55 protein-coding genes and 1 tRNA gene (1 of these 56 only partly in view) are annotated in these 55,983 nt (G+C 69.6%); 17 read left to right on the top strand and 39 right to left on the bottom strand.

Annotated features, from left to right (window positions below):
- Nucleotides 1-134 carry the 3' portion of a hypothetical protein gene (locus EJC77_RS07260; RefSeq protein WP_125611107.1) on the top strand. Its footprint begins 61 nt before the window's first position, so 134 of the gene's 195 nt are visible here — the last part of the coding sequence; its start codon lies beyond the left edge, outside the window; its stop codon occupies nt 132-134.
- A gap of 148 nt (nt 135-282) precedes the next feature.
- Here the strand turns inward: EJC77_RS07260 and rbfA are convergent, their stop codons facing one another.
- From rbfA to rimP, 5 genes are all read right to left on the bottom strand, one after another.
- Nucleotides 283-720: a 30S ribosome-binding factor RbfA gene (gene rbfA, locus EJC77_RS07255; protein WP_125611105.1), complete on the bottom strand. Its 438-nt coding sequence runs from the start codon at nt 718-720 to the stop codon at nt 283-285.
- Between the two features lie 118 nt (nt 721-838).
- Nucleotides 839-3,706, bottom strand: a complete 2,868-nt coding sequence (gene infB, locus EJC77_RS07250) for a translation initiation factor IF-2 (protein WP_125611103.1) — start codon at nt 3,704-3,706, stop codon at nt 839-841.
- Between the two features lie 189 nt (nt 3,707-3,895).
- Complete coding sequence (locus tag EJC77_RS20985; protein WP_276309050.1) at nt 3,896-4,156, bottom strand: YlxR family protein; 261 nt, start codon at nt 4,154-4,156, stop codon at nt 3,896-3,898.
- Between the two features lie 136 nt (nt 4,157-4,292).
- Nucleotides 4,293-5,264: a transcription termination factor NusA gene (nusA, locus tag EJC77_RS07240; RefSeq protein WP_125611100.1), complete on the bottom strand. Its 972-nt coding sequence runs from the start codon at nt 5,262-5,264 to the stop codon at nt 4,293-4,295.
- Between the two features lies 1 nt (nt 5,265).
- Nucleotides 5,266-5,898: a ribosome maturation factor RimP gene (gene rimP / locus EJC77_RS07235; protein ID WP_125611098.1), complete on the bottom strand. Its 633-nt coding sequence runs from the start codon at nt 5,896-5,898 to the stop codon at nt 5,266-5,268.
- A 178-nt stretch (nt 5,899-6,076) separates the two neighbouring features.
- Between rimP and EJC77_RS07225 the strand changes: the two genes are divergently transcribed.
- The 3 genes from EJC77_RS07225 (at nt 6,077) to EJC77_RS07215 (ending at nt 9,742) form a co-directional block, all read left to right on the top strand.
- Nucleotides 6,077-7,897 carry a DUF4439 domain-containing protein gene (locus EJC77_RS07225; RefSeq protein WP_205786962.1) on the top strand — a complete coding sequence of 607 codons (1,821 nt, stop codon included), beginning with the start codon at nt 6,077-6,079 and terminating at the stop codon, nt 7,895-7,897.
- 71 nt (nt 7,898-7,968) lie between these two features.
- The gene (locus tag EJC77_RS07220) at nt 7,969-8,694 is read left to right on the top strand and encodes a VIT1/CCC1 transporter family protein (protein ID WP_125611094.1); all 726 of its coding nucleotides are present in this window, start codon (nt 7,969-7,971) and stop codon (nt 8,692-8,694) included.
- A gap of 58 nt (nt 8,695-8,752) precedes the next feature.
- Nucleotides 8,753-9,742, top strand: a complete 990-nt coding sequence (locus EJC77_RS07215) for an aminoglycoside phosphotransferase family protein (protein ID WP_125611092.1) — start codon at nt 8,753-8,755, stop codon at nt 9,740-9,742.
- A gap of 23 nt (nt 9,743-9,765) precedes the next feature.
- Here the strand turns inward: EJC77_RS07215 and EJC77_RS07210 are convergent, their stop codons facing one another.
- The 3 genes from EJC77_RS07210 to EJC77_RS07200 all read right to left on the bottom strand — a co-directional run bounded on the left by EJC77_RS07210 (nt 9,766) and on the right by EJC77_RS07200 (nt 13,045).
- Nucleotides 9,766-10,563 (bottom strand): sulfite exporter TauE/SafE family protein, encoded by a 798-nt coding sequence (locus EJC77_RS07210; protein WP_125611090.1) that lies wholly within the window; start codon nt 10,561-10,563, stop codon nt 9,766-9,768.
- 292 nt (nt 10,564-10,855) lie between these two features.
- Nucleotides 10,856-12,649, bottom strand: a complete 1,794-nt coding sequence (locus EJC77_RS07205; protein ID WP_125611088.1) for a proline--tRNA ligase — start codon at nt 12,647-12,649, stop codon at nt 10,856-10,858.
- Between the two features lie 171 nt (nt 12,650-12,820).
- Nucleotides 12,821-13,045 carry a hypothetical protein gene (locus EJC77_RS07200; protein WP_125611086.1) on the bottom strand — a complete coding sequence of 75 codons (225 nt, stop codon included), beginning with the start codon at nt 13,043-13,045 and terminating at the stop codon, nt 12,821-12,823.
- Nucleotides 13,046-13,229: 184 nt separating this feature from the next.
- Here EJC77_RS07200 and EJC77_RS07195 point away from each other — a divergent pair, with 184 nt between their 5' ends.
- The 3 genes from EJC77_RS07195 to EJC77_RS07185 are packed head-to-tail and all read left to right on the top strand — an operon-like array spanning nt 13,230 to nt 15,414.
- Nucleotides 13,230-14,060, top strand: coding sequence for an ABC transporter ATP-binding protein (locus tag EJC77_RS07195; protein WP_125611084.1), 831 nt, complete (start codon nt 13,230-13,232; stop codon nt 14,058-14,060).
- Nucleotides 14,057-14,812, top strand: a complete 756-nt coding sequence (locus EJC77_RS07190) for an ABC transporter permease (protein WP_240629887.1) — start codon at nt 14,057-14,059, stop codon at nt 14,810-14,812. The genes EJC77_RS07195 and EJC77_RS07190 overlap by 4 nt, the downstream gene beginning before the upstream one ends.
- Entirely contained in the window at nt 14,809-15,414 is a 606-nt protein-coding gene (locus EJC77_RS07185; protein WP_125611082.1) for a TetR/AcrR family transcriptional regulator, read from the top strand. Before EJC77_RS07190 ends, EJC77_RS07185 begins: the two co-directional genes overlap by 4 nt.
- A gap of 72 nt (nt 15,415-15,486) precedes the next feature.
- Here EJC77_RS07185 and EJC77_RS07180 read toward each other — a convergent pair whose 3' ends face one another.
- The 6 genes from EJC77_RS07180 to EJC77_RS07155 all read right to left on the bottom strand — a co-directional run bounded on the left by EJC77_RS07180 (nt 15,487) and on the right by EJC77_RS07155 (nt 21,177).
- Complete coding sequence (locus EJC77_RS07180; RefSeq protein ID WP_125611080.1) at nt 15,487-16,017, bottom strand: PadR family transcriptional regulator; 531 nt, start codon at nt 16,015-16,017, stop codon at nt 15,487-15,489.
- Between the two features lie 13 nt (nt 16,018-16,030).
- Nucleotides 16,031-18,058 (bottom strand): oxidoreductase, encoded by a 2,028-nt coding sequence (locus EJC77_RS07175; protein ID WP_125611078.1) that lies wholly within the window; start codon nt 18,056-18,058, stop codon nt 16,031-16,033.
- A gap of 276 nt (nt 18,059-18,334) precedes the next feature.
- A complete protein-coding gene (locus EJC77_RS07170) occupies nt 18,335-19,156 on the bottom strand; it encodes a GNAT family N-acetyltransferase (RefSeq protein ID WP_338069466.1) in 822 nt (273 codons plus the stop codon).
- Between the two features lie 25 nt (nt 19,157-19,181).
- Nucleotides 19,182-20,348 (bottom strand): flavodoxin-dependent (E)-4-hydroxy-3-methylbut-2-enyl-diphosphate synthase, encoded by a 1,167-nt coding sequence (gene ispG / locus EJC77_RS07165; RefSeq protein WP_125611076.1) that lies wholly within the window; start codon nt 20,346-20,348, stop codon nt 19,182-19,184.
- 169 nt (nt 20,349-20,517) lie between these two features.
- Nucleotides 20,518-20,811 carry a YciI family protein gene (locus EJC77_RS07160; RefSeq protein ID WP_125611074.1) on the bottom strand — a complete coding sequence of 98 codons (294 nt, stop codon included), beginning with the start codon at nt 20,809-20,811 and terminating at the stop codon, nt 20,518-20,520.
- A gap of 9 nt (nt 20,812-20,820) precedes the next feature.
- The gene (locus EJC77_RS07155) at nt 20,821-21,177 is read right to left on the bottom strand and encodes a hypothetical protein (RefSeq protein ID WP_125611072.1); all 357 of its coding nucleotides are present in this window, start codon (nt 21,175-21,177) and stop codon (nt 20,821-20,823) included.
- Nucleotides 21,178-21,453: 276 nt separating this feature from the next.
- Between EJC77_RS07155 and EJC77_RS21520 the strand changes: the two genes are divergently transcribed.
- On the top strand, nt 21,454-21,945 hold the full coding sequence (locus EJC77_RS21520) for a type II toxin-antitoxin system VapC family toxin (protein ID WP_164520339.1): 492 nt from the start codon (nt 21,454-21,456) through the stop codon (nt 21,943-21,945).
- Here EJC77_RS21520 and EJC77_RS07145 read toward each other — a convergent pair.
- The 11 genes from EJC77_RS07145 to EJC77_RS07090 all read right to left on the bottom strand — a co-directional run bounded on the left by EJC77_RS07145 (nt 21,857) and on the right by EJC77_RS07090 (nt 33,767).
- Nucleotides 21,857-22,462 carry a MarR family transcriptional regulator gene (locus EJC77_RS07145; RefSeq protein ID WP_125611070.1) on the bottom strand — a complete coding sequence of 202 codons (606 nt, stop codon included), beginning with the start codon at nt 22,460-22,462 and terminating at the stop codon, nt 21,857-21,859. The two genes, EJC77_RS21520 and EJC77_RS07145, sit on opposite strands and share 89 nt — an antisense overlap.
- A 52-nt stretch (nt 22,463-22,514) precedes the next feature.
- Complete coding sequence (locus EJC77_RS07140; protein ID WP_125611068.1) at nt 22,515-23,843, bottom strand: M50 family metallopeptidase; 1,329 nt, start codon at nt 23,841-23,843, stop codon at nt 22,515-22,517.
- Between the two features lie 21 nt (nt 23,844-23,864).
- Nucleotides 23,865-25,082 carry a 1-deoxy-D-xylulose-5-phosphate reductoisomerase gene (gene dxr / locus EJC77_RS07135; RefSeq protein ID WP_125611066.1) on the bottom strand — a complete coding sequence of 406 codons (1,218 nt, stop codon included), beginning with the start codon at nt 25,080-25,082 and terminating at the stop codon, nt 23,865-23,867.
- Nucleotides 25,083-25,311: 229 nt separating this feature from the next.
- Nucleotides 25,312-25,626, bottom strand: a complete 315-nt coding sequence (locus EJC77_RS07125; protein ID WP_125611062.1) for a GIY-YIG nuclease family protein — start codon at nt 25,624-25,626, stop codon at nt 25,312-25,314.
- Nucleotides 25,627-25,853: 227 nt separating this feature from the next.
- Nucleotides 25,854-26,663 (bottom strand): HpcH/HpaI aldolase/citrate lyase family protein, encoded by an 810-nt coding sequence (locus EJC77_RS07120; RefSeq protein WP_125611060.1) that lies wholly within the window; start codon nt 26,661-26,663, stop codon nt 25,854-25,856.
- 34 nt (nt 26,664-26,697) lie between these two features.
- Nucleotides 26,698-27,210 (bottom strand): MaoC family dehydratase, encoded by a 513-nt coding sequence (locus EJC77_RS07115; RefSeq protein WP_125611058.1) that lies wholly within the window; start codon nt 27,208-27,210, stop codon nt 26,698-26,700.
- Nucleotides 27,207-27,860 carry a CoA transferase subunit B gene (locus EJC77_RS07110; protein ID WP_125611056.1) on the bottom strand — a complete coding sequence of 218 codons (654 nt, stop codon included), beginning with the start codon at nt 27,858-27,860 and terminating at the stop codon, nt 27,207-27,209. The genes EJC77_RS07115 and EJC77_RS07110 overlap by 4 nt, the downstream gene beginning before the upstream one ends.
- 2 nt (nt 27,861-27,862) lie before the next feature.
- A complete protein-coding gene (locus EJC77_RS07105; protein ID WP_205786960.1) occupies nt 27,863-28,759 on the bottom strand; it encodes a CoA transferase subunit A in 897 nt (298 codons plus the stop codon).
- 138 nt (nt 28,760-28,897) lie between these two features.
- Complete coding sequence (locus EJC77_RS07100; protein WP_125611054.1) at nt 28,898-30,061, bottom strand: acyl-CoA dehydrogenase family protein; 1,164 nt, start codon at nt 30,059-30,061, stop codon at nt 28,898-28,900.
- Between the two features lie 10 nt (nt 30,062-30,071).
- Complete coding sequence (locus tag EJC77_RS07095) at nt 30,072-32,153, bottom strand: ATP-binding protein (RefSeq protein WP_125611052.1); 2,082 nt, start codon at nt 32,151-32,153, stop codon at nt 30,072-30,074.
- A 6-nt stretch (nt 32,154-32,159) separates the two neighbouring features.
- The gene (locus tag EJC77_RS07090) at nt 32,160-33,767 is read right to left on the bottom strand and encodes a carboxyl transferase domain-containing protein (RefSeq protein WP_125611050.1); all 1,608 of its coding nucleotides are present in this window, start codon (nt 33,765-33,767) and stop codon (nt 32,160-32,162) included.
- A 106-nt stretch (nt 33,768-33,873) separates the two neighbouring features.
- Here EJC77_RS07090 and EJC77_RS07085 point away from each other — a divergent pair, with 106 nt between their 5' ends.
- On the top strand, nt 33,874-34,503 hold the full coding sequence (locus tag EJC77_RS07085) for an SACE_7040 family transcriptional regulator (RefSeq protein WP_125611048.1): 630 nt from the start codon (nt 33,874-33,876) through the stop codon (nt 34,501-34,503).
- Between the two features lie 75 nt (nt 34,504-34,578).
- Here EJC77_RS07085 and EJC77_RS07080 read toward each other — a convergent pair whose 3' ends face one another.
- From EJC77_RS07080 to pdhA, 4 genes are all read right to left on the bottom strand, one after another.
- A complete protein-coding gene (locus EJC77_RS07080) occupies nt 34,579-34,947 on the bottom strand; it encodes an SPW repeat protein (RefSeq protein ID WP_125611046.1) in 369 nt (122 codons plus the stop codon).
- 126 nt (nt 34,948-35,073) lie between these two features.
- Nucleotides 35,074-36,402 carry a dihydrolipoamide acetyltransferase family protein gene (locus EJC77_RS07075; RefSeq protein ID WP_125611044.1) on the bottom strand — a complete coding sequence of 443 codons (1,329 nt, stop codon included), beginning with the start codon at nt 36,400-36,402 and terminating at the stop codon, nt 35,074-35,076.
- 2 nt (nt 36,403-36,404) lie between these two features.
- The gene (locus tag EJC77_RS07070) at nt 36,405-37,415 is read right to left on the bottom strand and encodes an alpha-ketoacid dehydrogenase subunit beta (RefSeq protein WP_125611042.1); all 1,011 of its coding nucleotides are present in this window, start codon (nt 37,413-37,415) and stop codon (nt 36,405-36,407) included.
- A complete protein-coding gene (pdhA, locus tag EJC77_RS07065) occupies nt 37,412-38,545 on the bottom strand; it encodes a pyruvate dehydrogenase (acetyl-transferring) E1 component subunit alpha (RefSeq protein WP_125611040.1) in 1,134 nt (377 codons plus the stop codon). The genes EJC77_RS07070 and pdhA overlap by 4 nt, the downstream gene beginning before the upstream one ends.
- 220 nt (nt 38,546-38,765) lie before the next feature.
- On the opposite strand from pdhA, the gene EJC77_RS07060 reads away from it, so the two are divergent.
- Both EJC77_RS07060 and EJC77_RS07055 read left to right on the top strand, forming a co-directional pair.
- On the top strand, nt 38,766-39,299 hold the full coding sequence (locus EJC77_RS07060) for an Lrp/AsnC family transcriptional regulator (protein WP_125611039.1): 534 nt from the start codon (nt 38,766-38,768) through the stop codon (nt 39,297-39,299).
- Nucleotides 39,300-39,386: 87 nt separating this feature from the next.
- Nucleotides 39,387-39,968: a hypothetical protein gene (locus tag EJC77_RS07055; RefSeq protein WP_125611036.1), complete on the top strand. Its 582-nt coding sequence runs from the start codon at nt 39,387-39,389 to the stop codon at nt 39,966-39,968.
- 50 nt (nt 39,969-40,018) lie between these two features.
- Here the strand turns inward: EJC77_RS07055 and EJC77_RS07050 are convergent, their stop codons facing one another.
- On the bottom strand, nt 40,019-41,587 hold the full coding sequence (locus EJC77_RS07050; protein WP_240629897.1) for a solute symporter family protein: 1,569 nt from the start codon (nt 41,585-41,587) through the stop codon (nt 40,019-40,021).
- Nucleotides 41,588-41,671: 84 nt separating this feature from the next.
- Nucleotides 41,672-42,031, bottom strand: a complete 360-nt coding sequence (locus EJC77_RS07045) for a DUF485 domain-containing protein (protein WP_125611034.1) — start codon at nt 42,029-42,031, stop codon at nt 41,672-41,674.
- Nucleotides 42,032-42,187: 156 nt separating this feature from the next.
- On the opposite strand from EJC77_RS07045, the gene EJC77_RS07040 reads away from it, so the two are divergent.
- The 4 genes from EJC77_RS07040 to EJC77_RS07025 all read left to right on the top strand — a co-directional run bounded on the left by EJC77_RS07040 (nt 42,188) and on the right by EJC77_RS07025 (nt 46,089).
- The gene (locus EJC77_RS07040) at nt 42,188-43,399 is read left to right on the top strand and encodes a sensor histidine kinase (protein WP_125611032.1); all 1,212 of its coding nucleotides are present in this window, start codon (nt 42,188-42,190) and stop codon (nt 43,397-43,399) included.
- An 82-nt stretch (nt 43,400-43,481) separates the two neighbouring features.
- Nucleotides 43,482-44,207: a LytR/AlgR family response regulator transcription factor gene (locus EJC77_RS07035; protein ID WP_125611030.1), complete on the top strand. Its 726-nt coding sequence runs from the start codon at nt 43,482-43,484 to the stop codon at nt 44,205-44,207.
- Nucleotides 44,204-44,614, top strand: coding sequence for a DUF485 domain-containing protein (locus EJC77_RS07030; protein ID WP_125611028.1), 411 nt, complete (start codon nt 44,204-44,206; stop codon nt 44,612-44,614). Before EJC77_RS07035 ends, EJC77_RS07030 begins: the two co-directional genes overlap by 4 nt.
- Nucleotides 44,611-46,089, top strand: a complete 1,479-nt coding sequence (locus EJC77_RS07025; RefSeq protein ID WP_125611026.1) for a sodium/solute symporter — start codon at nt 44,611-44,613, stop codon at nt 46,087-46,089. The genes EJC77_RS07030 and EJC77_RS07025 overlap by 4 nt, the downstream gene beginning before the upstream one ends.
- Before the next feature lie 74 nt (nt 46,090-46,163).
- On the opposite strand, the gene EJC77_RS07020 is transcribed toward EJC77_RS07025, so the two are convergent.
- From EJC77_RS07020 to rpsB, 6 genes are all read right to left on the bottom strand, one after another.
- The gene (locus EJC77_RS07020) at nt 46,164-46,754 is read right to left on the bottom strand and encodes a DivIVA domain-containing protein (RefSeq protein ID WP_125611024.1); all 591 of its coding nucleotides are present in this window, start codon (nt 46,752-46,754) and stop codon (nt 46,164-46,166) included.
- A 10-nt stretch (nt 46,755-46,764) separates the two neighbouring features.
- Entirely contained in the window at nt 46,765-47,862 is a 1,098-nt protein-coding gene (locus EJC77_RS07015; protein WP_125611022.1) for a phosphatidate cytidylyltransferase, read from the bottom strand.
- Entirely contained in the window at nt 47,862-48,419 is a 558-nt protein-coding gene (gene frr, locus EJC77_RS07010; RefSeq protein WP_125611020.1) for a ribosome recycling factor, read from the bottom strand. The genes EJC77_RS07015 and frr overlap by 1 nt, the downstream gene beginning before the upstream one ends.
- A 92-nt stretch (nt 48,420-48,511) precedes the next feature.
- Complete coding sequence (pyrH, locus tag EJC77_RS07005; RefSeq protein ID WP_125611018.1) at nt 48,512-49,273, bottom strand: UMP kinase; 762 nt, start codon at nt 49,271-49,273, stop codon at nt 48,512-48,514.
- 339 nt (nt 49,274-49,612) lie between these two features.
- A complete protein-coding gene (tsf, locus tag EJC77_RS07000; protein ID WP_125611016.1) occupies nt 49,613-50,449 on the bottom strand; it encodes a translation elongation factor Ts in 837 nt (278 codons plus the stop codon).
- Between the two features lie 139 nt (nt 50,450-50,588).
- Nucleotides 50,589-51,419 carry a 30S ribosomal protein S2 gene (gene rpsB / locus EJC77_RS06995; protein WP_125611014.1) on the bottom strand — a complete coding sequence of 277 codons (831 nt, stop codon included), beginning with the start codon at nt 51,417-51,419 and terminating at the stop codon, nt 50,589-50,591.
- Nucleotides 51,420-51,834: 415 nt separating this feature from the next.
- On the opposite strand from rpsB, the gene EJC77_RS06990 reads away from it, so the two are divergent.
- Together EJC77_RS06990 and EJC77_RS06985 are read left to right on the top strand one after the other, a co-directional pair.
- On the top strand, nt 51,835-52,650 hold the full coding sequence (locus EJC77_RS06990; protein WP_240629884.1) for a M23 family metallopeptidase: 816 nt from the start codon (nt 51,835-51,837) through the stop codon (nt 52,648-52,650).
- Between the two features lie 40 nt (nt 52,651-52,690).
- Complete coding sequence (locus tag EJC77_RS06985) at nt 52,691-54,271, top strand: HNH endonuclease signature motif containing protein (RefSeq protein ID WP_125611010.1); 1,581 nt, start codon at nt 52,691-52,693, stop codon at nt 54,269-54,271.
- A 110-nt stretch (nt 54,272-54,381) separates the two neighbouring features.
- Here EJC77_RS06985 and EJC77_RS06980 read toward each other — a convergent pair whose 3' ends face one another.
- Together EJC77_RS06980 and EJC77_RS06975 are read right to left on the bottom strand one after the other, a co-directional pair.
- Nucleotides 54,382-55,572 carry an acyl-CoA dehydrogenase family protein gene (locus tag EJC77_RS06980; RefSeq protein ID WP_125611007.1) on the bottom strand — a complete coding sequence of 397 codons (1,191 nt, stop codon included), beginning with the start codon at nt 55,570-55,572 and terminating at the stop codon, nt 54,382-54,384.
- Between the two features lie 190 nt (nt 55,573-55,762).
- Nucleotides 55,763-55,836: transfer RNA gene (locus tag EJC77_RS06975), tRNA-Ile, on the bottom strand.
- Between the last annotated feature and the right edge of the window lie 147 nt (nt 55,837-55,983).

The raw sequence follows: 55,983 nt of genomic DNA, 5'->3' as shown, positions 1-55,983 counted from the left end.
GATCGCCGCGGGCCCAGCCGGCCCGGCTGATGAGCCTGGACTGGCGCGGCAAGACCCGCCAGTTGGCATTCCTGAACCTGTTCGAGGCCGCCACCCTGTACGGGGTCTCGACAAGCTCGACCACCGGTGATTGAGCTCGTCGAAATCACCGTCCCCCGGTCTCGCTCCCCAGCCGCTCCCCGCCCTCGCAAGCTCGGTCGGGGCCCCTCGCGGCCGTGGGCCCAGGCTCGACCACCGGTGATTGAGCTCGTCGAAATCCGCCTGGCCCCTCGGGCGTGGGGACTATTCCCCGTCGTCGGCCGCTTCGGGCTTCTTGTACGGGTCGGAGTCGCCGGCAAACTCGGCGCCCTCGGCCAGTGCGGCCAGTTTCGCGTCCCGCTCCTTGGCGGTGCGCAGCAGCGCCTCGAGGTTGCTGGCATTCACGGGGATCTCGTCCGCGACGAAGTCGAGCGTCGGCGTCAGCCGGACCGTGATGTTCCGGCCGACCTCCTGGCGCAGCACGCCCTTGGCCTTCTCCAGACCGACCTTCGCGTCGGCCTGCGCCGTGTCGTCACCGAACACGGTGTAGTAGACGGTGGCATGCTGCAAATCGTTGGTCACGCGCGCGTCGGTGACGGTGATGCCCTCGACGCGGGGATCCTTGACGCTGCGGCGCAGCCCTTCGGCCACGATCACCTTGATGCGTTGTGCCAGTTTCGCGGCACGGGCTGAGTCAGCCATGGGTACTCCTCGGGGTACAAGCGAAGGGGTTGTCCGCCGGCCCGGCCGACGGTTTGACGGTAAAGCCGATTGGGTGCCCGCGGCTCGTCCGCGGGCACCCAATCGGTGGTGTTGCAGGTCAGGCGCGCGGCTTCTCGCGCATCTCGAACGTCTCGATGACGTCGTCGATCTGCAGGTCGTTGAACGAGCCGAGGCCGATGCCACATTCGAAGCCGTCACGGACCTCGGTGGCGTCATCCTTGAACCGCTTGAGCGAGTCCACGGTGAGGTTGTCGCCGACGACCTTGCCGCCGCGCAGCACGCGGGCCTTGGCGTTGCGCCGGATGATGCCGGAGCGAACCAGGGAACCGGCAATGTTGCCGACCTTGGACGAGCGGAAGATCTCGCGGACCTCCGCCGTGCCCAGCTGGACTTCCTCATACTCGGGCTTGAGCATGCCCTTGAGCGCCAGTTCGATGTCGTCGATGGCGGCGTAGATGACCGAGTAGAAGCGCATGTCGACGCCCTCACGGTCGGCCAGCTCCGCGACACGCTCCGCCGGCTTCACGTTGAAGCCGATGATGATGGCGTTGTCGACGGTCGCCAGGTTGACGTCGTTCTGCGTGATGGCGCCAACGCCGCGGTGGATGACGCGCAGCTGCACGTCGTCGCCGACACTGATCTTCAGCAGCGAGTCCTCCAGTGCCTCGACGGCACCGGACACGTCGCCCTTGAGGATCAGGTTCAAGGTGTCGACCTTGCCCTCGGCCACGGCCTGGTCGAAGTCCTCCAGGCTGATGCGCTTGCGGCGCTTGGCCAGGGCGGCGTTGCGGTCGGCGGCCTCGCGCTTCTCGGCGATCTGGCGCGCGGTGCGCTCGTCGCCGGTGACGAAGAACGTGTCGCCGGCGCGCGGGACGCTGGAGAGGCCCAGCACCTGGACCGGACGCGACGGCCCGGCCTCGGCGATGGCGTCGCCGTTCTCGTCGAACATGGCGCGGACGCGGCCGTGGGCGGTGCCGGCGACGATCGTGTCGCCGACCTCCAGCGTGCCGGACTGCACCAGGACGGTGGCCACGGAACCGCGGCCCTTGTCCAGGTTCGCCTCGATGGCGATGCCGCGGGCATCCTTGTTCGGGTTGGCGCGCATGTCCAGCGCCGCGTCGGCCGTCAACAGCACGGCCTCGAGCAGCTCGTCGATGTTCAGGTTCTCGCGGGCGGACACGTCCACGAACATGGTGTCGCCACCATACTCCTCGGGAACCAGGCCGTACTCGGTCAGCTGGCCACGGATCTTCTCCGGGTTCGAGCCTTCCTTGTCGATCTTGTTCACGGCCACGACGATCGGCACATTGGCCGCCTGGGCGTGGTTGAGCGCCTCAACGGTCTGCGGCATGACGCCGTCGTCCGCGGCGACCACCAGCACGGCGATGTCGGTGACCTTGGCGCCACGGGCACGCATGGCGGTGAACGCCTCGTGGCCCGGGGTGTCGATGAACGTGATGCGGCGCTCGGTACCCTCGTGGTCGTGCACGATCTGGTAGGCGCCGATGTGCTGGGTGATGCCACCGGCCTCGCCGGCGACCACGTTCGACTTGCGGATGGCGTCCAGCAGGCGGGTCTTGCCGTGGTCGACGTGGCCCATGACCGTGACAACGGGCGGGCGGGCCTCGAGGTCCTCGTCGCCTTCGGCCTCCAGCTCGGCCTCGAAGTCGATGTCGAAGCTGCTCAGCAGCTCGCGTTCCTCGTCCTCCGGGGAGACAACCTGGATCTTGTAGCCGAGCTCCTCGCCAAGGACGGCAAACGTGTCCTCGTCGAGGGACTGGGTGGCCGTGGCCATCTCACCGAGGTGGAACAGGACGGTCACCAGCGCGGCCGGGTTCGCCTCGATCTTGTCGGCGAAGTCCGTGATGGACGAGCCGCGGCGCAGCCGGACAACGGTGTTGCCGTCGCCGCGGGGCACGCTCACGCCACCCAGCGACGGAGCACTCATCTGCTCCAGTTCCTGCCGCTTCGCCCGCTTCGACTTGCGCTGCTTGCCGCGACCGGCGCCTCCCTTGCCGAAGGCGCCCTGGGTGCCACCGCGACCGCGGCCGCCCTTGCCGAAACCGCCGCCGGCGGGAGCGCCGCCACCGGTGCCTGCACCGGGTGCTCCACCCGGAGCGCCCGGACGGCCACGGCCCGGACCACCGGCCGGACGGCCGGGAGCGGCGGGACGCTCGGCACGCTTGGGCATCATGCCCGGTGTCGGCCGGGGACCGCCGGGACGCGCCGCCGCGGCACCCGGACGTGGAGCGCCCGGGCGTGGTGCGCCGGGACGTGGCGCGCCGGGGCGGGGTCCGCCCGCACCGGCCGCCGGGCGGGGCCCACCCGCGCCGGCCTCGCCGGAGCGCGGGGCGCCCGGACGGGGCATGCCCTGGGACGTTGCGAAGGGGTTGTTGCCCGGGCGGGGGCCGGCGGCACCCGGACGCGGGGCCCGGTTTCCGTCGCCGCGGCCACCCGCACGGGGCATGCCCTGCGAGGTCGCGAACGGATTGTTGCCGGGGCGCGGGCCGGCCGGCGACGGGGCCGTGGCCGGCTTGGCCACGGGCGTCTCCGCCGTCGTCGAACTCACGGCCGGCGCGCTGGGGGCCGGAGCCGCCGGGGCGCCGGGTGCCGGAGCCGCCGATGCACTCGGGGCCGGAGCAGCCGGCACGCTGGAGGCGGGAGCCGCCGGTGCGCTGGCAGCCGGTGTGCTGGGGGCCTCCGCGGTGGCAGACGCGGCCGGAGCCTCCGCCTGGGCGGCCGGGGCACGCTTGGGACCGGGGGTCGGCGCGGACTTTGCGCCGAGGGCGGAGTCGGCGCCCTTCGGGGCAACCGGGAACGCGTCGCGAAGCTTCTTCACGACGGGGGCCTCAATGGTGGATGACGCGGAGCGAACGAATTCGCCCAATTCCTGCAGCTTGCTGACTGCTTCCTTCGAGGTGATGCCGAGCTCTTTTGCAAGCTCGTGGACGCGGGCCTTGGCCACATTTCTCCTGTCTCGGCCCGCACCGGACAGGTACGAACCGTCTATTTGCTACTGCGACATTCCATGTCGGAATGGGCGGTCTCAGAGCACTGCAACATGCTCATTAGTGGGCACTCATCGCTGGGCACTCATTGGGTTTCCATCGGTTTTCAGACCCGCTTTCACAAAGGGACTATTCGGTTCTTCGACTTAAGGTTCGGTTCCGGCACTGCCAAGGCGGGCCATGACGTCGCCGGCATCGGGGGTGCCCGGAAAGGCGCGCCCAATGGCCTTGCGTTTCACGGCGTTGGCCAGGCAGGCCGGGGCGGGGTGCAGCCAAGCACCCCTTCCAGGCAGGCGACGGCGCTCATCGACGACGACGGCGGGTTGCCCCGCCGCATTCGTGCTGCGCACCAGTCGCACCAGCTGTGACTGGGCGTCGGTTTTCCGACATCCTATGCAGGTTCGCACGGGACCATCCACAGTTGCAAGGGCGACGTCACCGGTTGCCTTGCTGCTTCCAGTCACGTCGCGCACGCCTCATGAAGATGTTGACAGCCTCCACGGCCCGGTCCATGCAAGTCTACCGCGCCGGGGCACGGCTTACCTATTCCGCCGAGGCGTCGGAGACGATGTCGATGCGCCACCCGGTGAGCTTCGCGGCCAGCCGGGCATTCTGCCCTTCCTTGCCGATGGCCAGGGACAGCTGGTAGTCGGGGACGATGACGCGGGCGGAGCGGGCTTCGGCGTCGGTGATCTCCGCCCTGACGACCTTCGACGGCGACAGGGAGTTCGCGATGAACGTCGCCGGGTCGTCGCTGTAGTCGACGATGTCGATCTTCTCGTCGTTCAGCTCCGACATGACGGCCCGCACCCGCGACCCCATTTCGCCGATGCAGGCACCCTTGGCGTTGATGCCGGGCTGGTTGGCACGCACGGCGATCTTGGTCCGGTGGCCGGCCTCACGCGCCAGCGCCACGATCTCGACGGCCTGGTCGGCGATCTCCGGGACCTCCAGCTCGAACAGCTTGCGCACCAGGCCCGGGTGGGACCGGGACAGCGTGATGGACGGGCCCTTCAGGCCGCGGTGCACGTCCACGACATACGCGCGCAGCCGGTTCCCGTGCCGGTAGCTTTCGCCGGGCACCTGCTCGGTCGGCGGCAGGACGCCCTCGACGGAGCCCAGGTTGACCTGGATCATGTGCGGGTTGGTGCCCTGCTGGATCTGGCCGGCGACCAGCTCACCCTCCTTGCCGCGGAATTCGCCGAGCACGTTGTCGTCCTCGACATCGCGCAGCCGCTGCAGGATGATCTGGCGGGCCGTGCTGGCGGCGATCCGGCCGAAACCCTGCGGCGTGTCATCGAATTCGCCGACGGGCGAACCGTCCTCGTCGATCTCGACGGCCCAGATGGTGACGTGCCCGCTCTTGCGGTCCAGTTCGGCCCGGGCGTTGTCGATGGCGCCCGGCGATTTCTGGTAGGCCACCAGCAGGGCCTGCTCGATCGTCGGGATCAGGAGATCGAGCGGGATCTCACGCTCACGCTCCAGCAGCCGAAGCGCGCTCATATCGATATCCATGTCAGCTTTCCTCTCCATCGGCCACGGCGTCGCCGGGACCGCCAAATTCCAGGTTTAGTTCCGCCTCATCCAGGCGGTTGAATTCCACTTCGACCTTGCCGCGGCGGATGGCGGCGAACAAGATCCTTTCGTCCGGGCCCTGCTTGGGCTTCATGCCCTTCTTCACGGGCAGTTCGGGACGGAGCAGCACGCCGTCGTCATCGACCTGCAGGATGCGGCCCGTGACGCCCTCGCCCTGGACGACATTGATGGTCACCATGCGCCCCACGGCGCGACGCCAGTGGCGCGGCTCGGTGAGCGGGCGGGTGGCCCCGGGAGAGGACACCTCAAGGTCGTAGGGCCGCCCGTCGTCGTGCGGGTCCGCGTCGAGGGTGTCGGAGAGTGCGTGCGACACCTGGGCGATCGCATCCAGGCCCACGCCACCCAATTCGTTTTCCGGCAGGTCCACGACGACGTGGACCGTACGGTGCATGCCGGCCAGATGGACGACGACATCCTCCAGGTACAGCCCGGCAGCCTCCACCGTGGGGGCCAAAAGTTCGCAAAGGCGTTGCGCCTCGGCCCGCGTTGCCGCGTGCATTTCGGCTGCTTGCCTGCTGTCGTGGGACGCATGGGACCGATCCGGCCTGGTCATAAGAGCTGCCGCCTCCCGACGATGATGTTGTACGTCCAAGAGTACCGAGTTTCGCCGGTGCCCGGGGAACGAATCTCGGCCCCGGCTCTGCTCTGTGAGCAAGAACGCACGGCGTTCCCGCCGCACCGGGGGTTCGCGGTATGCGTTCGCCGCGAACACCGTGACATCATCGTCTGTTGTGACTGATTCTCCTTCCCCTGTCCCGGACGCGCACGGCTCGCCGCTCGCAACCCCGACCCCGGATGCGGGAGGGACCCCGCCGCGCAAGCGCCGCGGCCACCGCCGGGTGAGCGCCCCCGCCGGCCCGCCGCGGAATGCCGCGGCCGGTGCGGATCCTGTTTCGCCGGCGCCTGGGCGCTCCCCGGTGCTTGCGCCGGTCGGTGACGACGCACCGGAACCGGTTGACGGTACGACGGCGGACGGTCCCGTCCCAGCGCCGGCGTCGGTTGCGCCGGAATCGGTTGTGCCGGCGGAGGCCGGGCCCGACTCTGGCAGGCCCGCCGCCAACGACCCCGCCGCCAACGACCCCGCCCCCAACGACACGGCCCAGCCGGTCGCCGAGCCCGCGGAAGCCGACACCGTGACCCCGGAATCCGTCGAATCCGGGCCGGAGCCGGACGCGCCCGCGGCACCCGCCGGACCCGCCGCCGTCGTCCCCGATGACACCGCCGTATCCGACACCGCCGTTGCCGACGCCGCCGTTCCGCTGACCCGGCGCGAGCGTCGTGCCACCGAGGTGGCGGCCGGGCCCCCGGACACCCCACACCCTGCACGCCGGGCCGGGGCGCGGCCGGCGGCACCGTCCGATGCAGTGTCCGGTGCACTGTCCGATGCGCTGCCCGATGAAAATGGGCGGCCGGTCCCTCGCCGCCCATGGGCGGTGGCGCGCAATGCCGCGTTGTTCGCCGTGATCGCCGCGTTGGTGATCGTCATGGGCACCGTCGTGGCCGACAATCGAAGCGCGGACGGCCCGTCCGCCACGGAGCTGGCCCGCCAACACATGCTGGCCGCCACCTCCGGCCTGCTCGCCTCGGCCACGGCCCTGCAGGCGACCGCCGACGCGGCCGCCCAGGGGCCGCTGAACGGGACGATCACGAATCTGGCCGGCCAGGTCACGGCCCTGTCGGTGGGCACCGCCCCGCCGTCAAACACCGCCCCGCCGTCAAAGACTGTCGCGCCGTCGACCACCGCCGAGGCCCTCGTCACCCGGCTCGCCGCGAACGGCACCGCCGCATTGACCGCCGCACGGGTGGCGGACGGAGCCATGGGCCGGCTGTTCGCCTCGGTGGGAACGAACCAGGTGGTCAATGCCCGGTCGTTGGCCGCTGCATTCAGGCTGCCGGCACCGACCTCGCACTCCCTGGCGCCGGCGGCCGCGACCCCTGACCCCGCCCCCACCTGCACGGGCACCCGCCAACCGGCACCGGGCATGGGCGAGGACCGCGCGTTGGCGGCCGCCGCGGCCGCGGAGCAGAAGGCCGTCTACGCCTACCAGGTCGCCACGACCCGATTCGCCGAACCAAACTTCACCCAGGCCTCGACCATGTTGGCCGTCCACGAGGCGTCGCTCGCCGAGCTGGCGACGCAGCTGGCCCAGCGCTGCCTGCCGGCACCGGCCACCGTGCCCGGATTCGCCCTCGCCCCGGGGTTCACGCAGAATCCCGCGTCCGCGTTGGCCATGCTCGAGGAACAGGTGGCCGGCGTGTACGCCGACCTCGCCGCAGTCTCCACGCCGGTGGCCGACCAGGCAACCGGCTCCCCCATGAGTCTGCCGGGCGGCCCGTCTCCGTCCCCGTCCCCGGCCACGACGCCGTCGGCCGGCCGGTCGACGGCAGCGGCCACGCCGGCTCCCGCTGTTGACGGGCTCCGCCTGGTCGCCGTCGAGGGCCTGATGCAGTCGACGCTGAACCAGGTCGCGTGGGGCGGGACGGTTTCCGCGCTGCCCGGCATCCCCGCGGCCACGGTGCCGACCACGGTGCCAGCCACGGCGGCACCGTAGCCAAGGCATGCCTTCTTGAGGGCATGCTTTCCTTGCTGGCGCCCCATTTCCCCGGGTGTTTTGCTGGGTTCATGAAGAACACGGAGCAGCTCTCACGCACGTACGACCTGCCGCGCACGGCCGAAATTGCCTCCCGTCTGAATTGGCTGCGCGCGGGTGTGCTGGGCGCCAACGACGGCATTGTCTCGGTCGCCGCCGTCGTTGTCGGTGTGGCCGGCGTGACCACGGGCACCGGACCGATCCTGACCGCCGGCCTGGCCGCCGTCGTCGGTGGTGCGATCTCCATGGCGCTGGGCGAATATGTCTCCGTCAGCAGCCAGCGGGACAGCCAGCACGCCATGATTTCGGGCATGCGCGACCGCCTGGCGTCCGCCGGCGACCACGTCGCCGGCCTGGCCGCCGCGTACCGGCAGAAGGGGCTGTCGCCGCAGACCGCGTTGCTCGTGGCCCGGGAACTGAGCGACCACGACGAGTTGCAGGCCCATCTGGACGCGCAGCTCAACCTCGATGAGGATGAGGTCGCCAGCCCGTGGCACGCCGCCCTCGCCTCCGCCGTCTCCTTCCTGCTCGGTGCCCTGCTGCCCATGCTGGCCATCCTGCTTCCACCGGCCGGGATGCGCGTGCCGGTGACGTTCGTCGCCGTCCTCGTCGCCCTGGCCGCGACGGGCGCCGTCGGCGCCATGATCGGCGGCGGATCCCGGACGCGTGCGTCGGTGCGCGTGGTCCTCGGTGGAGCGCTCGCGCTGGCCGCCACCTTCAGCATTGGCACGATGCTGGGTGCCGCGGGCGTGGTCTAGCCGCGTGGGCGGTGGTTGCACGGCTCCGCGGGGAGGAGCTGGGGCTAGACTTGACAGTGTGAGTACCACCCCCATTCCACCGGAACTGCGGGAACGCCACGAACGCACCCCCGCCGGCCGGAAATGGCTGTCTGTCTTGCCGGACCTGATCATTTCGGCGCTGGCGCGGTGGAACCTTTCCGTCGACCTGCCGGCCGGGGCCACACCGTGGCACGGGCATTGGGCCATCGTGGTCCCGGTCCGCAGCGGCGACGGTACCGCACTCGCGCTGAAGATCAGCCACCCCCTGGAGGACGCGGCCCTGGAGCCGATCGCCCTTGACCTGTGGGGAGGCCTCGGCGCCGTGGAACTCGTCGCCGACGACCGGGACACGAGCGCGCTGCTGCTGGCCAGGCTCGACGCCGGCCGGTCGCTGCAAACCGTCGCCATGGACGAGGCGGTCGAGACGTGGGGCGCCATCATGAAGTCGCTGTGCATCACCCCCGACGGGCGGCCCGGGTGGGCGGCCCTGCCCCACGTTGCCGACGTTGCCGAGCAATACTCGGACGACCTGCCCGCGCAATGGGAGACACTCGGCAGGCCGTTCGAACGGTGGCTGTTGGAGGCCGCGCTGGAGGTGTGCCAGACCCGCGGCATCGTCGGCCGGCGCAGCGGGCGGGACGTCCTCGTCCACACGGACCTGCACTACATGAACATCCTGGGCAGGCTGGACGCCCCCGGCTACGTGGCCATCGATCCGCAGGCGTCGATCGGGGAGGCGGAGTTCGCCGTGGCCCCGTGCCTGTGGAACCGGATCCTGGAGCTGCCCCGGCACAACCCGGAGGCCGCCCTGCGGGCCCGCTGCGACGCCTTGTGCGCGGCGGCCGGGCTGGACGCAGGCGTCGCCACCGAATGGGCGATCGTGCGGGAGGTCGAGAACGCCCTGTGGTACCTGGCCAAGCCGGACCATGAGGCCGACGCGCAGCGCTCGCTGTGGGTGGCGGCGACGATGGCCGGTTCGGCCGTCCGCGGCCTGCCGGCCGCCCACCAGCTCAAGCCCCTCGTGTAGCCCGCCGCCGCGTGGATGGGCGGCTACCGGCCGAAGTTCTCGCGCCAGACGTCCAGCCCGAGTTTGACGATCAGCACGGTCACCACCACCAGGAACACGATCCGGATGAACCCGTTGCCCTTCTTGACGGCCGTGCGCGCCCCCAGGTAGCCGCCGGCCATGTTCGCTCCACCCAGCACCAGGCCCACGCCCCACAGCAGCGACCCGTGCGGCAGGAAGAACATGAGCGCCCCGGCGTTCGTGGCCAGGTTGACGATCTTCGCCTTCGCGCTGGCCTCCAGGAACGCGTAGCCCATGAGCCCGGCCAGCGCGATGACAAGGAACGAACCGGTGCCCGGCCCGATCAGGCCGTCGTAGAACCCGATTACGCCGCCGATGAGGCATGCCAGCACATAGTGCCGGTGCCCGGCAAAGCGCAGCATCGTGTGCTCGCCGATGGCCGGCTTGAGCGCGGTGAAGAGCGCGACGGCGATGAGGGCGGCCACGATGATCGGTTTGAAGACCGACGCCGGCAGGCTGGCCGCCAGCACCGCGCCGCCGACACTGCCGGTGAGGGCGACCCCGGCCATGGGCAGGGCCGTGCGCAGGTCGGGGCCGACCCGCCGGTAGTACGTGAGAGAACTCGTGGCCGTGCCGAAGATCGAGCCCATCTTGTTCGTCGCCAGCGCCTGCACCGGCGTGATGCCGGGCAGCATGAGCATGACCGGCAACTGCAGCAGCCCGCCGCCGCCCACGACCGCGTCGATCCAGCCGGCGGCGAATCCGGCCACGATGACCAGCAGGAGCGTCGCGGCACTCAGGTCCTCAAACCCGGAAATCATTCAGTCCTTCGGTGGTCGAGCCTGCCGAGCCTGTCGGTGGTCGAGCCTGTCGAGCCTGTCGGTGATCGAGCCTGTCGAGATCCAGGTTTCGACAGGCTCAACCAGCGGGGGTTTCGACAGGCTCAACCACCGGTTCGGTGATCGAGCCTGTCGAGATCCAGGTTTCGGCAGGCTCAACCACCGGGGGCTTCGGCGGGCTCAACCACCGGTTCGGTGATCGAGCCTGTCGAGATCCAGGTTTCGACAGGCTCAACCACCGGGGGCTTCGGCGGGCTCAACCACCGGGCGGGAATTATTGGCGGTCGAGGATGAACTGGACGGCCTCGTCGACCGGCACGCTGGCGGCCTCGCCGGTGGCGCGGTCCTTGATCTCGACGAGCCCGTCGACCAGTCCCCGGCCCACGGCCAGGATGGTCGGCACGCCGAGCAGTTCCGCGTCGCCGAACTTGACGCCCGGGGAGACCTTGGGGCGGTCGTCGTAGATGACCTCGAGCCCGGCGGCCTCGAGTTCGTCGGTGAGCTTGGCCGCGGCGGCGAAGATTTCCTCGCCGCGGCCGACGGCGACGACGTGCACGTGGGCGGGTGCGACGTTGGCCGGCCAGACCAGGCCCTTCTCGTCGTGGTTGGACTCGGCCAGGGCGGCCACGGCACGCGTGACGCCGATGCCGTAGGAGCCCATGGTGACGACGGTCAGCTTGCCGTTCGCGTCGAGCACTTTCAGGTCCAGCGCCTCGGCGTACTTGCGGCCCAGGGCGAAGATGTGGCCCATCTCGATGCCGCGGGCCGCCTCGAGCGGGCCGGAGCCGTCCGGGGCTTCGTCGCCGGCGCGGACCTCGACCGCCTCGATGGTGCCGTCCCAGCCGAAGTCGCGCCCGGCAACGAGCCCGAACACGTGCTTGCCGGCCTCGTTCGCGCCGGTGATCCATGCGGTGCCGGACACGATGCGCGGGTCCACCAGGTACAGCACCTTGGTGCTGCCCCCGGCACCGAGGACGGGCGCGTCAAGGGACAGCCCGGGACCGATGTAGCCCTTGACGAGTCCGGGGTGCTTCTTCAGGTCGTCGTCATGGGCCGGTTCCACGCCGATCTCGCCGCCGTGCGGCAAATGGGCGCCGATGTTGGCCTCGATGCGCTTCAGGTCCACGGCCCGATCGCCGGGGACGCCGATTGCGACGAGCTGGCGTTCACCCGTGGGCAGGTCCAGGGCCAGCACGACGTTCTTAAGCGTGTCCGCTGCAGTCCACTCTCCCTCGGTCCGGGGCGCCAGCTGGTTGGCGGCGTCCACGAGGGTCGCGATGGTCGGCGTGTCGGGCGTGTCGAGGACGACGGCGGCCGGCGCGTTCGCGTAGTCGATGTCCGCGGGCACCACGGTGGTGACGGCTTCCACGTTGGCCGCGTAGCCGCCGGCGGAGCGCACGAACGTGTCCTCGCCGATGGCCGTCGGGTGCAGGAATTCCTCACTCATGGACCCGCCCATGGCACCGGAGGTGGCGGCGACGGGGACGACCTCCAGGCCGAGGCGTTCGAAGATGCGCAGGTAAGCGCCGCGGTGGGCCTGGTAGCTGGCGACGAGTCCGGCGTCGTCGAGGTCGAAGGAGTAGGAGTCCTTCATGATGAACTCGCGCCCACGCAGCAGCCCGGCGCGCGGACGGGCCTCGTCGCGGTACTTGTTCTGGATCTGGTAGATGGACAGCGGAAGGTCCTTGTACGACGAGTACAGGTCCTTGACCAGGAGCGTGAACATCTCCTCGTGCGTGGGGGCCAGCAGGTAGTCGGCGCCCTTGCGGTCCTGCAGGCGGAAGATCCCGTCGCCGTACTCGGTCCAGCGGTTCGTGGCCTCGTAGGGTTCCTTGGGCAGCAGCGCCGGGAAGTGGACCTCCTGGGCGCCGATCGCGTCCATCTCCTCGCGCACGATCGCCTCGACCTTGCGCAGCACCTTCAGGCCCAGCGGCAGCCACGTGTATATGCCCGGGGCGGCGCGGCGGATGTAGCCGGCCCGAAGCAGCAGCTTGTGGCTGTCCACCTCCGCGTCGACAGGATCCTCACGCAGGGTACGAAGGAACAGGGTGGAAAGGCGAAGAGCCACGCGGATTTTCCATTTCTTGAGCAGGGAGACGCCCATCGCCGGTGGACGGGCACCTACCAATCTACCGGGTCGATCGTGCGGACGCTCAGTCGGGGCCGTGCGGCGGCCGTGACACGACCGTGCCCGCCGGCCGTGTCAAACGGTCGGCGGGCCTGGTCGGGCGACCCGGCCCTAGCCCGCCTTGCCCTCCAGCGCCACGAGGACCCCGGCCACGGCGAAGTACTTGTTGCTGCCCAGTTCGCGGATGGTCTTGACGCCGAGGGCTTGCTGCAGCGCCGCGGCGGTCGCATCGGTGATGCCGGCCAGCGCGGCGGGTGAGGCGTCCAGGATTTCCTTCAGCGACTTGTCCTCGAAGTCCTTGTCGAGTGCCTTTGCCAGATCAACGGAAACAGCCATGCTTCTTTCCTTTCATAGACCTTCGCTCCACGGTGTGGAGGCCGCAACCAGCCGTAGCGGCTACGGTTCAACCTATGCGCGCGGCCGGGCTGTTTCAAGAGTCCACGCAACGTATGGACATCGTGTCGGCCGGGACCTAACCTTGAATTCATCAAGTGATGAATTACGGCATATGGAGCACACCATGTCCCACCGTGCAGCACCTCCACCGACGAACCCGGCGGGCGGAACCCCGGCGCGACAACCCGGCGGCGACGTCCAGGAAGCCGCGGTCGTCGTCGAGAACCTTGCCGTCAAGCGCGGCAAGAACCTGGTCCTGGAGGACGTGTCATGCAGCATCCCGGCCGGCCGCATCACCGGGTTGCTGGGACCGTCGGGCAGCGGCAAGACGACACTGATCCGGGCCGTGGTGGGCGTGCAGCGCATCACCGCCGGGCAGGTGCGGGTGCTGGGACGGCCGGCCGGCGACGCAACGCTGCGGCACGACGTCGGCTACTTCACCCAGGCGCCCAGCGTCTACCGCGACCTGAGTGTCGTGGACAACGTCAGGTACTTCGGCGCCATGCACGGCAAGGGCCGATCCGATGCGGCGGCGGCGCTGGAGGCGGTCGGCCTGGCCGGGTTCGAGCGGCGCAAGGCGGGCGATCTGTCCGGCGGGCAGTTCAACCGGGTGTCACTGGCCTGCGCCCTCGTGTCCAAGCCGCAACTGCTGGTCCTCGACGAACCGACCGTGGGCCTGGATCCGGTGTTGCGGGCCGACCTGTGGCACCGGTTCGCGACCATGGCCGCGGCCGGAACGTCACTGGTCATCTCCAGCCACGTCATGGAGGAGGCATCGCACTGCGACACGTTGTTGTTGCTGCGTGACGGCCATTTGCTGGCGCAGCTGACGCCGGGCGAGCTGCGTTCGCAAGGTAGGACGGACGACCTGGAGCTGGCCTTCCTGCGCCTGATCCAGGCGGCGGAGGCGCCGACGGACACCAGCGGCGCGGAGACGGAAGGGGCGCGGCCATGAACGGGCGGATGATGTGGGCGACGACGACGCGGGTGCTCCAGCAACTCAAGGGCGATCCACGCAGCATCGCACTGATCCTGGTGGTGCCGGCGATCCTGCTGGCGTTCGTCTACTGGCTGTTCCAGAACGAGACGCTGCCGCCGGGGGTGCCGCGCACCTTCGACCGGGTGGGCCTGATGATGCTGGGCATCTTCCCGTTCGTCGTCATGTTCCTTGTCACCTCGATCACGATGCTGCGCGAACGCACCTCCGGCACGCTGGAGCGGCTGCTGACCACGCCCATCCACAAGGGCGACCTGCTGTTCGGCTACGCGTTGGCGTTCTCGATCATGGGCGCCCTGCAGTCGCTCGTCGCCACGGGGGTCGCCTACTGGGTTTTCGGCATGACCATCGAGGGCGCCACGGGCTGGGTCGTGCTGATCTCCGTGCTGACCTCCGTGCTGGGCGTGGCACTTGGGCTGTTGTGTTCGGCGTTCGCCACCACCGAGTTCCAGGCGGTGCAGTTCATGCCCGTCGTCGTGATCCCGCAGATCCTGTTGTGCGGCCTGTTCGTGGCACGCGACGCCATGAACTCGGTGCTCGAGGGTCTCTCCAACCTCCTGCCGCTCAGCTACGCCGTGGACGGTTTGCAGCAGGTTGCCAAGAACACTGTCGTCACCTCGGCCCTGGTGGCGGATCTGATCGTCGTGGCGTGCTTCGTGGTCGCCGGGCTGCTGCTGGCCTCGCTGACCCTGCGCCGGAAGACGGCATGAACACCGGCGCCGGCCGCCGCGGCCGGCGCACGGGCGCCCCGGACACGCGCCAGGGCATCCTGGCCGCGGCCCGCACGCTGTTCGCCCGGCAGGGGTTCGAGGCGACGAGCCTGCGCGAGATCGCCCGCACGGCCGGCGTGGACCCGGCCATGGTGCACCACTATTTTGACGGCAAGGAGGACCTGTTCAACTCGTGCGTCGAGCTGCCGGCGAACCCGGACGAGGTGTTTGCCGGCATGGCCGAGGTTCCGGCCGAGGAACGCGGCGAGGCGATCCTGCGCACCATTCTGGGGCTGTGGGACTCCCCCGCCCAGCCGGCGCTGCTGGCCCTGTTGCGGGGGGCGGCAACGTCACAGACGACGGCGGCGTTGTTCCGCGAGACCGTGTTCCGGCGCATCCTGTCCAAGGCGATGGCCGGGCTGCCCGGAGATGCGGCGGAACTGCGGCTGCGCGGCACGCTCGTGGCCAGCCAGATCATGGGCCTGGTGATGACCCGGTACCTGTTCCGCGTTGAACCGCTGGCGCACGCCTCCACGGACCAGCTGGCGGCCCTGGCCGGACCCACCATCCAGCGCTACCTGACGGGGCCGCTGCCCGGTTGATTCTTCGGCAAGGGTGGGTGTGGGAGCACGACACCCACCCTTGCCGAGGAATCAACGCGTGGGAAGGCGCGCTCAGGCCGAACCGTCGCCCAGCAGTTCGTCGCACCATTCGAGCCACGCCCGCTCGAACGCGATGCCGGCGCGCAACACGGCGTGCTGCAACCGCAACTGTCCCTCCCGCCCGGCACCGGCCGGGAAGTCCCGGGCCTCGATGTCCAGGTAGTTCTCCAGCCGACGCCTGTGCACGTCGCGGTGGCGCACCGCCTCCGGGCGCAGGTCCACGTCGCCCAGCACGGCCGCCGCGCGCAGCCGCACCATGAAGTCATCGCGCGGCGGGCGCGGCTCGGCCGCCGCTCCGGCCCAGTCGACGAGCTCCCGCCGCCCGGCCGCCAGCACGGTGTAATGCCGTGCCCGGCCGCGCCCGCCGTCGCGCTCGGCACCGGCGATGAGCCCGCGGCGCTCCATCTTGGCCAGTTCCCGGTAGATCTGCTGGTGGGTGGCCGCCCAGAAGTAGCCGATCGACTTGTCGAACCGGCGGGCCAGTTCCGCCCCGGAGCCGGGCTGCTCCAGCAGCGACGTCAGCAGCGCATGCGGCAATGACATCGTGCGGACCCGCTCAGATCCGCGCGGCGAGCCGCGTGCCCTGGTCGATGGCGCGCTTCGCGTCCAGTTCCACGGCGACATCGGCCCCGCCGATCAGATGGACGACGGCGTTCCCGGCTTCCAGCGGAGCCTGCAGTTCGCGCCGGGGCTCCTGCCCGGTGCACAGCACCACGTTGTCGACGGCGAGCACGGTGTCGGTGCCGTCCACGCGCACGTGGAGGCCGTCGTCGTCGATCTTCAGGTATTCGGCGCCCGGCACCATGGCGACGCCCCTGGCGCGCAGTTCGGCGCGGTGGATCCAGCCGGTGCTCCTGCCCAGCCCGGCGCCGACCTTGCTCGCCTTGCGCTGGAACAGCGTCACGCGCCGCGGCGGGCGCTCGCGCACCGGGACGGCGAGGCCGCCAACGCCCGTGTAGGCGGCGTCGATGCCCCATTCGGCGTAGAACTTCGCCGGTTCCAGGGTGGCGCTCACGCCGTCGGCGGTCAGGTATTCGGCCACGTCGAAGCCGATACCGCCGGCGCCGAGGATGGCCACGGTGGCCCCGACCGGCGCCTTGTCACGCACCACGTCGAGGTAGCCGAGCACGCTGGGGTGGTCCAGGCCGGAGATGTCCGGGATGCGCGGCAGCACGCCGGCGGCCAGCACGATCTCGTCGAAACCCTCATCGAGGAGTGCCTGCGCCGTGGCCGGCGTGTCCAGGCGCACGTCCACACCGCGCAGGCGCAACTGGACGTCGAAGTAGCGGATGGTCTCGGCGAACTCCTCCTTGCCGGGGATTTGCTTGGCGATGTTGAACTGGCCGCCGATCTCCCCGGCCGCCTCGAACAGCGTGACGGCGTGCCCGCGCTCGGCCGCCGTGACGGCGAAGGCGAGCCCTGCCGGCCCGGCGCCGACCACGGCCAGCCGCTTGGGCGTGTCCGTCGGCGCGATGATGAGCTCGGTCTCGTGGCCGGCGCGCGGGTTGACCAGGCAGGATGCGACCTTGCCGGCGAACGTGTGGTCCAGGCACGCCTGGTTGCAGGCGATGCACGTGTTGATCTCCTCGCCGCGGCCGTCGGCGGCCTTGCGCAGCAGGAACGGGTCGGCCAGGAACGGCCTGGCCATCGAGACCATGTCGGCGCAGCCGTCGGCCAGCACGGACTCGGCGACGTCCGGGGTGTTGATCCTGTTCGTCGTGATGAGCGGGATGGCGACCGAGCCCATGACCCTCTTCGTGACCCACGCGAACCCGGCCCGCGGCACCGACGTGGCGATGGTCGGGATGCGCGCCTCGTGCCAGCCGATGCCCGTGTTGATCAGGGTGGCCCCAGCCTCTTCCACGGCGCGGGCCAACGCGATCACCTCCTCGAGGGTGGAACCGCCCTCGACCAGATCCAGCATTGACAGCCGGTAGATGATGATGAAGTCCTCGCCGACCCGTTCGCGCGTGCGGCGCACGATCTCCACCGGGAACCGCATCCGGTTGGCGTACGGGCCGCCCCACGCATCGGTGCGGTGGTTGGTGCGGGCGGCCACGAACTCGTTGATGAGGTAGCCCTCGGAGCCCATGATCTCCACCCCGTCGTACCCGGCCGAGCGGGCCAGCGCCGACGCGTTCGCGAAGTCCTCGATGGTCGCCTCAACCTCATCGCCGGTGAGTTCGTGCGGCGTGAACGGCGTGATGGGCGCCTGGACGGGGCTGGGACCCACCAGGCCCGGATGGGCCGAATACCGGCCGCAGTGCAGCAGTTGCAGGGCGATCCGCCCACCCTCGGCATGCACGGCATCCGTGATCAGCCGGTGGGGGGCGGCCTCCTCCGGGGTGCTCAGCTTCGCGCCGCCGGGCATGGGCCGGCCGGCCTCGTTCGGCGCGATGCCGCCGGTGACGATCAGGCCCACGCCGCCACGGGCCCGTTCGGCATAGAACGCGGCCATGCGCTCGAAACCCTCCGGGCGTTCCTCCAGGCCGACGTGCATCGAGCCCATGACCACACGGTTGGGCAGCGTGGCGAAACCCAGATCGAGCGGGGCGAACAGGTGGGGGTAGTTCTGCGGCGACATTCAGGCACTCCTTTGCGCAACAAGTTGCATCAACCCTAACGCACCCGGTGGTTGAGCTTGTCGAAATCATTGAGCTTGTCGAAATCCCGGGTCTCGCCAGGCTCGACCACCGGTGATTGAGCTTGTCGAAATCCCGGGTCTCGCCAGGCTCGACCGCCGGTGATTGAGCTTGTCGAAATCCGGTCTCGACAGGCTCGACCGCCGGTGATTGAGCTTGTCGAAATCCGGTCTCGACAGGCTCGACCGCCGAGGGTCTCGCCAGGCTCGACCAGCGACTTACAGCAGCACGGTGGCGAACGTGCCGACCTGCTCGAAGCCGACGCGCTCATACAGGGCACGGGCCCGGACGTTGTAGTCGTTGACGTACAGGCTGGCGATGGGTGCGCGCAACCGGGAGAACCCGACGACGGCGGCCATGTACCCGGCACTCAGGCCCAGCCCGCGGAACGCGGGGTCGAGCCACACGCCCTGGATCTGGGTGGCACGGCGGGACACGGCACCGAGATCGGCCTTGAAAATGACCTTCCCGTCCACGTCGCAATGGCTGAGCGAATGACCCTGCTGGATCAGGCCGGCCACCCTGCGCCGGTAGCTCTCCTCGCCGCCGAGGTACGGCGAGTAGCCGACCTCCTCCTCGAACATGGCGGCGGCGGCCGTGAGGATCTGCGTGAACTGGCGGCTCCGGCTGACACCGAGCAACGGGTTCGCGGCGACGGTCGGCGTGCGGTCCATGGCCAGCAGCGGCTGGTTGGCCCGCACCTCGTGCGCGGCGATATTCGCATCCCCGAGCGCGTCGAAGATGGCGAGGACCGCCTCGCGGGGGCCGAAGATGGAGGCGTGGGAGCGCCAATTGGCAGCGATCCACCGGCCGAAAAGCACGGCATGGTCCGGGCACGCCTCGATGGGGACCACGTTGGAGCCGACCCAACAAGCCGAGGCGAGGACGTCGTCGTCGTCGAAAAAGCCGAGCACGTACGCGCCGGCGACACGAGGCACCGCACTTGGCGACTGCGCCAGCAGCGCCTCCATGAACACGTTGGCGACCGGGTCGCGCGCGACAAGGGCCCGGAGCGCGTCCGAGTCCTCGTGGGCCAGCACGCGCACCGGTCCCCCGGCGGCCGCCCTACGAGACGGTAACCACGGGGCCACCCGAGACAGCATCTTCGCCATCCGACTCACCCATCTCTTCGGCAATCCTCATGGCTTCCTCAATGAGTGTCTCAACAATCTGGTCCTCGGGAACAGTCTTGATGACCTGGCCCTTCACGAAGATCTGGCCCTTGCCGTTGCCGGACGCGACACCGAGGTCGGCCTCGCGGGCCTCGCCCGGGCCGTTGACGACGCAGCCCATGACGGCCACCCGCAACGGGATCTCCATGCCCTCGAGCCCGGCCGTGACCTGCTCGGCCAGCGTATACACGTCCACCTGGGCGCGACCGCAGGACGGGCAGGACACAATCTCCAGCTTGCGCGGGCGCAGGTTCAGCGATTGCAGGATCTGGTTGCCGACCTTGATCTCCTCCACCGGAGGGGCGGACAGGGACACCCGGATGGTGTCGCCGATGCCCTGGGACAGGAGCGCCCCGAACGCCACGGCGGACTTGATGGTGCCCTGGAATGCCGGGCCGGCCTCGGTGACGCCCAGGTGCAGCGGCCAGTCGCCCTTCTCCGCCAGCAGCTCGTAGGCGCGGACCATGATGACCGGGTCGTTGTGCTTGACGGAGATCTTGAAGTCGTGGAAGCCGTGCTCCTCGAACAGCGACGCCTCCCACACGGCCGACTCGACGAGCGCCTCCGGCGTGGCCTTGCCGTACTTCTTCAGGATGGACGGCTCGAGCGAACCGGCATTGACACCGATGCGGATCGACGTGCCATGGTCCTTGGCGGCCTGGGCAATCTCCTTCACCTGGTCGTCGAACTTGCGGATGTTGCCCGGGTTCACGCGCACGGCCGCACAACCGGCCTCGATGGCGGCAAACACGTACTTCGGCTGGAAGTGGATGTCCGCGATGACCGGGATCTGCGACTTCTTCGCGATGATCGGCAGCGCCTCGGCATCATCCGCGGACGGGCACGCGACACGCACGATGTCACATCCGGACGCGGTCAGCTCCGCGATCTGCTGCAATGTGGCATTGATGTCGGTGGTGGGCGTGGTCGTCATGGACTGGACGCTGATGGGCGAGTCCGAGCCGACGCCGACCGAGCCAACCTTGATCTGTCGAGTCTTGCGCCGCGGCGCGAGTACTGGCGGGGGCGCTTCCGGCATTCCGAGGCTGACCGAGGTCAAAATGTGCTCCTTGCATCGTGGCGGCGCCGTCCCGTGACCGGTGACCGCGGGTATTGCTCGCGGCGCCCTCTAGAATTGTAGGCCGGTTTGCCCGGGCTGGGCGGCGGGGTCCGGCGCCGGCGGCCCGGCCTGTTGCGTGGCGGGTTACCTGACCGGTTACCTGACCGTATTACCTGACCAGTGCCGCGAGGTGCCCGGTCACCGGGTTCCACTCGGTGATCTTCAGGCCGCTGATGCCGCCGTCGTTGTTCATGGGATCGGCCTTGAGCAGTTCGGCCAGGGCGCCCTGGTCCGCCTCCTGGAAGATGAGCAGCGCGCCGGCACCATCGGCAAACGGTCCGGAGGCGAGCAGCTGGCCGGACTCCAGCAGGGAGGACAGCCAGGCCCGGTGGGCGGGGCGGTGGGCGTCGCGGGCGGCGGCACCATCGGCACCGTAAACGTATTCAACAGCGAAAACACTCATGGTCTCACCCTATAGCAGGAGCATTTTGGCCAGCACGGCGATCGCGGCCGCCCACAGCATGGAGGCGAGGGTTCCGATGATGAACGCCTCGCTGGCCGCCGGAGCCTGCTTCAGCTCCGGATACCGGCCCAGGCCCTTGATGGCGACGACGTAGGCGATGGCCACCGGCTCGTTGGCCAGGATGCACAGCACGACGGCGGCGCGCTCGAGCATTCCGATCACCAGCCCGCCGCGCAGCACGCCCTCGGGGATCTTCCGGGCCTTGGGCTTGGCGGCAGAGCGGGCCCAGCGCAGGATGCCGGCGGCCACCGGCCAGCCGCCCAGCACGCCGACCAGTACCGTCACGATGATCCAGAGTGCGTTCACGATTCCACAGCCTAGCGCGGCGGTGCGACGGGACCTGGGAGGCCCATGGTTCGCACTTGCACCGCCGAAAACCTACCCAATTCCCGATAGCCCACCCAATTGGCTGGGACCACAAGAACTGGCTGGTGCTTCACGACGCTGCGGCGGCAACCCGCCTCGCTACGCGTCGGCGGCCCGGGCGGCTCGCTGGCTCGCTGAGAACCCGCCACCCGCGGTCGGCCGTCGCAGCCCTGCGGATCTCGAGGTGCAGATCGTCGGCGAGCGTACGGGCTGGGAGTGATCTATCTCGACTCCTGCATCGTCATCTACGCGGCGGAGGATGGCGGGCCGAGCGGGGACGCCGTGCGGCGTCGGCTGGTCGAAGCGGGGGAGGCGATAGTGGCGATCAGTCCGCTCGTGATCCTCGAGTGCCTTGTGGGGCCGCTCCGCGATGACAATCTCGTGCTCCGCGACCACTACGAGCAACTCTTCGAACAGTTCCGCGTGCTCGACCTCGACCCGAAGGCATACCGCCGTGCGGCCGAGTTGCGCGCGGCATGGCATCCGAGCCCCCGACGCGCCGCACCTCGCCACCGCCCAGCTGAACGGATGCGACGCGCTGTGGACCAACGACGCCCGCCTCGCGAAGGCATCGCACGGCCTCGCACGCGACGTACTGCATGGCTGAGCCTGCGCCGAGTCAGGCGTCGGCGAGCTCGAGCAGCATGGCGGCGGCGACACGCCCGGCATGTTCCTCCTGCCAGCCCGAGCGCAAGACGGCCCGGCTGACGGCCTGCGGGGAGATGCCCAGCGTGGCAGCGGCCTCGACTTGGCCGCCGCGGACACCGGGAACCAGCAGGTCCACGACCCGCCATTCGGCATCGCTGCGATGGGCCACGAGCGCACCAATGAGCACCAGAACGGCCTCCGCGGCCGATGCACGCGCCCTGGCGGCACCCCCTCGACCGGACCTGACGGCCAGCGGGACGCGTTCCCCCATCTTCTTGGCCCGGTCGACGGCGGCCCGTGCGGCGATGAACGCCGGCCCGCCGGACGCGCTGCTGGATGCCGCCAACGGCTCGTCCACGGGCCCCACGCCCACGCCGACGTACCAGCGGCCGGCGCGCAACGCCGTCATGGCCGCGGCCACGACGGCGGCCGCGTCCGTGAGAACACCTTGGATCTCATCGCCCACGGTCCGTTCGAATGGCAACGCCACGGGCACCGCCGAGAACTGCGCCAGCAGTTCCGGCACACGGTCGGCGCCCGTGCGGCTGTCCCGCTGGTCAATCGTCACGACAAACATGAATCAACCATAAACCGTTGACTATCTTCAATCAATCTTTATCGATTGATTGTTAGCCGAAGATGTTGACCGGCTTCACGATGTCCGCGTAGATCAACAGCACGCTCATGACGATCAAAACGCTGGCCACGACGTACGTGACCGGTAGCATCTTGGCGATGTCAAAGGGACCCGGGTCGCGGCGCTTGAACAGTTTCGCGATGCGCCGCCGCGCCCCCTCATACAGCGCGCCCAGCACGTGCCCGCCGTCGAGCGGCAGCAGCGGGATCAGGTTGAAGACGAACAAGGCCAGGTTCACCCCGCCCAGCAGGCTCACGAGCGTGGCCGCCCGGGCACTGAACGGCACATCCTCCATGGCGGCGACCTCCCCGGCCACGCGCCCGACGCCCACCACGGAGATCGGCCCGTTCGGGTCGCGCGGCTCCGAGCTGAACGCGGCCTTCGCCACGCCCACCAGTTTCGCCGGCAGGTTGAACACGATGCCGCCGACCTGCGCGATGTTCTGCCCGACCATGGGGAGGACGGCCGACGCCGGCTGCCGCACTGTCGCCGTCGTCGCACCGATGCCGAGGAAACCGGCCTCGATGGTCTTCGCGGCGCCGGAGGAATCGGTGACCGCTTGCCCGGCCGAGGTGAGCACCGGACGTGCCGTCAGCACGGGCGTCACGTTCGTCGCGTGCAGGACGCCGTCGCGCAGGTAGGACAGTTCCACGGTCTTGCCGGCGGCGGCCCGGATCCAGTCGGTCAGCGTGTTCCAGTCCGTGACCTGGCGTCCGTCGAAGGTCTGGATGGTGTCGCCCGGCTTCAGGCCGGCGGCCGCCGCGGGCGTCTTCGTGCAGGTGGTCAGGTCCGTCGGCGCGGGCTTGCCGTAGGCCACCTGGCAGGCGTTGACCTCGGCCAGCGTGGTCGTGGGCACGGGGACGCCGAACCCCATGAGCAGCACGGCCGTGAGGACGATGCCGATCAGCAGGTTCATGGTCGGCCCGCCGAGCATGATGATGATCTTCTTCCACACCGGCAGCGCGTAGAACACGCGGCCCACGTCGGCCGGGCCGACGTCCTCGTGGGCCTGGCTGCGTGCCTCGGTGGCCAGCGTCTGGAACATGCCGGTGCTGGACGGGCGGACGCTGCCGTCGTCGGGGTTGGGCGGGTACATGCCGATCATGGCCACGTAGCCGCCGGCCGGGATGGCCTTGACCCCGTATTCGGTCTCGCCCCTCTTCCGCGACCACAGGGTGGGCCCGAACCCGATCATGTAGCGGGTGACGCGGACGTTGAACAGCTTCGCGGGCAGCAGGTGGCCCACCTCGTGCAGCGCGATGGACACGGCGATGCCCAGCGCGACGAACACGACGCCGGCGATGAATAGCAATACGGTCACTGTGGTTTGTCTTTCGCTTCCCTAGCGGCTCTTCAACGCTAAACGTTCGTGGGTGCGGGTACGTGCCCACTGTTCAGCGTCCAACACGGAGCCTAGCGTGAGCTCCAGCTCCGGTGAGTGTTTGCTGAGGACTACCTCGATAATGTCGACGATGTCGAGGAAGCCGATCCGGCCGGCGTGGAACGCGTGCACGGCCTCCTCGTTGGCGGCGTTGTACACGGCCGGGCAGGTGCCCCCGCGCGCTGCCGCGTGCTTGGCCAGTTCCACGGCCGGGAACGCGTCGTTGTCGAGCGGCTCGAACGTCCAGGTCGCGGCCTGTGTCCAGTCGCAGGCGACGCCGGCACCGGGCACGCGTTCGGGCCAGCCCAGTCCCAGGGCGATGGGCAGGCGCATATCGGGCGGGGAGCACTGGGCCAGCGTGGATCCGTCGGTGAATTGGACCATGGAGTGCACGATCGACTGCGGGTGCACGACGGCCTCGATCCGGTCCAGCGGCACGTCGAAGAGCAGGTGCGCCTCGATGACCTCCAGGCCCTTGTTGACGAGGGTGGCGGAGTTGGTGGTGACCATGGGGCCCATGTCCCAGGTGGGGTGCTTCATGGCCTGGGCGGGTGTCACGTCCCCCAGCTCGGCGCGGGTCTTGCCCCGGAACGGGCCGCCGGAGGCCGTGATGATGAGCCTGTCCACCTCCGCGGGGCTGCCGGAGCGCAGCGCCTGCGCCAAAGCGGAGTGCTCCGAGTCGACGGGCACCAGCTGGCCGGGCGCGGCGGCGTCCTTGACGAGCCGCCCGCCGACGATGAGCGATTCCTTGTTGGCCAGCGCCAGCAGTGCCGGGGTTCGCAGCGCGGCCAACGTGGGGGCCAGGCCGATCGAGCCGGTGATGCCGTTGAGCACGACGTCGGCGGCGTCCTCCGTGCCGGCGCCCCAGTCCGCGATGATCGTCGACGCATCCGGGCCGGCCACGATCTCGGGCATGTAGCCGGGCAGTCCCGCGGCACCGGCCGCCGCGTCGATCAGCGAACGCAACGCCCCGGCGTCGTCCGTGGCGACGCCGACGGCCGCCGCGCGCGCGTGCACGGCCTGGCGGGCCAGCAGCGCCAGGTTCCCGCCACCGGCGGACAGTGCCGTGACGCGGAAGCGCGGGCTGCCGTCGGGCAGTTGCGCGCGGTCGACGACGTCCATCGCCTGGGTGCCGATGGAACCGGTGGAGCCGAGGATGATGACGTTGCGTTGCTGCATGCCTCCAAGTATTCCGCACCCGGTGGTCGAGCCCCGCCGAGACCCCCCGGTGGTCGAGCCCCGTCGAGACCCCCCGGTGGTCGAACCCGTCGAGACCCCGGTGGTCGAGCCCCGCCGAGACCCCCCGGTGGTCGAACCCGTCGAGACCCGCCCGGTGGTCGAGCCCCGTCGAGACCCCCGGCGGTCGAGCCCCGTCTAGACCGGGTGACCTCACCGGCGACAAGCTCAATCACCGCTGGCGGTGTTCGGTCTCCCGTGACCGCCCTTTGTCCTTGGATCGGGAGAGCGCCGGCAAGTCTTGGAGTCTTCCTTCGATCAAGGCCTCCCGTTTCGCCCGACTCCAGCCCTGTATTTGCTTTTCCAGGGTGAACGCGGTTTCAACTCGATCGTGCTCTTGCGCCCACACCAAAACTACCGGGCGCCGCCGACGAGTGTATGCGGCGCCGTCTCCAGAATTGTGTTGGGACAAGCGACGTTCCAAATCCCAAGTACTTCCGACATAGTAGGACCCATCGCTGCACTTCAAGATGTATACGTGTGGCATAGGCAGACATTTGTCCAGCTTCGCGTTGGTGGCAACGCCACAAGGACGAGTTGTGAATAAATCGGTTGTGATTCGGTTTGTGGAGGACTGGCGCCGGGGTCTCGACAGGCTCGACCACCGGGGTCGGTCGCCGGGGTCTCGACAGGCTCGACCACCGGGGGTCTCGACAGGCTCGACCACCGGGGGCTCGACAGGCTCGACCACCGGGGGCTCGACCACCGACGGGCTCAGCTACCGGCGCGGCGCAACGTTGCCTCGGCATGCTTGAGGATGGGCCCGTCCACCATCTTGCCGTTGTAGACGAATACGCCCGTGCCGGCGGCTTCGGCCGCGGCGAGCAGGGCCGTGGCATCTGCGACCTGGCCCGGCGTGGGGCGGTACGCGTCGCGGATGACGGCGACCTGTGACGGGTGGATGCAGGCCGTGGCACCGAACCCACTGGCGACGGCGTCCCCCGCCTCCGCCGCCAGCCCGGCCAGGTCCGGGATGTTCGCGTAGATCGCGTCGATGGCCGCCTTGCCGTGCGCACCGGCGGCCAGCAACACCGTGGCCCGGGCATGCTTGGCGATGTCCCGGTAGGCGCCGTTCACGTGTCGGCTCGCCGTGCCGCCCAATGAGGCAACCAGGTCCTCGGCGCCCCACATCAGCGCCACCACGTTGGGCAGCCCGGCCAGCGCCGGTGCAGCCAGCACGCCGGACGCCGTCTCGCACAAGGCGACCACGTGGAAGCCCGCGAGCGCCGCCACCGCGGCCGGGTTCTCCGACTTGGCCACCATGATGGTCCGGTAGCAGGTGTTGGCCAGTGCCTCGAGGTCACGGGCGGCATCGTCCGTGCCGAGCGCGTTGATGCGCACCATGGTCGTGGCCGGGTCGAGCGGCGTATTGACCAGGTGTTCGCGTGCCGCGGCCTTTGCCTCGGGGGCGACGGCGTCCTCCAGGTCGAGGATGACGGCGTCCGCCCGGCCGGCGGCCTTCGCGAACCGGTCCGGCCGGTCGGCCGGGGCGAACAGCAAGCTCGGGCCCATGGTGAACGGCATGCGGGATGCTCCTTGGAGTCGTGTCGGAGGGGGATCAATCGGTTGTCGGCCGTGCCCCGGGACGCAGCCACATGAGCACGCTCCGGCTGGCCGTGGCCACGACGACGTCGTCTTGGTTGCGGCCCGTGTGCACCATGGTGGCGATACCCTGGCCGGGGCGGGAGGCGGAGAGCCGCTTCCCCGTCACGATCGTCTCCGTGTACAGCGTATCGCCGTGGAACACCGGGTGCGGGAACGCGATATCACCCATGCCCAGCTGTGCCACGATGGTCCCCTGCGTCAGCTGCGTGACGGACTGGCCCACCATGGTGGACAGCGTGAGCATCGAGTTCACCAGCCGCTGGCCGAACGGCTGCCCGGCACTCCACGCCGCATCGAGGTGCAGCGCCTGGGTGTTCATGGTCAGCGTCGTGAACAGCACGTTGTCCGCCTCCGTCATGGTGCGCCCCGGCCGGTGCGCGTAGATGACGTCGAGCTCCAGCTCCTCGAAGTACAGGCCGCGCTGCGTGATCACCTTGGTCTCGCTCCCCGGCTCCTGCCCGCTCATACGTTGTCCAGATCGTGCATCTCTACGTTCAGCGGCGCACCGGTGGCCGCCACGATGTCCGCCACGCTGACGCCGGGCGCCAGCTCCTTCAGGACCAAGCCGTCCGCGGTGACCTCGATGACGGCCAGGTCGGTGACGATCAGGTCCACGCACGCCTTGCCCGTCAACGGCAGGGTGCACTCGCGCAGGATCTTCGGGTTCCCGGTCCGGTCCGTGTGTTCCATCATGACGATGAGCTTTTTCGCCCCGAACACCAGGTCCATGGCCCCGCCCATGCCCTTGACCATCTTGCCGGGGATCATCCAGTTCGCCAGGTCGCCGTTCTCGGCCACCTGCATGGCCCCCAGCACGGCCACGTCCACGTGCCCGCCGCGGACCATGCCGAACGACGTGGCCGAGTCGAAGAACGCCGCGCCCTTGTTGACGGTCACGGTCTCCTTCCCGGCGTTGATCAGGTCCGGGTCCACGTCGGCGTCCGCCGGGTACGGGCCGGTGCCCAGGATCCCGTTCTCCGAGTGGAGCACGACCTCGACGCCGTCGGGGATGAAGTTCGGGATGAGCGTCGGCATGCCGATCCCCAGATTCACGTATTGCCCGTTGTGCAGCTCCCGTGCCACCCGGGCCGCCAGCTCGTTGCGGGAAAGTGCCACGATCACGCCTCCTTCGTTTGGGTCTCGACAGGCTCGACCACCGGGGTCTCGACAGGCTCGACCACCGACTGGGTCTCGACAGGCTCGACCACCGACTGGGTCTCGACAGGCTCGACCACCGGGGACTCGACAGGCTCGACCACCGACACGGTGCGTTTCTCGATGCGCTTCTCGCTGCCGGGCGATCCCGGGGGGATGTGGACGACGCGCTGGACGAAGATGCCGGGGACGTGGACGTGTTCGGGGTCGAGCTCGCCGGGTTCCACGAGTTCCTCGACCTCGGCGATTGTGGTCTTCCCGGCCATGGCGCACAGCGGGTTGAAGTTCATGGCCGTGGCGTGGAAGACCAGGTTGCCGTGCCGGTCGCCCTTCTGGGCATGGACCAGGGCGAAGTCGGGCGTGAGCGATTCCTCCAGGACATAGTCGGCGCCGTTGAAGGTGCGCACCTCCTTGGCGGGAGAGGCGATCGCAACCCGCCCATCGCCGTCGTACTTGCGCGGCAGCCCGCCGTCGCTGACCTGCGTGCCGACGCCGGCGGCCGTATAGAACGCGGGGATTCCGGCGCCGCCGGCGCGCAACTTCTCCGCGAGCGTGCCCTGCGGGGTGAGTTCGACCTCGAGCTCGCCGGCCAGGAACTGCCGGGCGAACTCTTTGTTCTCGCCCACGTAGGAAGAGACGGTGCGCCGAATGCGCCCGTCGGCGAGCAGGATGCCCAGGCCCCAGTCGTCCACGCCGCAGTTGTTGGAGATGGTTTCCAGCTCCCGGGTGCCGGCGTCATGCAGGGCCTGGATGAGGGCCACAGGGATGCCGCACAGGCCGAACCCGCCCACGGCCAGGGAGGAGCCGTTGTGGATGTCGTGCACGGCCTCGGCCGCGGATTTCACTACCTTGTTGATCATCATTGATCCTCTCTGTGCGGGTCTCGACAAGCTCGACCACCGAACTCGACCACCGGGTCTCGACAAGCTCGACCACCGGGTCTCGACAAGCTCGACCACCGGGTCTCGACCACCGGGTCTCGACAAGCTCGACCACCGTTACAGCCCCAGGTTCCGGGCGATCAGCATGAGCTGGACCTCCGTGGTTCCCTCCCCCACCTCCAGGATCTTCGAGTCGCGGTAATGCCGGGCCACCGGGAACTCGTTGATGAACCCGTAGCCGCCGAAGATCTGGGTGGCGTCCCGGGCGTTGTCCATGGCGGCCTCGCCTGCGACCATCTTAGCCATGGCGGCCTGCGCCTTGAACGGCTTGCCGGCCAGCATCCGGGCGGCCGCGTCGTAATAGGCAAGCCGGGCCGTGTGGGCGCGGGTCTGCATGCGTGCGATCTTGAACGACACGCCCTGGTAGTGGCCGATCGCGTGGCCGAAGGCGTGCCGGTCCTTCGCGTACTTCAGTGCCTCGTCCACGCAGCCCTGGGCGGCGCCGGTGGCCAGCGCGGCGATCGCGATGCGGCCCTCATCGAGGATGGACAGGAAGTTCGCGTAGCCGCGCCCGCGCGCGCCGAGCAGGTTCTCCTCCGGCACGTGCACGTCGACGAGGCTGAGCGGGTGCGTGTCGGAGGCGTTCCAGCCCACCTTGTTGTACGGCTTCTCGACGGTGAACCCGGGTGTACCGTTCGGGACGATGATGGCGGAGATCTCCTTCTTCACACTCCCGTCGGCCCGTTCCCGCGTGCCGGTGACGGCCGTGACCGTGACGAACCGGGTGATGTCCGTACCAGAGTTCGTGATGAACTGCTTCTGCCCGTTGATGACCCACTGCCCGTCGGCCACCTGCGCCTTCGTGAGGGTGCCGCCGGCGTCGGAGCCGGCCTCCGGCTCGGTCAGCCCGAACCCGGCGAGCGCCTCGCCGGCGGCCAGCGGCGGCAGCCACCGCCGCTTCTGCGCCTCGGTGCCGAACCGGTACACGGGCATGGCGCCGAGCGACACGCCGGCCTCGAGCGTGATGGCCACGGACTGGTCCACCCGGCCCAGTTGTTCCAGCGCCAACGCCAGCGCGAAGTAGTCCCCGCCCATGCCGCCGTATTCCTCCGGGAACGGCAGCCCGAACAGGCCCATCTCGGCCATCTGCTTCACGATCTCATACGGGAAGCTGTGCTCCTCGTCATGCCGCGCCGACACGGGGGCGACGACCTCGTCGGCGAAGTCCCGCACGGTGTCGGAGAGGTCCTGGTATTCCTCGGTCAAGCCAAAATCGGTCATTCCTGTGCTCCTACGCCTGTTCTTCTACGGTGGGGTGGATGACGGCGACGACCTGGTCGGCCTTGACCAGCGCGCCAACGCCGACGGAAAGCTGGACGGTGCCGTCGAGCGCGGCAACGAGTTGGTGCTCCATCTTCATGGCCTCGACGGCCAGCAGCACCGTCCCGGCCGCGACGGCCTCCCCGCTGGTGACGGAGACGGAGACGACGGTGCCCGGCATGGGCGAGCGGACCTGCGGGTCGGCCGCGGCGTCGTCGCGCTCCAGGGCGGCGAGCATGCGGGCCGTCACCTCGTCCCGGTCCAGCCAGGCCAGCCGGGTCGACCAGCCGCCGGCGCCCAGCAGCACGGTCTGGCCGTCGACGGCGACCCGGTAGCCGTGGTGCACGCCGGCCAGGTCGAGGTCGGCGGCGTCGCCGCGGCGGGTCAGCGTGGCCGGCCGGTCCGGTCCGTCGCCCACGCGCACGACGCCGGTCCGTCCGGTCCCGTCGTCGTCATCGGTGCCGCCGACCGTCACCACCTTGCCGCGGCCGGCCCCGTCCAGGTGGACGTGCCACCGTGCACGATCCCCCAGCCGCCAGCCGTCCCGGCGCCGCCACGGTCCGGCCGGCCCGGCGGCGTCCCCGGGCCGTCCATGATCCCGCACCCCATGACCGTGCAGCCCATGATCGCGCAGCAGCAGCGCCGCGAGCACGTGGTCGGCGTCCCCGGTGTGCCGGAATGCGAAACCGGGCAGCTTGCGTTCGATCAGGGTCGTGTCCAGCCGGCCGGCGCGCACGTCGGGGTCGGCCAGCAGCAGGCGCAGGTATTCGATATTGGTGTCCACGCCGAGCACCACGTAGTCGGCCAGGGCGGCGTCGAGGGTGTCGAGGGCGGTGGCGCGACCGGGTGCCCACGCGACCACCTTGGCCAGCATCGGGTCGTAGTGCGGCGACACCTCCAGCCCGGGCAGCAGGGAGCTGTCCACGCGCACGCCCGGGCGGTGCGCCACGGACTCGTCCAGCACGGCGATGGTGCCCGTGGTCGGCAGGAACCCGTGCTCGGGGTTTTCGGCGTAGACCCGGGCCTCGACGGCGTGGCCGTTCAGCACCACGTCGTCCTGGCGCAGGGTCAGTTCCTCGCCGGCGGCGATGCGCACCTGCCACTCGACCAGGTCGATGCCCGTCACCAGTTCCGTCACCGGGTGTTCCACCTGCAGCCGGGTGTTCATCTCCATGAAGAAGAACTCCTCCGGGGCGTCGTCCGAGACCAGGAACTCGACGGTCCCGGCGCCCGTGTAGCCCACGCTGGCGGCCACGGCGCACGCCGCGGCCCCGATGCGGCGGCGCGTGGCGCCGTCGTCGGCCAACCCATCGAGCAGCGGCGACGGCGCCTCCTCGATGACCTTCTGGTGGCGGCGCTGCAGCGAGCATTCGCGCTCGCCCAAGTGGATGACGTTGCCCTGGCCGTCCGCGAGCACCTGCACCTCGATGTGCCGGGGCGCGGTGATGAGCCGCTCCAGGAACAGCGTGTCGTCGCCGAACGCGGCGGCGGCGACGCGGCGGGCCGTGGCCAGTGCGGCGGGCAGGTCGGCCGCGGCGTGCACGGCGTGCATGCCCTTGCCGCCGCCGCCGGCCGACGGCTTGATCAGCAGCGGGTAGCCGATGCCGTCCGCCGCGGCCAGCAGGTCCGCGTCGGTCAGGCCGGGCCGGCTGATGCCGGGGGTGACCGGCACGCCGGCCGCGGCCACGTGGTTCTTGGAGCGGATCTTGTCTCCCATGACATCCAGCGCCCCCACGGGCGGGCCGATGAACGCGATGCCGGCGTCGGCGAGGGCCCGGGCGAAGTCGGCGTTCTCGCTCAGGAAGCCGTAGCCGGGGTGGACGGCCTGCGCCCCGGTGCGGCGGCAGGCGTCGAGCACGGCGGCGATGTTGAGGTAGCTGTCGACCGCGGGCGCCGGGCCGATGCACACGGCCGTGTCCGCCTCGGCCACGTGCCGGGCGCCGGCGTCGGCCTCCGAGTAGACGGCCACGGAGCGGACGCCGAGGGCGCGCAGCGTGCGGATGACGCGGCAGGCGATCTCGCCGCGGTTGGCGACGAGGACGGTGTTGAACATGGGTCCTCACATCCTGAACAGGCCGAAGGCGGTTTCGGGCAGCGGCGCCTGGGCGCACACGTCGAGGGCCAGGCCCAGGATGGTGCGCGTGTCGCCCGGGTCTATGACGCCGTCGTCCCACAGCCGGGCAGTCGAATAGTACGGGCTGCCCTGGTCCTCGTACTGGGCCTTGATGGGCGCCGTGAACGCGTCCTCCTCTTCCACGGTCCACGTGCCGCCGCGCTTTTCGATCTGCTCTCGCTTGACCGTGGCGAGCACCGAGGACGCCTGGTTGCCGCCCATGACGGAGATCCGCGCGGCCGGCCACATCCACAGGAACCGGGGCCCGTACGCGCGCCCGCACATGGAGTAGTTGCCGGCGCCGAACGACCCGCCCACCACGACCGTCAGCTTCGGCACCCGGGCAGTGGCCACGGCCGTGACCATCTTGGCCCCATGCTTGGCGATGCCGCCCTGTTCGTAGTCCTTGCCGACCATGAAACCGGACAGGTTCTGCAGGAAGATGAGCGGGACCCCGCGCTGGTCGCACAATTCGATGAAGTGCGCGCCCTTGAGGGCCGACTCGCTGAACAGCACGCCGTTGTTGGCGACGATCCCGACCGGGTGCCCGTGCAGCCGGGCAAACCCGGTCACCAGGGTTGTCCCGTAGTCCTTCTTGAACTCGTGGAACCGGCTGGCGTCCACGAGCCGGGCGATGACCTCGCGGCAGTCGTACTGGGCGTTCACGTCGGTCGGCACGGCGCCGTACAGCTCATCCGGGTCCACCGACGGGTCTACCGTGGCTTCCACGGCCCACGCGGGCTCGGCCGGCGGCGGCAGCGTGGCGACGATGTCCCGGACGATGGCCAGGGCGTGGTCGTCGTTCTCGGCCAGATGGTCGACGACGCCGGAGATGCGCGCGTGCACGTCGCCGCCGCCGAGTTCCTCGGCCGTGACGATCTCCCCGATGGCCGCCTTCACCAGCGGCGGGCCGCCCAGGAAGATGGTGCCCTGGTTGCGCACGATCACGGTCTCGTCGCTCATCGCCGGCACGTACGCCCCGCCGGCGGTGCACGACCCCAGCACGGCCGCGATCTGCGGGATCTTGGCCGCCGACATGCGCGCCTGGTTGTAGAAGATCCGGCCGAAGTGCTCCTTGTCGGGGAACACCTCGTCCTGTTTGGGCAGGAACGCCCCGCCCGAGTCGACCAGGTAGACGCAGGGCAGCCGGTTCTCCATCGCGATCTCCTGCGCGCGCAGATGCTTCTTGACAGTCACCGGGTAGTACGTGCCGCCCTTGACGGTCGCGTCGTTGCACACGACCATGACCTGGCGCCCGTGCACCAGCCCGATCCCGGTGATGAGCCCGGCGCCCGGGCTGTCGTCGTCGTACATGCCGTTGGCGGCCAGCGGCGCGATCTCCAGGAACGGGCTGCCGTCGTCGAGCAGTCGGTCCACGCGCTCGCGCGGCAGCAGCTTCCCGCGGGCCGTGTGGCGTTCGCGGGCGTGCTCGGGCCCGCCCCGCTCGGTCCTGCGCAGTCGGTCGCGCAACTCGTCGACCAGGCGGCGCTGCGCCGCGTCGAACAGGTCGAATGCGGCGCTGCCCGGTTCCGTCCTGCTGTGCAAGGTCTCCATCGGCCAGTGTGTCCAATCGGGGGCTTAATAGTTACTTTAGTTAGTGGTGACTAACTGGAATTTAGGCTAGTCTGTCAGCACTGTGATGTCTAGCACAAGGCCCACCATGAGCGAATCCCCCGGCCCCGCGGAGCCCGCCGAACCGGCCACGGCGCGCGGCCGGGCCAAGGCGACGCGGCGCACGGCCATGCTCGGCGCGGCCGCGCAGCTGTTCGCCCGGCGCGGCTTCAACGGCGTCTCGATCGAGGACCTTGGCGCCGCCGCCGGCGTGAGCGGGCCGGCGATGTACCGACACTTCAGCGGCAAGCAGGCACTGCTGGGCGCCCTGCTGGTGGGAGTGAGCGAGGACCTGCTCGCCGGCGGCCGGGCGGTGATCGCCGCGAACGACGACGACGAGGCCGCCTTGCGCGGCCTTGTCGCCTTCCACGTCGACTTCGCGCTCGCCAAGCCGGACGTCATCCGCGTCCAGGACCGGGACCTGGACAACCTGTCGGACGCGGACCGCCGGCAGGTGCGGTCGCTGCAGCGCGGCTACGTGGAGCTGTGGGTGGAGCTGCTCGGCCGGCTGTTGCCGGACCAGGAGGCGACCGTGCTGCGGGTCAAGGCGCATGCGGTGTTCGGCCTCATCAACTCCACCCCGCACAGCGTGCAGATGCATGGCCGGCGCGTGGCGGCGGCCACGGCCCGCCCGGTGCTCGAGTCGATGGCGTGGGCCGGGCTGACCGCGGGCACTTGACGGGCCCGGCACGCGAAAAGGGAGCCTCGTTCCCGAGACTCCCTTGCGAGGCTCCCTTGCTAGCCCAAGTTGCGGCTAGTGCGCCGTCGCGCCGTGGTCGTGACCCACGGCATGGTTGTGCATGCTTGGCTGGACGGCCAGCACGCCTGCAATCAGTGCAACGCCACCTGCGATCCATGATGTCCAAGCCGCCGCGGTGTGCGCCGTGTAGCCGGTGATCCACGGAGAGATGAACAACAGGGCGCCGAGCACCATCAGGACCCATTCGGCGACCGGGGTGCCTGGGCTCGCCAGGTTAAAGACTCCGGCGGCGATGAGGAGAACACCACAACCGATCATCATGATCATGGAACTGGTCTGCTGGGTTGTCCACAGCGTCGCCAGGGCCGCGTAAAGTCCGGCAGCCACGGCAACGTAATCTTGCCAGCGGTTCCACCTCTTCATTGATACCAACCTCCTTAAGGTTCAACCTTTCAGTTGGCTCCCAAAGCGGGGGTCAGTTCAAATATACGTCCGCCCCCAAACGTTGACCAGAGGCACCTGTTACGTTACGGCCGCAGTTGTCTGGAACTAGGCGAGCGCCAACGCCATGGCCGGGTCGGCCATGATCGCCGCCACGTCCGTCAGGAGACGGGCGCCCTGTGCCCCGTCGACCAGGCGATGGTCGAAGGACAAGCTCAGCGTCAGCACCTGGCGCAGCGCAATGGCTCCGTCGTGCTCCCAGGGTTGGCGGCGCACGGCGCCCATGGCCAGGATGCCGGCCTCGCCCGGGTTCAGGATGGGCGTGCCGGCGTCGATGCCGAAGACGCCGACGTTGGTGATGGAGAAGGTGCCCCCCGCCAGGTCCGACGGCGCCGTCCTGCCCGCCCGGGCCGTCTGCGCCAGCTCGGACAGCGCGCCGGACAGGGCCCGCAGGTCCATCAGGTGGGCGTCCTTGATGTTGGGGACCATGAGGCCGCGCGGGGTGGCCGCCGCGATGCCCAGGTTGACGTATTTCATGGTCACGATCTCGTTTCGCTCCCCGTCCCAGCGGGAGTTCAGCTCCGGGGTGCGGGCCAGGGCCACGCACACGGCACGGGCCGCGAGTGTCAGGGGCGTCAATTTCAGGTCGGCGAAGTCGCGTGAGGCACGCAACCGGTCCAGGAACGCCATGCCGTCGGTGACGTCCACGGTGAGGAACTCGGTGACGTGCGGCGCCGTGAACGCGCTGGCCACCATCGCCTCGGCCGTGAACTTGCGGACGCCCTTGATGGGGGTGCGCACCTCACGGGCCGAGTCACCGGCCGGCACCGGGGCCGTCGTGGCCGGCGCCCCGCGCACGCCCAGTACATCCTCCCGGGTCACCAGCCCGCGCTCCCCCGTGCCCGGCACGGTGGCCAGGTCGACGCCCAGGTCGCGGGCGAGCTTGCGCACCGGCGGCGTTGACCGCGGCCGCTCCGCCGCCGGCGCGGTGGCCACGGGTTCGGCGACCACCGGCTCCGGTGACGTCGCCGCCCCGGCCGCGGTGCGCCGTCGTCGTGCCGGCCGCCCCGTCGAGTCCGGCTCAGCGCCGTACCCGACGAGCGTGGGAACCCGCTTCGCCTCGACCTCAGCCGACACGGAACCCATGGCAGGGGCAGTGGCGGCGATGGATCCCCCGGCCGGCCCTGCCGCACTGTCCGACGCCAGTTCGAACGCGATGATCGGGGAGCCCACCTCGACGGTCGTGCCGGGCTGCTCGAGGATGGCCGTGACGACGCCGTCGTAGGGCGACGGTAGCTCGACGACGGCCTTGGCGGTCTCCACCTCGGCGATGACCTGGTTGAGGGAGACGGTGTCGCCGACGGCCACGCGCCAGGCGAGGATCTCGGATTCGGTCAGTCCCTCGCCGAGGTCGGGCAGCCTGAATTCCTTGATCATGGTCATCCTTCCAGCCCGGTGAGGGAGTTGGGGCGGCCGAGCGCCCGGTCGACGCCGTCGAGGATCCTGTCCAGGTCGGGCAGGTGGTACTTCTCCATCTTCGACGGCGGGTAGGGCACGTCGAAGCCGGTGACGCGCACGGGGGCGGTTTCCAGGTAGTCGAAACAGCGTTCGGTCAGCTGCGCGGCGATCTCGGCACCGAGTCCGCCGGTCAGCCCGGCCTCGTGCGTGATCACGAGCCGGCCGGTGCGGCGCAGCGAGGCCTCGATGGGCGCATAGTCGACCGGCGCCAGCGACCGCAGGTCGATCACCTCGAGCGAGATGCCCTCATCCTGGGCGGCCGTGGCGGCGTCGAGCGCGGTCGCGACGAGCGGGCCGTAGGTGACGAGTGTGGCGTCGGCGCCGGGGCGGACGACGGCGGCGCTCTCCATGGCGGGCGCGTCGCCGAGCGAGGCGCCCAGGTCGACGTCGCCCTTGCTGTGGTAGCGGCGCTTCGGCTCGAAGTAGAGCACGGGGTCGTCACAGGCGATGGCCTGGCGGAGCATGGTGTACGCGTCCTGCGGGTTGGAGACGGCGATGACGCGCAGCCCGGAGGTGTGCGTGAAGTACGCCTCGGGTGATTCCGAGTGGTGTTCGGGCGAGCCGATGCCTCCGCCGAACGGGACCCGGATGGTCAGCGGCATCTTCACGGCACCGCCGGTGCGGTAATGCAGCTTGGCGACCTGGCACACAATCTGGTCGAAGCCCGGGTAGATGAACCCGTCGAACTGGATCTCGCACACCGGCCGGTAGCCGCGGTACGCCAGCCCGACGGCCGTGCCCACAATGGCGGATTCGGCCAGCGGCGTGTCGATGACCCGGTGCGCGCCGAAGTCCTTCTGCAGGCCGTTGGTGATGCGGAAGACGCCGCCGAGCTTGCCGATGTCCTCCCCCATGAGCAGGACCTTCGGGTCGTCGTCCATGGCCTGGCGCAGGCCGGCGTTGATGGCCTGGCTGAATGTCATGGTGGTCATGACAGGCTCCCTTCGGTCTCGGTGCCGGCCCCGAATCCGGCCAGGTAGCGGGCGTAGCGGTCCCGTTGGCGGTCCACGGCCGCGTTGGGCGTGGCGTAGACGTTGGCAAAGACGTCCAGGGGACCCGGGTCGGGCCGGTTGATGACGCCGGCGCGCAGTTCGCGGGCCACCGCGTCGGCCTTGGCGGCGACGGCGGCGGCCCGGTCCTCGGTGAGCACCCCGCGGGTCTCCAGCAGCGTGCCCAGCCGTTCGATCGGGTCCCGTTGCGCCCAGTCCTCCAGTTCATTCGGGTCCCGGTAGCGGGTGGGGTCGTCCGCCGTCGTGTGCGGACCCATGCGGTAGGTGACGGCCTCGATGTAGCTGGGGCCGCCGCCGCGCCGGGCCCGGTCCAGCGCCCACCGGGTGGCGGCCATGACTGCGAGCACGTCGTTGCCGTCCACGCGCCGGCTGGGGATGCCGAAGCCGGGCGCGCGGGCGGCGATCGGGATGTGCGCCTGCACGCCGACCGGTTCGGATATGGCCCAGTGGTTGTTCTGGCAGAAGAACACGACGGGCGCCTGGAAGCTGGCGGCGAACACCATGGCCTCGTTCACGTCGCCCTGGCTCGTGGCCCCGTCGCCGAAGTACGTGATGGCGGCGGAATCGGTGCCGTCGAACGTGATGCCCATGGCGTAGCCGACGGCGTGCAGCGTCTGTGCGCCGATGATGATCTGCGGTGTGGCGACGTTGATGCCGTGCGGGTCCCAGCCGGAGTTCGTGTTGCCGCGCCACACGGCCATCATGTCCGCCACGTTGGCGCCGCGGCAGTAGGCGACGCCGTTCTCGCGGTAGCTGGGGAAGACGAAGTCGTCCTGGCGCAGCGCCCGGACGGAGCCCACCTGGGCCGCCTCCTGGCCGAGCAGCGGCGGCCACAGCGCCAATTCACCCTGGCGCTGCAGGGCGGTGGCCTCGGTGTCGATGCGGCGAATGACGACCATGTCCTCGTACAGGTCCGCCAGCTCGTAGTCCGTCACGTCGCCGACCCAGCCGGCCAGCTCGGGGTTGTCCACCGGCGTGCCGTCCGCCGTGATGAGTTGTTCGACCGCATGCCAATCCGCCGGGTCGAGGGATTCGCCGTCGTAAGCGTTCATCCCCGCCACCTCCTTGTGGTTCGTCACCAAAGTTAGGGACCGGTCCCGTTGTGCGGGTGGTCCACGCGGGCGCAATCCGGGTCGTGGCGCACCGCCGGCGAACGTCACCGCCCGCCTAGTTGTGACACTACTCACAGGGGGCAGGTGGCACAACTGGTAGCCTGCAGACTGCGCAGACTGCCCTGTGATGGTGCCGGCGACCGTGCTAGCGTTGCGCACTATGCACGATTTGGACGGCACCGACGCACGCATCCTGTTGGCCCTGCTGGACGATCCACGCCAGAGCGTGGTGGCCATGGCGCAGCGGCTTGGGCTCTCCCGCAACACGGTGCAGGCGCGCATGGCGTCACTGGAACGCCGGAACGCATTCCTGCGCTACGACCACCGCATCAGCCCCGCCGTGCTCGGCTACCCGCTGACGGCGTTCATCTCCGTCCACGTCCAGCAGCAGAAACTGGACAGCCTGGCCACGGAACTGGCGGCCATCCCGGAGGTGCTGGAGGCCCACGGGCTCAGCGGCCGGGCCGACCTGCTGGTCCGGGTTGTGTCCACCGGCGCCGAGGACCTGTTCCGGATCAATGGCAAGATCCTCGCCTGCGACGGCGTGGAACGGACCGAGACGTCGCTGGCCATGAGCGAACTCGTGCCGTTCCGGGTGGAACCGCTGCTGCGCCGTGCCCTGCCCGCCGTGGGAGGCGCGGGCGTGGGAGGCACGGGCGTGGGAGGCCCCGGCGTGAGAGGCACGGGCGCATGATGGCAGGGCCTCTCACCACCGGGCCTGTCCACTGCTGGGCCCGTCCGCCGCGGGGCGGACGGTTCACGAGGTCACCGGGAGGGTCGTATGGAAGCGCTTCCACGCATCACGGTTGAGATGCCCGTGCTCAGCATCGGCTCCGGCACAGCCGACTACGAGGACCTCGGCGGCCACGTCCGGTCCCTGCGCAAGCGGGAGGGCCTGCACCTGACGTTGCTGCACATCGGCATACTCGCGGACTTCTCACGCGATGTGGCCGAGTGGACCAAGGGCAGGACGAGCGCCGCGGCAGCCGCCGCCCGGACGGCCGCATGGCTCAAGGCGCTGCCCGTCCTGGACGGCTTCACCGGCGGCGCCACACGGTTGGCGACCATGGGCGGGGGCGGTGTGTGCGCCCTGGAGGTGGACGTGCCCCAGGCAGTCCGCGACCACCAAGTGGCGCTCGTGCAGTCCCTGCACGCGCTGCTCGACGGCCTGCTCGTGGACAACGTCGACGACTTCATCCTCGGCTCGCCCGCGCTTGGCTTCAAGTACCCCCGGTGGACACCGCACATCGCCGTGGGCCGGCCGATGACCAGGCACGCCGGCCCGTGGGAGGTTGGGCCGTTGGCCGTCGACTTCGGCGCATCGCGGATCAGGAACCGCCGCTTCCTGCCGGACCCGGATTGACACAGGATCCGCCAGCCGTTCTGCGCTCGAGGGCGTGGCAGGGTGTGGGATCAGTGCACGGAGGCCTTTTCGGCGCCGACACCCGTCAGTGAGCGGACTTCCATCTCGGCCTGGGTGGCCGGGTCCTCGGTGGATTTGTCGAGCACGGTGCCCAACCAGCCCAGGAAGAACGCGAACGGGATGGAGATCAGGCCCGGGTTGGCCAACGGGAACCAGTCGAAGCTTGCACCGGGGATCATGGCCTTCGCGTTGCCGGACACCACCGGGGAGAACGCGATCAGCACGATGGCCGCGGCCAGCCCGCCGTACATGCTCCACAGCGCGCCCTTGGTGGTGAAGCGCTTCCAGAACAGCGAGAACAGGATGGTCGGCAGGTTGGCCGACGCGGCCACGGCGAACGCGAGGGCCACAAGGAACGCGACGTTTTGGCCGTTGGCCAGGATGCCGCCGCCGATGGCCACGATGCCGATCACGACGACCGTGCGCCGGGCCACCTTGACCTCGGTGGCCGGGTTGGCCTTGCCCTTGGCGATCACGTTCGCGTAGATGTCATGGGCGAACGAGGCGGCCGCCGTGATGGTCAGGCCGGCCACGACGGCCAGGATGGTGGCGAAGGCGACGGCGGAGATGAACCCGAGGAGCACGGGCCCGCCGATCACGAAGGCCAGCAGCGGGGCGGCCGCGTTGACGCCGCCCGGGGCGCCGAGGATCTCCTCCTTGCCGACCAGGGCGGCGGCACCGTAGCCGAGCACCAAGGTGAACAGGTAGAAGATGCCGATCAGCCAGATCGCCCACACCACGGACCGGCGGGCTTCCTTGGCGGTCGGGACCGTGTAGAAGCGCATCAGCACGTGCGGCAGGGCTGCGGTGCCAAGCACCAGGGCGAGCGCCAGGGAGATGAAGTCCAGCCGCGAGGTGCCGGTGGCCCCGTACGCCTTGCCCGGGTTGAGCAGGGCCGCCCCGCCGTCGCCGGCCTTGGTGACGGCCGCATCCAGCAGCGTGGAGAAGTTGAACCCGTGCATGCCGAGCACGATCACCGTCATGACGGCCGCGCCGGCGATCAGCAGGCAGGCCTTGATGATCTGCACCCACGTGGTGCCCTTCATGCCGCCAACCAGGACATACAGGATCATGAGGGCGCCCACGACCGTGATGACGACGGACTGGCCGAGCTTGTCGTGGCTGTCCAGGCCGAGCAGCAGCGACACGAGGCCACCCGCGCCGGCCATCTGGGCCAGCAGGTAGAAGAAGCACACGACCAGCGTGGTGATGGCCGCGGCGATGCGCACGGGGCGCTGCTTGAGCCGGAAGGAGAGCACGTCCGCCATGGTGAACTTGCCCGTGTTGCGCAGCAGCTCCGCCACGAGCAGCAGCGCCACCAGCCAGGCGACGAGGAAGCCGATCGAGTACAGGAAGCCGTCATAGCCGTTGATGGCGATGGCGCCGCAAATGCCCAGGAAGGAGGCCGCGGACAGGTAGTCGCCGGCGATGGCCGTGCCGTTCTGGCCGCCGGAGAAGGAGCGCCCGGCCGCGTAGTAGTCGGCAGCCGTCTTGTTGTTCCGGCTGGCCCGGAACACCACGACCATGGTGATGGCGATGAACGCCCCGAAGATCAGCATGTTGATCCACGACGTGGACTTCGTCTGCTCGCCCAGCGTCGCAAACGGGGCAAGCTGGTGGAGCACGGTGGTCGGGTTCACGGGCTACACCCCTTCCTTCTGGGTATCGGATTCGGCAAGTTCCGCCTCGAGACGCTCGCGGATCACCACCGCCTTGGGGTCGATCCTGCGGTTGGCGTAGCTGACGTACCACGCCGTGATGCCGAAGGTGGTGACGAATTGCAGCAGGCCCAGGATGAGGCCCAGGGTGATGGAACCGAATACCTTCGTCGACATGAAGTCGTGCGCGTAGTCGGCCAAAAGCACATAAAGGAAATACCAGAGCAGGAATGCAATGGCGACGGGAAAAACGAAACTGCGGTGGGTTTTCCGGAGGTTCTTGAATTCCTCCGTGGCCTGGACTTCGACGAAATCCACACCATGCGATTGGTCAGAATGACCCATCATTCCTCCTTGGGTGATGTGATGTCATTCACTATGGCGTGTCCCGCCTCGCCTCACGACGACGACGGGGCGGTGCCGCGCCCAACGGTCGCCGAACTGCGCCCAACGGCGGGCATCGCCGGGTCGCGGCATCCCGCCGGACGCTAATGTTGGGGCATGCCCGAGTCGACGCTGCTCATCATCGTTGTGCTGGCGGCCGTGGCCGCCGCCGTCATCGGCGTGCTCGGGTTGCGGTTTTCCCGCTCACACCGTGAGCTGGGCACCGACGCCGAACGTGCCACCTACCACGCCCTGCATTCGGCCGCCGTGGCCGGGGAGTACCTGCGCAACGGCCTGGAACCGGCGGCGGCGTTGAAGGCCAGCCGGCAGCTGCGGCCACTGCTCAACTGCGTGGCCTTGGCGCTGTGCAACACGGAGGAGCTCCTGGCGTGGGACGGGGCCGGCTCCGCCACCCCGGACACGGCCGAGGTCATGGCCCTGGCCGGCCGCGCGTTGGCCAACGGCCGCACGACCGTGTCCGTGATGACGCCCGCACTGCGCACGGCACTGCGCCTGGACGGACAGGAGCAGGAGGCCAAGGCCGCCGTGGTGGCGCCGCTGAAGGTCGATGCCCGGGTGGTGGGCGCCGTCGTCGTCGTCGTTGTCAGGCAACCCGGTGCGGGACTGGTGCGCGCCACCAACGAGGTGGCCGCGTGGATCTCCGCGCAACTGGAGCTGGCCGAGCTGAGCGCCTCCCGCACCCTGCTCATGGAGGCGGAGGTGCGCGCGCTGCGGGCGCAGATCAGCCCGCACTTCATCTACAACTCGCTCAACGCGATCGCGTCGTTCATCAACACCGACCCGCAGCGCGCCCGGGACCTGGTTGTCGAGTTCGCCGATTTCACCCGGTACTCGTTCCGCCGGCACGGGGACTTCACCACCTTGGCGGAGGAACTGCGCAGCATCGACAGGTACCTGCTGCTGGAACGGGCCCGGTTCGGCGACCGGTTGCACGTGAGCCTGCAGGTCGCCCCGGAGTCGCTGAGCACGGTCATCCCGTTCCTGAGCCTGCAACCGCTGGTGGAGAACGCCGTGCGGCACGGGCTCGAGGCCAAGGAGGGCCCCGGGCTGATCCAGATCACCGCCAATGACGTGGGCGCCACCACGCGCGTCACCATCGAGGACGACGGGGTCGGCATCGATCCGGAGCACCTGCGCCGCGTGCTGGCCGGCCAGCAGGACGGGCACCATGTGGGGCTTCGCAATGTCGACGCCCGGCTGCGCCAGGTGTACGGCGACGACCACGGGCTGGTCGTGGACACGGCCGTCGGCGAGGGCACGCTGATCACCATGACTGTGCCCAAGAACCAGCCGGACCACGACGCCTGACACCCAACGGCCGTTAGCGCCCAACGGCCTCCCCAGCCTCGCTCCGCTCGCCCGGGGCCCCGCGGCCGTTAAGCTGGTACCCATGTTGACCGTCCTTGTCGCCGACGACGAGTTGCCCGCCGTCGAGGAACTGGCCTTCCTGCTGGGTCGGGACCCGCGCATCGGCACCGTCCACCGGGCCACGAGCGGGCAGGGTGCGTTGGCCGTGTTGGCCGAACACGACGTCGACGCGCTGTTCCTGGACATCCACATGCCCGGCCTGTCCGGGCTGCAGCTGGCCCGCCGCATCGCCGCCCGGCCGCACCCGCCCGCCGTCGTGTTCGTGACCGCCGACGAGGACTGCGCGCTGGAGGCGTTCGAGCTGGCCGCCGTCGACTACCTGCTCAAGCCCGTGCGCACCGAGCGGCTGGCCGTGACGGTGGGCCGCGTCGCCGAGCTGGTCGCGGCCCCCGCCGGCGCCGCCCCGGTGGAGATGATCACCGTCGACCAGGGCGGGGTGAGCCGGATCATCCGGCTCGACGAGGTGCGCTTCATCCAGGCCCAGGGCGACTACGCCCGGTTGCACACGGCCGAGGCCAGCTACCTGATCCGGGTGCCGCTGGCCGACCTGGAGCAGCGTTGGGCGGAGGCCGGCTTCCTGCGCATCCACCGCTCCTACCTGGTCTGCATGCCGTTCGTGACGTCGCTGAAACTCGGTTCGGCCAAGCCGTCGGTGTCCGTCGGCGGCGCCGAACTGCCGGTCAGCCGACGCCATCTGCCGGTTCTGCGCGAACGCCTGCAGGCCACCCGGGTGCGGCCCGGACCATGAGTGCCTCCAACGCCGATTCACCCGAGGGATTGCCGCCCGCCCGGCCCGGCCGTGTGCGGGTCACGGCGCCCCGCTCGACGGCGCGCCGCGTGCCCGGGCGCACCAGCGTCACCCAAGAGGTGGCCGAGCAGTCGGCCGTCGGCGAGGTGTTCGTCCGGTCGTTGATCCGCTCGCAGTTGCGGCTGGCCCTCATCGCGTCGGCCGGGTTCGTGCTGGCCCTGGCCGGTTGCTGGGTCCTGGTGCGCTGGGTGCCGGCCGTCGCGGACTGGCGGATCCTGGGCGTCCCCGCCGCCTGGCTGCTGCTGGGCGTGGGCATGTACCCCGTCATCGGCCTGTGCGCGTGGCTGTATGTGCGCGCCGCCGCCCGCAACGAGGCCCGCTACCGGGACCTGGTGGAGGAGCCGTGAGCCCCGCCGTCGCCTTCCTTGCCCTGCTCCTGGTGTCCGCGGCCACCGTGCTGATCGGTGTCTACGGCCTGCGCATTTCGCGCACCACCAGCGACTTCTATGTCGCCTCCCGCACGGTGCCGCCGTGGTGGAACGCCTCGGCGATCGGCGGCGAGTACCTGTCCGCGGCCAGTTTCCTGGGCGTGGCCGGGCTGATCGTCATCTCCGGGCTCGACGGGCTGTGGTTCCCGGTGGGGTACACGGCCGGCTACCTGATGCTGCTTTTCTTCGTCGCCGCGCCGCTGCGCCGCTCGGGCGCGTACACGATCCCCGACTTCGCGCAGGCCCGGCTCGCCTCGCGCCGCGCCCGGTACGTGACAAGCCTTCTGGTCGTGTTCGTCGGCTGGTTCTACATCGTGCCGCAGCTGCACGGCGCCGCGTTGACCATCCGGACGACGACCGGCCTGCCGTCGTGGGTGGGGGCGGCCGCCGTCGTCGTGATCGTCGGCACGACCGTTGTCACCGGCGGCATGCGCTCCATGACGTTCGTGCAGGCGTTCCAGTACTGGCTCAAGCTCACGGCGCTGGCGGTGCCCGCCGTCATCCTGCTGTGGCATCTTGGCATGACGCCGGGCGCGGTGCCGGCCGGAACCGTGTTGTTCGGCGCGGACGACGGCGGCAGCCGGTTGGGCGCGTACCAAACCGTCTCGCTGATGGTCGCCCTCCTGTTCGGCACGCTCGGGCTGCCGCACGTGCTGGTGCGTTTCTACACGAATCCGGATGGCGCGACGGCCCGCCGCACGACGCTGATCGTGCTCGGCCTGCTGAGCGTGTTCTACCTGTTCCCGACGATCTACGGGGTGCTGGGCCGGGCGTTCTTGCCGGGGCTGGCGCGGACCGGCTCCACCGATGCGACCGTGCTGCTGCTGCCGGGCCGGCTGCTGGGCGGGCCCGTCGGCGAGGTGTTGTCCGCGCTCGTCGTGGCCGGCGCGTTCGCGGCGTTCCTGTCGACGACGTCCGGGCTGGTGGTGTCGCTGGCCGGGGTGATCAGCCAGGACCTGCTCGGCGGCGGGGTGCGCGGGTTCCGCATCGCGGCCGCAGGCGCGGCGATCGTGCCGTTCGCAGTGGCCATGCTGACCGATTCGCTGGCGCTGGCCGGCAGCGTGGGCCTGGTCTTCGCATTTACCGCCTCAACCGTGTGCCCGCTGCTGCTGCTCGGCATCTGGTGGCGCGGTCTGACGGATGTGGGCGCGATCGCCGGGATGGTCACCGGCGGGCTGCTGTGCGCCGGGGCGCTCCTGTGGGGGTCCCGGCTCGATCCGGGCACGCCGGGCGTGGCACTGCTGACCCAGCCGGCCGCCTGGACGGTGCCGGCCGCGTTCACCGTCATGGTGCTCGTGTCGCTGGCCACCCCCGGGCGGCGGAACGCCCACCTCGGCCGGTTCATGGCCAAGCTGCACGTGCCCGAACGGTCGCTGGGCGTGCCGCGCGGCTGAGACTGGCGCCGGCGGCACCCCCGGCGACGTCCCGCCGTCGTGCCTCCCTTGCACCGGCCTTGCACCGGCGACCGTCAGTCGATGGCGGCCATGAGTTCGATGACCTTGTCCAGGAACGCGTCGACCTGGCGTTCCTCATACCCGGCGTCGCCCTTCGCCGGGGCGAACACGGAGCGGCGGACCACGTCAACGCTCATCGGCTTGTCGTGCTCGAAGTACTGCAGCAGCTCGCGGCACAGCGCATCAACGTCCTCGACGTTGTAGCTTTGCGCGGTGCGCTTGCCCGGACGGCGGAAGCGTTCCCCGTCCCGGCGGTGCAGTCGCCCGCGCAGCACGACGGCGGCGTCACCGATCTCCTTCAGCCAGGCGTCCTCGCCGCGCTCGGCCACGAGGGCGTCGCGCTCGCGCTGGACGAAGACGTCCTCGAGCCGGTCCAGGGCCGCGTCGACGGCATGGGCGTTGTAACCGCCCTTCGCCGGGTCGAACGACACCGTCCGGACATCATTGCTGGTGAGCGCCTTCTCCGGGGCGTCGGCGTTCGTGTAGAACGCGCGGGCGCGCCCAAGGAATTGGTCCACCTGCTTGACGTTGTAGCCGATCTCCTTGGCGCCCACGCGTTTGAAGGGCGCCACCGACGGCTGCTTGTCTTCCACGGTCACTGTCATTCCTTGTCTGTCAGATTCGCCCGAGGACGGAGAACGTCATGAAGGCGATGGGGGCGGAGAAGAGAATGGAATCGAGCCGGTCCATCATGCCGCCATGGCCGGGCAGGATGTTGCTCATGTCCTTGACGCCGAGTTCGCGCTTGATCATGGATTCGGCGAAGTCTCCGCCGGTGCCGGCCAGCACGATCCCGACGGCGAGCACCAGGCCCACCCACCAGTTCTCCTGGAGCAGGAACACGGTGGCCAGGATGCCGACGGCGACGGCGCCGCCCACGGACCCGGCGAAGCCCTCCCAGGACTTCTTCGGGCTGATCTTCGGCGCCATCGGGTGCTTGCCGAACAGCACGCCGACCAGGTAGCCGAACGTGTCATTGGCGACGACGAGCAGCAGCGTGATCACGATTTGCAGGACACCGGGGTTGATGTCGCTGAACTCCAGCGTCCAGCCCAGCGTCGGCGCCCTGCTGTCGCGCAGCATCAAGGACACGAAACCGAGCAGGAACGGGATCCAGGTCAGCGCGAAGATGCCCGCCAGGATGCTGTGCACGGCTCCGGGTGTGGAGTCCAGGCAGCGCCAGAGGAGCACGGCCGCGCAGCTGGCCACAAACGCGAACAGCAGGCCCTCGGCGCCGGCCAGGTAGGCGGCCGCGGGCATCGCGGCGGCCCCGATGTAGATCGGCGGCATGGGCGCGACGATCCCGCGGCGGGCGATCGACCGGGTCACCTCCCACACGCCGATACACGCAAAGGCGGCGGCCAGCACGATGAACGCGGCCGGGTACAGCAAGAGGCTGCCGATCACGAGCACCAGCAGCGCCAAGCCGACGCCGATGGCCGCCGGCAGGTTGCGTCCGGCCTTGGACGGGCGGGCCGGAACCTCCACCGCCGCGGCGGGAATCGGTGCGATGGGCGCCGGCGGTGTGGGCACGGCGGGCACGTAGGCACGCCGCGGTGGCGGGACGGTCGGGATCGTGCCCGTCGTCTCCGCCAGGCGGCGCGACTTGCGGCTGGGGAACTGGAGGTCGTCGGGTTTGAGCGGGCTCCCGGCGCTTTCCGCCGCCGGGTCCGGTTCGTCCCGCCCGGCCTCCGCCGGTTGGGGGTCGCTCATCAGACCTCGAGCAGCTCGATTTCCTTGCGCTTGAGGAGTTCGTCGACGGAGTCCGTCTTGGACTTCGTGAGGCTGTCAAGCTCCTTCTCAGCCCGGGTGCCCTCGTCCTCGCCGGCCTCGCCGTCCTTGACGAGCTTGTCCAGCTCGTCCTTGGCCTTGCGACGGATGTTGCGGATGGAGACCTTCGCATCCTCGCCCTTGCCGCGCACGATTTTCACGTACTCCTTGCGGCGTTCCTCCGTCAGTTCCGGCATGATGACACGGATGACGTTGCCGTCATTGGACGGGTTGGCGCCCACCTCCGAGGCGCCCAGGGCGCGCTCGATGTCGCTGAGCGCGGTCTTGTCGAACGGCGTGATGAGCAGGGTGCGGGCTTCGGGCACGGCGAAGGATGCGAGCTGCTGGAGCGGGGTAGGGGCGCCGTAGTACTCGACCATGACCTTGGCGAACAGGCCCGGGCTGGCCCGGCCGGTGCGCACGGCGGCGAAATCCTCCTTGGCAACCTCAAGGGCCTTGTCCATCTTTTCCTCGGCCTCGAGCAAGGTATCTTCGATCACGGTCTCTCCTCTGTAAGTACGCGCGGCTGATCCGCGGCCCGGGTCCGCGGCGGTCCTTGGTTCATCCTACCGTGGTGCGCCGCGCCCACCTGTTACGGGGTGACGAGGGTGCCGAGCTTCTCGCCCAGGATGGCGCGGGCCACGTTCCCCTCGCCCTCCATGCCGAAAACGAGCATGGTCACGTTGTTGTCCTTGCACAGGCTGAAGGCCGTCTGGTCCATGACCCGGATGTCGCGGCGCATGGCCTCGTCGTAGGTCAGGGTGGCGAGCTTCTGCGCCGTCGGGTCCTTCTTCGGATCGGCCGTGTACACGCCGTCGACCCCGTTCTTGGCCACGAGCACGATGTCGGCGTGGACCTCCAGGGCACGTTGGGCGGCGACCGTGTCCGTGGAGAAGTAGGGCAGCCCGGCCCCGGCACCGAAGATGACGACCCGGTCCTTCTCCATGTGGCGGATGGCGCGGCGCGGAATGTAGGCCTCCGCAACCTGGCCCATGGTGATGGCGCTCTGCACGCGCGTGTTGACGCCTTCTTGTTCGAGGAAGTCCTGCAGGGCCAGGCAGTTCATGACCGTGCCGAGCATGCCCATGTAGTCGGCACGTGACCGGTCCATGCCGGAGGCCGACAGTTCGGCGCCACGGAAGAAGTTGCCCCCGCCAACCACAACGGCGACCTCCACCTGGCCAATGGTGCCGGCTATCTGCTTGGCGATGCCACGAACGGTGGCGGTGTCCAGGCCGATGCTGCCACCGCCGAACACCTCCCCGGAGAGTTTGAGCAGGACGCGCCGACGCTTCGGGGCGGGGCTGTTGCAGGGGGTGGTGGTCGGCCGGGTTTCGGTGTCTTGGATTGTCATGATGCCTTCCGTGGGAGCCGATCCTTGAGGAGGCCGGGCCCCGCATGCTTGTTGCTGTGCGGTCGTCTCGCCTCCGGCGCGCGTCGGCGCCCAGCAAGATCCTATCCGAGTGCTCGCATGAAAAGAGGGTGACCGCTGTGAGCGGTCACCCTCAATTCATGCGTCACGGTCTGGGTCGGGCCCAGGTGGGCCCACAGGCGCGAGGGCCCCTGGCCGAGGTACGAGGCCAGGGAGCGCCCGAGGGCCCANCGCGAGGGCCCACGGCCCCGAGGGACCCGGAGCGAGCTTGCGAGCTCTGGGAGGGGCCGGGGACTTGCGAGCGGTGGGAGCCGACGGGGGCTAGGCTCCGACGCGGAACCGGGCGAAGCCGGTGCCCTTGACGCCGGCCTCGGAGAGGACGGAGCCGACGCTCTTCTTGGCGTCCTTGGCGAAGCCCTGGTCGACCAGGACGATCTCCTTGAAGAAGCCGGTCAGGCGGCCTTCGACGATCTTCGCCATGGCGGCCTCGGGCTTGCCCTCGGCGCGGGCGGTCTCGTCGGCGATGCGGCGCTCGTTCTCGACCGTCTCGGCGGGGACCTCGTCGCGGGACAGGTAGGTCGGGGCCAGTGCGGCGATGTGGACGGCCACATCATGGGCGACCTCGGCGGCGGCGGCGCCCTCACCGTCCACGGCGAACAGCACGCCGACCTGGGCGGGCAGGTCCTTGGACGTCTTGTGCAGGTAGGCGTCCACGGTGGCGCCGGCCACGCGGGCAATGCGGCGGATGGCGATCTTCTCGCCCAGCACGGCACCTTCCTCGACGACGTATTCGGAGAGCGGCTTGCCCTCGACATCGACGGCCAGCAGGGCCTCGAGGTCGGCGGCGCCGGACTCGACGGCCACGTCCAGAACCTTGTTGGCCAGCGCGATGAACTTGTCGTTCTTGGCGACGAAGTCGGTCTCACAGTTGACCTCGACCATGACGCCGACGCCGTCCTTGACGGCTGCGGCGACAAGGCCCTCGGCGGTGGAGCGGCCCTCGCGCTTCGTGGCACCCTTCAGGCCCTTGATGCGGATGAGCTCCATGGCCTTGTCGGCGTCGCCGTTGGCCTCGTCCAGCGCCTTCTTGACATCCATCATGCCAGCGCCCGTGCGCTCACGCAGCGCCTTGATATCAGCGGCGGTGTAGTTCGCCATATGAACCCCTCAGGTTAGATGTTGTACCTTGTGTAATCTTCCGTCACCGGCCACTGGCAGGACGGCCGCATGGTGCGGCCGCCCTGCCAGTGTCGGTTCGGTGCCCGGCAGCCCAAAGTCCCGGGCGCCGGCGGACGCGTTACTTGTCTTCGGCGGCTTCGGCCGGGGCCTCGACGGTGGCTTCGGCCGGGGTCTCCTCGGCCTTCTCGCCCTCGAGCAGGTCGCGCTCCCACTCGGCCAGCGGCTCGGCGGGGGCTTCCTCGCTGCCGGTGGCCTTCGCGTTGCGGGCCAGCAGGCCCTCGGCGACGGCGTCGGCGATCACGCGGGTCAGCAGGCTGACGGAGCGGATGGCGTCGTCGTTGCCCGGGATCGGGAAGTCGACCTCGTCCGGGTTGCAGTTGGAGTCGAGGATGGCGACAACCGGGATGTTCAGCTTCTTGGCCTCGTCGATGGCCAGGTGCTCCTTCGGGGTGTCGACAACCCAGATCAGGGACGGGGCCTTGGTCAGGTTGCGGATGCCGCCGAGGTTGTTCTGCAGCTTGGTCAGCTCGCGCTTGAGCAGCAGCAGTTCCTTCTTGGTGTGGCCGGAGGAGGCGACGTCCTCGAAGTTGATCTCCTCGAGTTCCTTCATGCGGGCGATCCGCTTGGAAACCGTCTGGAAGTTGGTCAGCATGCCGCCGAGCCAGCGCTGGTTGACGTAGGGCTGGCCGACGCGGGTGGCCTGCTCGGCGATGGCCTCCTGGGCCTGCTTCTTCGTGCCGACGAACAGCACGGTGCCGCCGTGGGCGACCGTGGCCTTGACGAACTCGTAGGCGCGGTCGATGTAGGACAGCGACTGCTGCAGGTCGATGATGTAGATGCCGTTGCGCTCGGTGAAGATGAAGCGCTTCATCTTCGGGTTCCAACGGCGGGTCTGGTGTCCAAAGTGGACGCCGCTGTCAAGCAGCTGGCGCATGGTTACGACGGGCATGCCGACGCTCCTTTTCGTTTTTCTTACGGTTATCAGCGTTGCGACCGGGCGGCTGGCGCTGCCCGGTCATGCTCCTGGCACCCCATCGGCTGCCCACATTCCGTCTTGCGACAGACCGCGTGGGCACAATCCATCGGCAGGCATCCGGCGCACTTCTCGCGAAGGGCTCCGGACCTCGTCAGGGCGGGGTACGCGTAGTCAGCCTGCACACGGCAGACTGCTCCAGTCATCCTACTACAGGGCTGCCGGCACCCGGACTGGTCTCCCTCCACAGCCTCACGGCCGGACCGCCGCGTCCACAGGGTGACGGGACACCATTTCGCCGACCACCGCAGCGACCCATGCTGGCGTGATGTTGTGCTTGACCCGGAAGGAATCCGCGTGGCGGGTTTGTGCGGGACTCTGCCTCGCCCTGTTGGCCGCCTTGCTCGCGGGCGCCTCGTCCGCACGGACGACGACGGCGCTCCCCTTGCCGGGGCGGCTCGCCTGGGCTTGGCCGGTGGAGCCGGTCCCGCGCATCCTCCATCCGTTCGACCCGCCGCCGCAGCCGTGGCTGGCGGGGCATCGCGGCGTGGACCTGGCCGCGGCGCAAGGAACGGTGGTGCGCGCGCCGGCGGCCGGCGTGGTCAGCTTCGCCGGCGTGGTGGTGGACCGCCCCGTGGTCACCATCCGGGTGGCGGACGGCAAGCTCATCAGCCTGGAACCGGTGACCTCGGCGGTGCATGTCGGCAACGTCGTGGCGCGGGGGCAGCCAGTCGGCACTCTGGAGGGGCCCACGCACTGTGATGGGGGCCCACCCGGCCAGGACAGCTGCCTGCACTGGGGCGTGCGTCGCGGTGTGGACACGCCCGAGGGCTCTGCCGACGACTATCTGGACCCGTTGCAGTTCATCTTCGACCGCCGCCCGTCCATCCTCCTGCCCCTCTCCCCGTCCCCGGCTGACGGGCGAGCTGGCGAGGGATTCCGGCCCGGATCCCCTCACCTACTCACCCCTCGACCGACGCGTCGTGCGGTGATCGAGCGTGTCGGGGCCCGGCCGTACGGCGCCAAATTCGAATACAACCAATCATTGAAGTCCTACCCAACTGTGACGCAGCAAGTGCTCATTCTTGGCCCAACTGGGGCGCAGTTAAGCACCATTTCATGCCGGTTTCGGTGCTTAACCGCGCCCCAGTTGGGCCCCTGGGCGTTGGCGACAAAATGTAAATTTTTCTATAGAATCTTTCGATGAGCGCATTGTGCTCGAAGATGCGTACAGGTAGAATCGATTCATGGACACGGAGCAGCTCGCTCCCGACCACGCGGGAGCACCCACCACTCGTGGATCAGCCGGCGGAACCATCCGCCGGCTGATCGGTCAGGCCACCACCCTCACCGCCTCCCTCACCCTCGAGGACGTCGGCGCCGACGCCCTGGGCCTGGGCCGCATGGGCGATATGCAGGCGGTCCGGTTTGCCCGCGACGTCGAATCCCTGGCCGGCATCCAACTCCAGGCCGCGGCCGAGCTTTCCGCCCGGGCCGCGGCGGGCCGGTACGAGGCGGTCGGGGCGGCCACCCCGACCGTGTTCCTGGCCGAGGCGCTGCGCATCAGCACCCGGGAGGCCGGGGCGCGGCTGCGGCTGGGCACGGCCGTGCTGCCGCGCACGGACCCGTGCTCCGTCGCCGAGCACCCGCCGGTGCGCCCGGTGCTCGGCGCGGCGGTCCTTACCGGGGGCGTGTCCCGGGAGGCGGCGGCGGTCATCGACAGGCACGCCCGCGAGGCCGAACACCTCATCGGCGCCACCCGGGCCGGTGCCCGGGAGGGCCGGGAGCCCGCGCCGGTCACGGCGGCGGACGTGGCCGAGGTCGAGGCCGTGCTCACCGGCCTCGCCCGCACCGAACGGCCCGAGCTGGTGGACCGGTGCGGGCAACGCATCCTGGCCCACCTGGACCCGGACGGGCACGTCCCCTCCGAGGGCGAGCTACGCGCCAAGGAGGGCCTCCACTTCGCCCGGCCCCGCAATGGGCTGGTGCACTTCGAGGGCTGGATGGAAACCCTCGCCTACGAAACCCTGATCGCCGCGATCGGCACCGCCACCAACCCCCGCACCCCCGGCAACGGCACCGACCATGGCGGCACGGGCCAGGGCGCCGGGGCCGGGACGGACCAGCACACCGTGCCCGGGCAACAACCGCTGTGGGCCGGCGACCCGGACGCCGCAGAGTCGGACCCGGCCGCCGGCGCCGGAACCACCCGCGCGGCGGCCGAGGACGGCCTGTTCGGCGTGGCGCAGCCCGGCACCGGGCAGGGCGCCGACACCCCGGCCCTGCGCGACGGGCGGACCCGGGCCCAGCACCTCCTGCACCAGCTGCTGGACTGCGTCACCCTGGCCGCGGCCACCGACACGCTGCCGGACAACGGCGGGCTCCGGCCCCAGCTGCACGTCACCCTCCACTACGAGGACCTGAAGAACGGCCTGGGCACCGCACACCTGCCCTTCACCGGCGACGTCCCGGCCCGGCTGCTCCGGCAGGCCGCCTGCGACGCCGACCTCATCCCCCTCGTCCTGGGCTCCACGGGTGCCGTCCTGGACGAGGGCCGCCGCCACCGCCTGGTCACCCCCGCCATCCGGCGGGCCCTGATCGCCCGGGACGGCGGCTGCGCATTCCCCGACTGCGAGCGCCCACCGCACTGGACCGAGGCCCACCATGTGAAACACTGGTCCCACGGCGGGCCCACCAGCGTGGCCAACTGCGTGCTGCTCTGCGGTTATCACCACCACCTGCTCCACCGCACNCGCTCCGGCACCGGTACCGCAACCTCTACCGCCACCCACCCCACATCTGACCGGCAGCACAGCGCCGACGGGTGAACCATGCCCCGGGCCTCGACAGGCTCGACCACCGGGGCCTCGACGGGTGAACCATGCCCGGGGCCTCGACGGGCTCGACCACCGGGCGGGCAAGTGGGAGCAGCCGGGGACTATACGATGGCGGAGATGCCGGTGATGGCCCGGCCCGTGACGAGCGTGTTGATCTCGTATGTGCCCTCATAGGAGTAGATGGCCTCGGCGTCGGCGAAGATCTTCGCCATTTCATAGTCGGTGACGATGCCGTTGCCGCCCAGGATGCCGCGCCCCATGGCCACGGATTCGCGCATGCGGGCCGTCGTGAACGCCTTGGCGAGGGCCGACTGCTCATCCTTGGCGATCCCGGCGTCCTCGAGCTGTGCCAGGCGGACCATCATGCCCATGGAGGCCACCGTGTTGCCGAGGATCTTCACGAGCTGGTCCTGGACCAGTTGGAACGACGCGATCGGACGGCCGAACTGGTGGCGCTCGACGGCGTAGCGGCGGGCCACGTCGAAGGCGGCCAGCTGCTGGCCCACGGCCTGCCACGCGACGCCCAGGCGGGTGACCTTCAGGACCTTGTTGGTGTCGCGGAAGCTGTTCCCGCCGGCCAGCTTGAAGTCGTTCGGCACCACGACGTTGTCCAATGTGATGTCCGCATTCTGCACGATGCGCAGCGCCGTCTTGTTCTCGATCTTCGTGGCCGCGTAGCCCTCCGTCGCCGTGTCGACCAGGAACGCCTTGACCTGGTTGTCGGCGACGTCGCGGGCGTAGACGACGACCCAGTCGGAGAAGGTGGCGTTGCCGATCCAGCGCTTGGCCCCGTTGAGGATCCAGTTGTCGCCGTCGCGCACGGCCGTGGTCCGGGTGCCACCGGCCACATCCGAGCCGCCAAGGGGTTCGGTCAGGCCGAAGGCGCCGATCTTCTTCAGCGCGTAGATATCCGGCAGCCACGCCGCCTTCTGCTCCTCCGAGGCCAACGCCTCGATGGAGCCGGTGAACAGGCCGTCGTGCACGCCCATGAACGTGGCGATCGACGTGTCGGCCCGGGTGAACTCGGCGTGCACCAGCCCGGCGAACAGGCTGGAGTGGCCCTGCCGGCGGACGGGGCTGACGACGTCGAGTTCGGCCAGCTTCGGCACCAGGTCGTGCGGGAACTCGCCCCGGTTCCAGTAGTCGACGGCGATCGGCTTCACTTCCTTGGCCAGGAAGTCGCGGATATCGCGCAGGCGTTCCCGCTCGGCGTCCGTGAGCAGCAGCTCAAAACCATAGAAGTCGCCATCAGCGTAGGGAAGGTTGTTGGGGTCGACTGCGGGCTTGGCCATGGATGTTCCTTTGTTCTTCGATCCGCGCCGCCCATCGAGGTGTCGCGGCGCATCCGCCTGTCCGGCGGACCAACAAATGTTACTGATCAGTAACTTATCTCATGGACGGCACCCGTGACAAGATCCGGGCACGCAAAAGCCGCAGGCCGGAGAGCACATCACGTGCTGCCCGGCCTGCGGCTTCATGCGGTAGGGCCACTCGGACTTGAACCGAGGACCTTAGGATTATGAGTCCCGCGCTCTAACCAGCTGAGCTATGGCCCCGCATACCCGTCCGGCCGCGAACGCGGCCGGGAAAAGGGCACTTCCACCATACCAGCGGCGGGCCCGCTAGGTGCGTGTGTCAGTAGTCGTTTCGGATAGTTTTTAAAACGCCGGGAGATCAACCGGGCTGGCGGTGGTGGGGCTGGG

The organism is Specibacter cremeus, assembly GCF_003946885.1.
Classification (GTDB): domain Bacteria; phylum Actinomycetota; class Actinomycetes; order Actinomycetales; family Micrococcaceae; genus Specibacter; species Specibacter cremeus.
This window is presented reverse-complemented; position numbering and strand designations above follow the sequence as displayed.

Bases quoted from the DNA above. Each gene is read 5' to 3' on its own strand.
- rbfA (WP_125611105.1), bottom strand. From the start codon at position 720: ATGGCTGACTCAGCCCGTGCCGCGAAACTGGCACAACGCATCAAGGTG.
- nusA (WP_125611100.1), bottom strand. From the start codon at position 5,264: ATGGATATCGATATGAGCGCGCTTCGGCTGCTGGAGCGTGAGCGTGAG.
- rimP (WP_125611098.1), bottom strand. From the start codon at position 5,898: ATGACCAGGCCGGATCGGTCCCATGCGTCCCACGACAGCAGGCAAGCA.
- EJC77_RS07220 (WP_125611094.1), top strand. From the start codon at position 7,969: ATGAAGAACACGGAGCAGCTCTCACGCACGTACGACCTGCCGCGCACG.
- EJC77_RS07210 (WP_125611090.1), bottom strand. From the start codon at position 10,563: ATGATTTCCGGGTTTGAGGACCTGAGTGCCGCGACGCTCCTGCTGGTC.
- EJC77_RS07200 (WP_125611086.1), bottom strand. From the start codon at position 13,045: ATGGCTGTTTCCGTTGATCTGGCAAAGGCACTCGACAAGGACTTCGAG.
- EJC77_RS07195 (WP_125611084.1), top strand. From the start codon at position 13,230: ATGTCCCACCGTGCAGCACCTCCACCGACGAACCCGGCGGGCGGAACC.
- EJC77_RS07190 (WP_240629887.1), top strand. From the start codon at position 14,057: ATGAACGGGCGGATGATGTGGGCGACGACGACGCGGGTGCTCCAGCAA.
- EJC77_RS07185 (WP_125611082.1), top strand. From the start codon at position 14,809: ATGAACACCGGCGCCGGCCGCCGCGGCCGGCGCACGGGCGCCCCGGAC.
- EJC77_RS07180 (WP_125611080.1), bottom strand. From the start codon at position 16,017: ATGTCATTGCCGCATGCGCTGCTGACGTCGCTGCTGGAGCAGCCCGGC.
- EJC77_RS07175 (WP_125611078.1), bottom strand. From the start codon at position 18,058: ATGTCGCCGCAGAACTACCCCCACCTGTTCGCCCCGCTCGATCTGGGT.
- EJC77_RS07160 (WP_125611074.1), bottom strand. From the start codon at position 20,811: ATGAGTGTTTTCGCTGTTGAATACGTTTACGGTGCCGATGGTGCCGCC.
- EJC77_RS07145 (WP_125611070.1), bottom strand. From the start codon at position 22,462: ATGTTTGTCGTGACGATTGACCAGCGGGACAGCCGCACGGGCGCCGAC.
- dxr (WP_125611066.1), bottom strand. From the start codon at position 25,082: ATGCAGCAACGCAACGTCATCATCCTCGGCTCCACCGGTTCCATCGGC.
- EJC77_RS07125 (WP_125611062.1), bottom strand. From the start codon at position 25,626: ATGCCACACGTATACATCTTGAAGTGCAGCGATGGGTCCTACTATGTC.
- EJC77_RS07120 (WP_125611060.1), bottom strand. From the start codon at position 26,663: ATGCCGTTCACCATGGGCCCGAGCTTGCTGTTCGCCCCGGCCGACCGG.
- EJC77_RS07115 (WP_125611058.1), bottom strand. From the start codon at position 27,210: ATGAGCGGGCAGGAGCCGGGGAGCGAGACCAAGGTGATCACGCAGCGC.
- EJC77_RS07105 (WP_205786960.1), bottom strand. From the start codon at position 28,759: ATGATCAACAAGGTAGTGAAATCCGCGGCCGAGGCCGTGCACGACATC.
- EJC77_RS07100 (WP_125611054.1), bottom strand. From the start codon at position 30,061: ATGACCGATTTTGGCTTGACCGAGGAATACCAGGACCTCTCCGACACC.
- EJC77_RS07095 (WP_125611052.1), bottom strand. From the start codon at position 32,153: ATGTTCAACACCGTCCTCGTCGCCAACCGCGGCGAGATCGCCTGCCGC.
- EJC77_RS07090 (WP_125611050.1), bottom strand. From the start codon at position 33,767: ATGGAGACCTTGCACAGCAGGACGGAACCGGGCAGCGCCGCATTCGAC.
- EJC77_RS07085 (WP_125611048.1), top strand. From the start codon at position 33,874: ATGAGCGAATCCCCCGGCCCCGCGGAGCCCGCCGAACCGGCCACGGCG.
- EJC77_RS07080 (WP_125611046.1), bottom strand. From the start codon at position 34,947: ATGAAGAGGTGGAACCGCTGGCAAGATTACGTTGCCGTGGCTGCCGGA.
- EJC77_RS07075 (WP_125611044.1), bottom strand. From the start codon at position 36,402: ATGATCAAGGAATTCAGGCTGCCCGACCTCGGCGAGGGACTGACCGAA.
- EJC77_RS07070 (WP_125611042.1), bottom strand. From the start codon at position 37,415: ATGACCACCATGACATTCAGCCAGGCCATCAACGCCGGCCTGCGCCAG.
- pdhA (WP_125611040.1), bottom strand. From the start codon at position 38,545: ATGAACGCTTACGACGGCGAATCCCTCGACCCGGCGGATTGGCATGCG.
- EJC77_RS07060 (WP_125611039.1), top strand. From the start codon at position 38,766: ATGCACGATTTGGACGGCACCGACGCACGCATCCTGTTGGCCCTGCTG.
- EJC77_RS07055 (WP_125611036.1), top strand. From the start codon at position 39,387: ATGGAAGCGCTTCCACGCATCACGGTTGAGATGCCCGTGCTCAGCATC.
- EJC77_RS07050 (WP_240629897.1), bottom strand. From the start codon at position 41,587: ATGCTGATCTTCGGGGCGTTCATCGCCATCACCATGGTCGTGGTGTTC.
- EJC77_RS07045 (WP_125611034.1), bottom strand. From the start codon at position 42,031: ATGGGTCATTCTGACCAATCGCATGGTGTGGATTTCGTCGAAGTCCAG.
- EJC77_RS07040 (WP_125611032.1), top strand. From the start codon at position 42,188: ATGCCCGAGTCGACGCTGCTCATCATCGTTGTGCTGGCGGCCGTGGCC.
- EJC77_RS07035 (WP_125611030.1), top strand. From the start codon at position 43,482: ATGTTGACCGTCCTTGTCGCCGACGACGAGTTGCCCGCCGTCGAGGAA.
- EJC77_RS07030 (WP_125611028.1), top strand. From the start codon at position 44,204: ATGAGTGCCTCCAACGCCGATTCACCCGAGGGATTGCCGCCCGCCCGG.
- EJC77_RS07020 (WP_125611024.1), bottom strand. From the start codon at position 46,754: ATGACAGTGACCGTGGAAGACAAGCAGCCGTCGGTGGCGCCCTTCAAA.
- EJC77_RS07015 (WP_125611022.1), bottom strand. From the start codon at position 47,862: ATGAGCGACCCCCAACCGGCGGAGGCCGGGCGGGACGAACCGGACCCG.
- pyrH (WP_125611018.1), bottom strand. From the start codon at position 49,273: ATGACAATCCAAGACACCGAAACCCGGCCGACCACCACCCCCTGCAAC.
- tsf (WP_125611016.1), bottom strand. From the start codon at position 50,449: ATGGCGAACTACACCGCCGCTGATATCAAGGCGCTGCGTGAGCGCACG.
- rpsB (WP_125611014.1), bottom strand. From the start codon at position 51,419: ATGCCCGTCGTAACCATGCGCCAGCTGCTTGACAGCGGCGTCCACTTT.
- EJC77_RS06980 (WP_125611007.1), bottom strand. From the start codon at position 55,572: ATGGCCAAGCCCGCAGTCGACCCCAACAACCTTCCCTACGCTGATGGC.